The 40,541-nt window shown below is 73.2% G+C and carries 35 protein-coding genes and 1 tRNA gene (1 of these 36 running past the window's edge); 15 read left to right on the top strand and 21 right to left on the bottom strand.

All coding sequences use genetic code 11. The annotated features are described in order from the left end of the window. Positions 1-900: hypothetical protein (locus L6E12_RS04220; protein WP_236226539.1), on the bottom strand; the 900-nt coding region annotated here is incomplete at its 3' end. Beyond that, positions 897-1,661: a hypothetical protein gene (locus L6E12_RS04215; protein ID WP_236226538.1), complete on the bottom strand. Its 765-nt coding sequence runs from the start codon at positions 1,659-1,661 to the stop codon at positions 897-899. The genes L6E12_RS04220 and L6E12_RS04215, both read right to left, overlap by 4 nt. A gap of 1,154 nt (positions 1,662-2,815) precedes the next feature. Between L6E12_RS04215 and L6E12_RS04210 the strand changes: the two genes are divergently transcribed. The 6 genes from L6E12_RS04210 to L6E12_RS04185 all read left to right on the top strand — a co-directional run bounded on the left by L6E12_RS04210 (position 2,816) and on the right by L6E12_RS04185 (position 8,596). Continuing rightward, positions 2,816-4,441 carry an alkaline phosphatase D family protein gene (locus L6E12_RS04210; RefSeq protein WP_236226537.1) on the top strand — a complete coding sequence of 542 codons (1,626 nt, stop codon included), beginning with the start codon at positions 2,816-2,818 and terminating at the stop codon, positions 4,439-4,441. 22 nt (positions 4,442-4,463) lie between these two features. Then, on the top strand, positions 4,464-5,534 hold the full coding sequence (locus tag L6E12_RS04205; RefSeq protein ID WP_236226536.1) for a hypothetical protein: 1,071 nt from the start codon (positions 4,464-4,466) through the stop codon (positions 5,532-5,534). Positions 5,535-5,708: 174 nt separating this feature from the next. Further along, positions 5,709-6,227: a winged helix-turn-helix domain-containing protein gene (locus tag L6E12_RS04200; RefSeq protein WP_236226535.1), complete on the top strand. Its 519-nt coding sequence runs from the start codon at positions 5,709-5,711 to the stop codon at positions 6,225-6,227. 372 nt (positions 6,228-6,599) lie between these two features. Continuing rightward, complete coding sequence (locus L6E12_RS04195; RefSeq protein ID WP_236226534.1) at positions 6,600-7,193, top strand: hypothetical protein; 594 nt, start codon at positions 6,600-6,602, stop codon at positions 7,191-7,193. Positions 7,194-7,232: 39 nt separating this feature from the next. After that, a complete protein-coding gene (locus tag L6E12_RS04190; RefSeq protein WP_236226533.1) occupies positions 7,233-7,946 on the top strand; it encodes a hypothetical protein in 714 nt (237 codons plus the stop codon). Between the two features lie 113 nt (positions 7,947-8,059). Next, on the top strand, positions 8,060-8,596 hold the full coding sequence (locus L6E12_RS04185) for a methylated-DNA--[protein]-cysteine S-methyltransferase (protein WP_308074055.1): 537 nt from the start codon (positions 8,060-8,062) through the stop codon (positions 8,594-8,596). Here the strand turns inward: L6E12_RS04185 and L6E12_RS04180 are convergent. The 9 genes from L6E12_RS04180 to L6E12_RS04140 all read right to left on the bottom strand — a co-directional run bounded on the left by L6E12_RS04180 (position 8,575) and on the right by L6E12_RS04140 (position 19,858). Beyond that, positions 8,575-9,612, bottom strand: a complete 1,038-nt coding sequence (locus L6E12_RS04180; protein ID WP_236226532.1) for an MBL fold metallo-hydrolase — start codon at positions 9,610-9,612, stop codon at positions 8,575-8,577. The two genes, L6E12_RS04185 and L6E12_RS04180, sit on opposite strands and share 22 nt — an antisense overlap. Before the next feature lie 43 nt (positions 9,613-9,655). Next, on the bottom strand, positions 9,656-10,309 hold the full coding sequence (locus L6E12_RS04175; protein ID WP_236226531.1) for a 4'-phosphopantetheinyl transferase: 654 nt from the start codon (positions 10,307-10,309) through the stop codon (positions 9,656-9,658). A 557-nt stretch (positions 10,310-10,866) separates the two neighbouring features. Beyond that, positions 10,867-11,580, bottom strand: coding sequence for a class I SAM-dependent methyltransferase (locus tag L6E12_RS04170; RefSeq protein ID WP_236226530.1), 714 nt, complete (start codon positions 11,578-11,580; stop codon positions 10,867-10,869). Between the two features lie 145 nt (positions 11,581-11,725). Then, positions 11,726-13,141 (bottom strand): class E sortase, encoded by a 1,416-nt coding sequence (locus tag L6E12_RS34255; RefSeq protein ID WP_236226529.1) that lies wholly within the window; start codon positions 13,139-13,141, stop codon positions 11,726-11,728. A 1,437-nt stretch (positions 13,142-14,578) separates the two neighbouring features. Next, a complete protein-coding gene (locus L6E12_RS04160; protein ID WP_308074051.1) occupies positions 14,579-15,253 on the bottom strand; it encodes an FCD domain-containing protein in 675 nt (224 codons plus the stop codon). 368 nt (positions 15,254-15,621) lie between these two features. Continuing rightward, positions 15,622-16,389, bottom strand: a complete 768-nt coding sequence (locus L6E12_RS04155; protein ID WP_236226528.1) for a 3-oxoacyl-ACP reductase — start codon at positions 16,387-16,389, stop codon at positions 15,622-15,624. 22 nt (positions 16,390-16,411) lie between these two features. Continuing rightward, the gene (locus L6E12_RS04150; protein WP_236226527.1) at positions 16,412-17,767 is read right to left on the bottom strand and encodes an aldehyde dehydrogenase family protein; all 1,356 of its coding nucleotides are present in this window, start codon (positions 17,765-17,767) and stop codon (positions 16,412-16,414) included. After that, the gene (locus L6E12_RS04145) at positions 17,764-18,519 is read right to left on the bottom strand and encodes a gamma-glutamyl-gamma-aminobutyrate hydrolase family protein (protein ID WP_236226526.1); all 756 of its coding nucleotides are present in this window, start codon (positions 18,517-18,519) and stop codon (positions 17,764-17,766) included. The genes L6E12_RS04150 and L6E12_RS04145 overlap by 4 nt, the downstream gene beginning before the upstream one ends. Next, complete coding sequence (locus L6E12_RS04140; protein ID WP_304523848.1) at positions 18,500-19,858, bottom strand: glutamine synthetase family protein; 1,359 nt, start codon at positions 19,856-19,858, stop codon at positions 18,500-18,502. The genes L6E12_RS04145 and L6E12_RS04140 overlap by 20 nt, the downstream gene beginning before the upstream one ends. A 209-nt stretch (positions 19,859-20,067) precedes the next feature. Here L6E12_RS04140 and L6E12_RS04135 point away from each other — a divergent pair, with 209 nt between their 5' ends. Then, entirely contained in the window at positions 20,068-21,606 is a 1,539-nt protein-coding gene (locus tag L6E12_RS04135) for an amino acid permease (protein ID WP_236226524.1), read from the top strand. Positions 21,607-21,623: 17 nt separating this feature from the next. On the opposite strand, the gene L6E12_RS04130 is transcribed toward L6E12_RS04135, so the two are convergent. Next, a complete protein-coding gene (locus L6E12_RS04130) occupies positions 21,624-22,790 on the bottom strand; it encodes a hypothetical protein (protein WP_236226523.1) in 1,167 nt (388 codons plus the stop codon). Positions 22,791-23,182: 392 nt separating this feature from the next. On the opposite strand from L6E12_RS04130, the gene argS reads away from it, so the two are divergent. From argS to L6E12_RS04115, 3 genes are all read left to right on the top strand, one after another. Next, complete coding sequence (argS, locus tag L6E12_RS04125) at positions 23,183-24,925, top strand: arginine--tRNA ligase (RefSeq protein WP_236226522.1); 1,743 nt, start codon at positions 23,183-23,185, stop codon at positions 24,923-24,925. Positions 24,926-24,983: 58 nt separating this feature from the next. Beyond that, on the top strand, positions 24,984-25,568 hold the full coding sequence (gene idi, locus L6E12_RS04120) for an isopentenyl-diphosphate Delta-isomerase (protein ID WP_236226521.1): 585 nt from the start codon (positions 24,984-24,986) through the stop codon (positions 25,566-25,568). A 131-nt stretch (positions 25,569-25,699) separates the two neighbouring features. Next, positions 25,700-26,908: a glycosyltransferase gene (locus L6E12_RS04115; RefSeq protein ID WP_236226520.1), complete on the top strand. Its 1,209-nt coding sequence runs from the start codon at positions 25,700-25,702 to the stop codon at positions 26,906-26,908. Between the two features lie 120 nt (positions 26,909-27,028). Here L6E12_RS04115 and L6E12_RS04110 read toward each other — a convergent pair whose 3' ends face one another. The 8 genes from L6E12_RS04110 to L6E12_RS04075 all read right to left on the bottom strand — a co-directional run bounded on the left by L6E12_RS04110 (position 27,029) and on the right by L6E12_RS04075 (position 37,698). Then, on the bottom strand, positions 27,029-28,330 hold the full coding sequence (locus L6E12_RS04110; protein WP_236226519.1) for a DUF6801 domain-containing protein: 1,302 nt from the start codon (positions 28,328-28,330) through the stop codon (positions 27,029-27,031). Between the two features lie 1,020 nt (positions 28,331-29,350). After that, positions 29,351-30,793 carry an alpha/beta hydrolase gene (locus tag L6E12_RS04105; RefSeq protein ID WP_236226518.1) on the bottom strand — a complete coding sequence of 481 codons (1,443 nt, stop codon included), beginning with the start codon at positions 30,791-30,793 and terminating at the stop codon, positions 29,351-29,353. An 89-nt stretch (positions 30,794-30,882) separates the two neighbouring features. Beyond that, complete coding sequence (locus L6E12_RS04100; protein WP_236226517.1) at positions 30,883-32,667, bottom strand: cytochrome c oxidase assembly protein; 1,785 nt, start codon at positions 32,665-32,667, stop codon at positions 30,883-30,885. 518 nt (positions 32,668-33,185) lie between these two features. Then, a complete protein-coding gene (locus L6E12_RS04095) occupies positions 33,186-33,380 on the bottom strand; it encodes a ferredoxin (RefSeq protein ID WP_236226516.1) in 195 nt (64 codons plus the stop codon). Between the two features lie 20 nt (positions 33,381-33,400). Beyond that, entirely contained in the window at positions 33,401-34,582 is a 1,182-nt protein-coding gene (locus tag L6E12_RS04090) for a cytochrome P450 (protein ID WP_236226545.1), read from the bottom strand. Positions 34,583-34,786: 204 nt separating this feature from the next. Then, positions 34,787-35,413, bottom strand: a complete 627-nt coding sequence (locus L6E12_RS04085; RefSeq protein WP_236226515.1) for a TetR/AcrR family transcriptional regulator — start codon at positions 35,411-35,413, stop codon at positions 34,787-34,789. 60 nt (positions 35,414-35,473) lie between these two features. After that, positions 35,474-36,253 (bottom strand): DUF6042 family protein, encoded by a 780-nt coding sequence (locus tag L6E12_RS04080; protein WP_236226514.1) that lies wholly within the window; start codon positions 36,251-36,253, stop codon positions 35,474-35,476. Positions 36,254-36,375: 122 nt separating this feature from the next. Next, positions 36,376-37,698, bottom strand: a complete 1,323-nt coding sequence (locus L6E12_RS04075; RefSeq protein ID WP_236226513.1) for a phenylacetate--CoA ligase family protein — start codon at positions 37,696-37,698, stop codon at positions 36,376-36,378. 133 nt (positions 37,699-37,831) lie between these two features. Between L6E12_RS04075 and L6E12_RS04070 the strand changes: the two genes are divergently transcribed. Both L6E12_RS04070 and L6E12_RS04065 read left to right on the top strand, forming a co-directional pair. After that, positions 37,832-37,904 (top strand) — tRNA-Ala (locus tag L6E12_RS04070). A gap of 96 nt (positions 37,905-38,000) precedes the next feature. Further along, the gene (locus L6E12_RS04065; RefSeq protein ID WP_236226512.1) at positions 38,001-38,369 is read left to right on the top strand and encodes an alpha/beta hydrolase; all 369 of its coding nucleotides are present in this window, start codon (positions 38,001-38,003) and stop codon (positions 38,367-38,369) included. A 54-nt stretch (positions 38,370-38,423) separates the two neighbouring features. On the opposite strand, the gene L6E12_RS04060 is transcribed toward L6E12_RS04065, so the two are convergent. Next, a complete protein-coding gene (locus L6E12_RS04060; RefSeq protein ID WP_236226511.1) occupies positions 38,424-39,023 on the bottom strand; it encodes a TetR/AcrR family transcriptional regulator in 600 nt (199 codons plus the stop codon). A gap of 183 nt (positions 39,024-39,206) precedes the next feature. On the opposite strand from L6E12_RS04060, the gene L6E12_RS04055 reads away from it, so the two are divergent. The 3 genes from L6E12_RS04055 to L6E12_RS04045 all read left to right on the top strand — a co-directional run. Continuing rightward, a complete protein-coding gene (locus L6E12_RS04055; protein WP_236226510.1) occupies positions 39,207-39,440 on the top strand; it encodes a hypothetical protein in 234 nt (77 codons plus the stop codon). A 210-nt stretch (positions 39,441-39,650) separates the two neighbouring features. Beyond that, positions 39,651-39,893: a hypothetical protein gene (locus L6E12_RS04050; protein ID WP_236226509.1), complete on the top strand. Its 243-nt coding sequence runs from the start codon at positions 39,651-39,653 to the stop codon at positions 39,891-39,893. A gap of 67 nt (positions 39,894-39,960) precedes the next feature. Next, on the top strand, positions 39,961-40,541 hold the 5' portion of the coding sequence (locus tag L6E12_RS04045; protein ID WP_236226508.1) for a hypothetical protein. Its footprint extends 73 nt past the window's final position; 581 of the gene's 654 nt are visible here — the first part of the coding sequence; it begins with the start codon at positions 39,961-39,963; the stop codon falls past the right edge of the window.

Below are 40,541 nucleotides of genomic sequence, written 5' to 3'. Positions count from 1 at the left end.
CAGGCCCGGGGCGGGTGGGGCCGGGGGTGGCGGGGGTGAAGTGGGGGGTGGGGGCGGTGGTGGGGTGGTGGGGGGTGCCGGGCGGGGGACGCACTCGGAGGCGTCGGCGGAGTCCGCCGGGGGGAGGACGAGGGTTTCGGTGGGGCTGCCGCCGGGGGTCAGGGGGAGGCGGTAGACGCGGGAGCGGCCGTTGGTCTTGTTGGAGATCGGGTAGAGGGCGCCGTCGGGGGCGAGGACCACTGAGCCGTAGGAGGTGCTGACCGGGAGGGGGTTCTGGCCGGTCTGGGTGACCTTGCCGGTGGCCGGGTCGATCCGGACCGCGCGGCCGTGGCCGGGGAACAGGACCGGGGTGGACACGCCGTAGAGGCGTCCGTCCGCCGGGCGGTGGGCGAGGTCGTCGACGGTGATGCCGGGCAGGGACAGGTGGACCCGGCCGTCGACCACGGCGTCGGCGAGGCGGATGGAGAGCAGGGTGGTGCCCGCGATGGCGTGGAAGTGGCCGTTGGCGACCGCGCCTCCCCGGATGCCGAAGCCGCCGTGGGCGGTGTCGCGCAGGGGCGTGGTCGAGAGCACCTTGCCCGTGGTGTCCATGGTGACCAGGCGGGCGGTCGGGTGGAAGCCCTCATCGGTGAGGGCGTAGATGCGGCCGTTCGCGTAGCCGAGGGCCGCGGCCCGGAACTCCAGGGTGCGCAGCCGGGTCACCGTGCCCGCGGCCAGGTCGATCGAGCTGAGGGTGGACAGGCCGTGGCCGCTGCTGGTGACCCGGAAGAAGGTGCAGTCGGCCGGGGCGGGCGGGCCCGCGGTCAGCAGGACCGGGTCCGGGTCGGCGGTGAGCAGCGCCGTGCCCGCCAGCACCGCGGACGCGGCGATGGCGGACAGGACGGCCTGGGGGCGCCTCATCGCAGGCGGGCCAGCACGGCTTCGAAGGCCGCCGGTTCCACCTTCGCCGCGCCCGCGAACGGGTTCTGCAACTGGTAGGTGGCGAACAGCAGCAGCGACAGCAGACCGGCCAGGATGCCGACGATGATGATGTGGACCAGCGGTTGCGGTCCGCCGAACAGCAGTGCCAGCGAGATCGTCATGACGCTGCCGAGCACCAGGGCGAACCACACCACGTCGGTGACGCCGTCGCCGCCGGCGGTGTTGAGCCGCTGCTGGCGGGCCTCGTAGGCCTCCCACAGCTTGTCGGAGGCGAGGTTCTTCTGGTCGTTCTGGAAGTCGTCGCCGGTCTGGGCCTCGCGGATCGCGGCGCGCAGCTCGTCCAGCAGTTCCCAGCCCTTGTCGCCGACCTCGCCGTTGCCGGTGGCCATCATCGGCCACTCGACGTCGGCGACCTCCTGGGCGTACCGGGCGGCCAGGTCGCGGACCTCGGTCCGGGTGGGCTCGGGCAGCGCGTCGGCGGCCCAGGACGCGGCGACGACGCTGTCGGCCTCGCGGTAGGAGCCCTCCTCGGCGGCGGTGGTGCCGTCGAACAGCGAGATCAGCACGAACGCCAGCAGGACCGCGTGCAGCCCGCCGACGATGGTGAACACCTGCCCGGCCGACTCGTTGTTCTCGACCGTGCCCTCGGTCTCGCCGACGTGGCGCAGGAAGTAGGCGATCGCGGCGGCGACCGCCGCGGCGCCCAGGACCCAGAGCATCCCCTGGAAGTAGACGTTCATGCGTGTTCCCTTTCCCGGCCCGCCGCCCGGGGGCGGCCGACGGCCGGTGGAGGCAGAGGTGCCTGCCGTTCTCGGAGGAGCTGTCCCGCTGCGCGGTGGGCCGGTGTCGCCGGTCGCGCGCCGGTCCGGTGCGCGCTGCGGGGGAGCCGGGGCGCGCCTGCGCGGGGAGGCGCGTCCCGCCCGGGAGTGGGGTGTCCGCTCCGCCCGCGGCCGGGGCGCCGGGTGTGCGGGGCCTCGGGGTGACCGGGATCGCGGTTCGCCACGCCGGGGAGCAGGAGGACCCTACCGCCCCCGGTGCTCCCGGCCCCGCCGGTGTCCCGCGCGCGAGCCGCCGACCGGGTGCCCGCCCCGGCCGCGGTCGGCCGCCGGGTCCCCTGGGGCGCAGGCGAAGGATCTTCGCCTCGACGCGTCCGCCCGCCTGCCCGGAGCGCGGACCGGCCGCCCGCGGGCGGTGCCGGGTGGGGCCGGTCGACCGTGTGCGGGAGCGGCAGCGGGACCACGTCGTCCAAGTGCCCGGTCTCCTGTTCCTCGCTGTCGCCGTCAGCACCGGCGGGGTGTCGCGGGTGCTCTTCCGGAGGCGGCGCGCGGCGCGCGCGGGTGCGAGCGTTCCAACTCTGGCCGAGGGAGGGGGCACCTGGCGAGGTGTTCGTGATCGAAGTACTCGATCGGATTACCCGCGACCGTGGTCGGGTCACGGTCGCGGACCCCGGGGCCGGGGTCGGGGCGACCGGGCGCGGGGGTGGTCGAGCGGCGACCGACTGTCCACTTAGGACCTTCCATCCGACGCCCCGCCATCGCCGCGCGCCCCGCTCCCCGGGCGCGGAAACCGCCCCGGCGAGGGTGACCGAACTCATGGCGACCCCTCCGCGCCGGGCGCGGCGCACACCTGGCAGCATGCGCCCTCGCAGGCCGGAACGCGCCCAGACCTGCGCGACGACCGCGCGTGGACCCGACGCGGCGGATCGCCGAGAAGACCGACTGGGCCATTCGCGCGGATCGAACACCCATTCGGCGCAGTGGCGTTGCGCCGAAGTGACCAGCGGTGACCGGCGCACCGGCCGCAGTGGGTCCACAGTGGATTCCCCACCCGCGGGCGGGGGTGCTGGACTGCGGATATGGTCGTCCGGTCGTCGAGTCGGAGCAGAGGAGTTGGCATGGCTGAGCTGCTGCTGGGGCCGCTGCTGCGGCACGTGGACGACCGGTCGGCCACGGTGTGGGTGGAGACCGACGCCGCGTGCGCGGTCGACGTCGCGGGCCGGGAGACCCCCACCTTCCGGGTCGCGGGCCGCCACTACGCGCTGGTCGTGCTCACCGACCTGGAACCGGCGACGTCGCTGGAGTACCAGGTGCGCCTCGACGGGGAGGTGCGCTGGCCGCTGCCCGGCTCCGACCTGCCGCCCAGCCGCATCCGCACGCTGCCCGTCGGCGGCGACCACGACTTCCTGATGCTCTTCGGGTCCTGCCGCAAGCCCGAGAGCGAGGACCCGGCGGAGAACAAGAAGTGGGGCACCGACGCGCTCGCCGCCTACGCGGTGCGGATGAGCACCCAGGACGAGCGGGACTGGCCGGACTCCATGGTCATGCTCGGTGACCAGGTGTACGCCGACGAGACCAGCAAGGCGACCCAGGAGTGGATCTCCACCCGCCGGTCGCTGGACGAGCCGCCCGGGGTGGAGGTGGCGAACTTCGAGGAGTACGTCCGGCTCTACCACGAGTCCTGGTCGACCCCGCTGATCCGCTGGCTGCTGTCCACCGTCCCCACCTCCATGGTCTTCGACGACCACGACGTGCGCGACGACTGGAACACCTCCCAGGACTGGCGCGACGCCATCGAGGCCACCTCCTGGTGGGCCGAGCGCGAGCAGGGCGCGCTCGTCACGTACTGGATCTACCAGCACATCGGCAACCTGTCGCCGGAGGAGCTGGCCGAGGACAAGACCTTCGCCGCGGTGCTGGCCGAGGGCCGCTCCGGTGACGCCGAGGGCGTGCTGCGCGCGTTCGCCGAGGCCGCCGCCCAGGAGGTCAACGGGCGCAAGGGCACCCGCTGGAGCTACCGCCGCGACTTCGGCAACGTGCGGCTGCTGGTCATCGACACCCGCTCCGGGCGCATCCTCAAGGACGGGCACCGCTCCATGGTCGGCGACGGCGAGTTCGAGTGGATCGAGGAGAACGCCGAGGGCGACTACGACCACCTGCTCATCGGCTCCTCGCTGCCGTGGCTGATGCCGCACGTGGTCAGCCACGCCCAGTCGATGAACGAGGTCTCCGCCCGGCGCACCGACTGGCGCGGGCGGCTGGCGGAGAAGCTGCGCCAGGGCGCCGACCTGGAGCACTGGCCGTCCTTCCGCGGCTCCTACGACCGGCTGACCCGGCTCATCCGCCGCATCGCCGAGGGCAGCGCGGCGTCGGTGTGCGTGCTCTCCGGCGACGTGCACCACGTCTACGCCGCCGAGGCCACCTTCGACCGGGAGGTCAACGCCAGGGTGTGGCAGCTGACCTGCTCGCCGCTGCACAACAGCATCGAGGGGTACATGCGGCCGCTGTTCAAGCTGGCCTGGTGGCGGCCATTGGCCAACGGGCTGCGCCGGTGGATGTACCGCTCCGACGAGATCGAACCGCTGCCGGTGGACTGGACGAAGGCGGCGGGCCCGTACTTCGGCAACGCGGTGGCCACCCTGCGGGTGCGCGGGCGCCGCGCGGACATGGTCATCGAGCAGGCGGGCACCGGCGCGGACGGCCCGTACCTGCGGCCACGGGCGCCCATCGCCCTCGTCGACTGACGGGGCTTCTAGACTCCGGTACGTGGAATACCAGCTCACCGCCGACGTCGCCCCCGCCCCGGACCTCCCCGGTCTCGACCCGCTGCAGCAGCACGGCGTCGCCGCCCTGCTCGACGAGCAGCTCGACCTGCTCGCCGGGATCGAGGGGCCGGACGGGCTGGAGGTGGAGCCGCTCGACCACCGGGTCGCGGTGCACCCGCACGGGGCGGTCATCACCTGGCTGCTGGACGCCCCCGCCCTGGCCTTCGCCGAGGAGGCGGCCCGGCACGTGCTGACCGAGCTGCTGGCCCAGACCGACCTGCTGGAGGGCTGGACGGTGGGCCGGTGCGAGGTCATCGCCACCGACGACGACCTGGCGGCCGCGCTCGGCGACGTCGAGGTGGCCGAGGACTCCGACGACGAGGACGAGGAGCTGTCCGAGGAGGAGGTCGCCGCCCTGCGCGACGAGCTGGAGGCGTCCTCGGCGCAGCTGCGCGCGGTGGGCCCGGAGGCGTTCGGGCACGTCGCGGACGACCCGTCCTGCGCGGTGTCGGCGCAGGCCGCCCGGCTGGTCGCCGGGGCCATGGTGCAGGGCATGGAGGTCCTCACCGACGAGCTGTTCGCCGACGTGCAGGAGCTGGAGGACGCGGAGGCCTCGGCCAGCGAGGTGGAGGCGCTCAGCGTGCTCGACCAGCTCCCCCAGCGCTACGCCGACCACTACGGCGCCCTGTTCGCCAAGCAGTTCCTGGTGATCACCGCGATCCTGGGCCACCGGCTGACCCAGCCGGGTTGGACCGCGCCGCTGTGCACGGCCGAGGCGCTGGCGCTGCACGTGCTCAAGACCGAGGCGGCGGTGCAGCTCGAGCTGGCCGGGCTGATCGACGAGCTGCCGATGAAGGAGATCATGGCCGCGTTCGACGAGCACGTGCTCGGCGGCGTGGAGCACGAGCGCCTCTACGACCAGGCCGAGGGCGCGGACGCCGACGAGGACGACATCGACCTGCTCGGCACCCCCGGGCTGGACTTCGACGAGTGGTTCCTGCCGCGCGGCGGGGACGCCCCGGTGCACCCGTACCTCGCGGTGGAAACCGCCGCCGGGGTGACAGCGGAGTGACCTGAGCTACGGATCCCACGCTGCGGAACACCGTTGACCAGGCATTAGTCCCCTGGTCGACTGTCTGACGTGCCCCCTACCGTGATCAACGGCAAGCGATGTCCGAGCTGAGCGACCCCGTTCGCCCGCTCCCGCCGCACCCGCTGCCCGACTCACACCACTAGGGGTACAACCATGGTTGCCGCACTCTCCGACCACCGATCCAGCGCCACCCGCCCGGCCCGGCTCACCCTGACCGTGCACCTCACCGCCGCCGCGGCGGCGGTGCCCGCGCTGGCGGGGGAACTGGCGGACGCCCTGCACGCGCTCGGCAGGCACGACGGGGTGACCGCCGCGGTCACCGTCGACGAGACGCCCCCGCTGGGGGTGGTGGTGCCGCTGCCGCGGGGCGCGCGGGCCCCGCTGCGGGTGCTGACCGGTTCGCGCCGGGTGCTCTGGCACGAACGCGAGGTGGAACTGACCAGGTTGGAATTCGACCTCCTGGCCTACCTGGCCGGGCACCCGAACCGGGTGCACCGCAGGCAGGCGCTGATGAGCGCGGTGTGGGGCACCTCCTACGTCAGCGAGCGCACCGTGGACGTGCACATCCGCAGGCTGCGCAGCAAGATCGACCCCACGGTGCCGCTGGTGCGCACCGTGCGCGGTGTCGGTTACCAGTTCGGCGACCGCGACTTGGTCTCGCTGGAGGCCTGACCACCCCGGATCAGCGCGGCGCGACGGCGGGTTGAGCAGCGAGCCTGCCGCGCGGCTCCGCGTTCGCGGAGGTCGTGGACGGGCGAGACGGCGCCAGGCCGGCGATCGTCCACTGTGCACAGCAAGGCCCCCGGAGAGCGCGGCGTCGGCGCCTGCCGGGAACTCCTCGTGATCACCCACCCCGCCGGTCTCGGCGGCGGACCAGGTGCGCACCGATCCGGGCGGAACCCCGTGGGCGAGCGGGATGACGGCGTCCGGGGCGCCGGGGTGCGGCAAACGGCCCAACGTGGTCCCTTTCCCGTTTCAGGTTCGGCCCGGGTGGTACGTCACCGGTCAACGAGGAGAAAATCCTTGCACCGAAAGGAGAACCACATGTCGACAGGCGCGATCATCGGCATCGTCGTCGCGGCCGTCGTCATCATCGCGTTGGTGGCAGTGGTCGTCCGGATGCAATCCCGGCGCAAGCACCTGCGCGAGCGGTTCGGTCCCGAGTACGACCGGACGATCGCCGAGCACCCGCGCAAGGACGCCGAGCGCGAACTGCTGGAGCGGGAGAAGGAACACGCCAAGCTGGACATCCGGCCGCTGGAGCCGCAGGCGCGCGATCGCTACGCCGCGCAGTGGCGGAGCGTGCAGGAGCAGTTCGTCGACCGCCCCGCCCCCGCGGTGCAGGAGGCCGACCGGCTGGTCACCGTCGTGATGGCCGAGCGCGGCTACCCGACCGACGGTTCGCACGAGGACCGCGTGCGCAGGCTGTCCGTGGAGCACGCGTCCACCATGGAGCACTACCGCGCCGCGCACCAGGTGCGCGGCAAGGAGAACGCCTCCACCGAGGAGCTGCGCGAGGCGATGGTGCACTACCGCGACCTGTTCACCGACCTGCTGGGCGGCGACGGGCACCGCGGCGGCAACGACGGGCACGCGGTGGACGGCGACGCGCCGCACCGCCCGACCGCCAAGCGCTGAGCACCGCTCCCCCCGATCCCCCGAACCGGAGGCACCCCCATGCGCAACAGCACCACTCCCGACGACGATCGACTGCACACCGAGGACCTGGTGTCCGACTCCAGCCCGGCGAAGTCCACAGTGGACGAGAAGGCCGACGGCGCGCACGCCGCCGACCACCCGGCCGACGGGCACCGCGGCGACGACCGGAACCCGGATCGCCACGGCGCCGCGGCCCGCCCGGACCACGCGGTCGGCGACGACCGCGGCCAGGGCGGGTTCACCACCGTCGACGGCACCGACCCGCACCCCACCGACCGCCAGAGCGGCCAAAGCGGGCAGAGCGTGTGGGACGGCGCCCCGGCTCACGACGCCGGTCCCTCGGTGGACCAGATCCGCCCGCACGGGTACGCCGAGGCCGCCGCCACCGAGCAGGTCCCGGCGCAGGGCGGGCAGCGCGAGCGCGGCACCCCCGCCGCGGGCGACGCCGAGGAGCCCGGCGCGGAACTGTTCGCCACCGCCGAGGTGGAGCGCTTCCGGGGCGAGTGGTCGAAGGTCCAGGCGAACTTCGTCGACGACCCGCGCGCGGCCGTCCGCGACGCCGACCACCTGGTGGCCGAGGTCATGCAGAACCTGGCCAAGACCTTCGCCGAGCACAAGCGCGACCTCGAGGGCCAGTGGCAGGGCGGCGACGACAGCGAGGCCCACACCGAGGACCTGCGCCAGGCCCTGCGCCGCTACCGCTCCTTCTTCAACCAGCTGCTGCACACCTGATCCACCGTCCCGGTCCCGGAAACCACCGGAGCCCGGACGCCGTGCGATCAGCCGAACCCCGCGCCGCCACCCCGGCGCGGGGTTCGGTGCGCGCGGGGCGGGAGAATACGGCGGTGACCGCGTACACGATGTTCGACACGCCGCTGGGCTGGTGCGCGCTGGCCTGGAACGACCGCGGCCTGGTGGCCGTGGAGCTGCCCGGCGGCGACCGGGCGGGCACCGAGGCGCACCTGCGCGGGCGGATCGCCGACCCGGTGCCCACCGAACCCGGGGCGCCGGTGGCCGACGCGGTCCGCCGGATCGTCGGGCTGCTCGGGGGCGAGCGCGACGACCTGCGCGACATCCCGGTCGACCCGACCGGCATCCCCGAGTTCCACCGCCGCGCCTACGAGTTCACCCGCACCGTTCCCCCCGGCGAGACCACGACCTACGGCGAGGTCGCCAGGGCGATCGGGGCGCCCGGGTCCGCGCAGGCGGTGGGGCAGGCCATGGGCGCCAACCCGTACCCGGTCGTCGTGCCGTGCCACCGGGTGCTGGGCGCGGGCGGCAAGGTCGGCGGGTTCTCCGCGGGCGCCGGTGCCGCCACCAAGCTGCGGATGCTGGGGATCGAGGGCGCCGCCCCGGGTGGTCAGCCCTCGCTGTTCGACTGACCCGGTGCCGCGTACTCCACCACGCCGTCCACAGTGGACGACGTGAGCGCGCCGCGGACGACGAGCACGTCCAGGTGCGCCGCGGTCTCCCCGACGGCCAGCACCTGGTTGAACAGGTCGAGGGTGTCGAAGGCGCGCTCGCGCCGGGTCCAGCCCAGGCGGCGGGCGGCCTCGAACGCGGTGCCCGCGCCGTCGCGGACGGCCTCGGCGGTGCGCGCCAGCCGCTGCTCGTGGTGCTCCAGCAGCTCGTCCACCCTGGCGTGCACGCTGGGGGCCACCGGGCCGTGCGCGGGCAGCAGCCGCATGTCCGGGTGGGTGCGCATCAGCCGCAGCGAGTCCAAGTAGTCACCCAGCGGCAGCCGGGCCCTGGCGGGCTCGAAGCCGATCGACGGGGTGATGTGCGGCAGCACGTGGTCCCCGGCGAACAGCAGCCCGGCCGCCGCGTCGACGAACACGACGTGCCCGCGGGTGTGGCCGGGGGTCGGCACGGCGGTGAGGGTGCGGTCGCCGAGGACGATGTCCTGGGTCCCGGAGAGCCACTCGTCGGGCAGCTCGTAGCTGGGGCGGCCGGGGTCGCGGGCACCCAGCATCGCCCGCAGCTTCGCCTGGAGGGCGGTCGCGCCCCACGCGCGCAGGTCGGTCACCTGGCGCTCGGCGTCACCCGCGAGGACCACGTCGAGGTTGGGCTGCTCACCGATGCCCAGGGCGATCCGGGTGCCGAACATCCGGCGCAGCTCCACGGCCATCGTGTAGTGGTCGCGGTGCATGTGGGTGACCAGGAACCGCGACACCGAGCCGAAGTCGTGGTCCAGGGAGTTCAGCGCGGACTCCAGCAGGTCGCGCGCCTCCCGCAACCCCCAACCGGAGTCGATCAGCACCACCCCGTCGGCGGTCTCGACGCTGTAGACGTTGACCGCGTGCAGGCCGTCACCGGGCAGTGGCAGCGGGATGCGGTGCACGCCCGGGGCCACCTCGAACGCCCCGGGTTCCGCCCACGGTCCCGAGCCTGCCGCCATCGTCGCCTCCGCTGGAGTTGGTTGCTCAACGCAACCTACCAAGTCAGACGGCGATGGCGATCGCGGCGACCACGAACCCGCCCTCGGCCAGCCACCGGCCCTGGAACCCGCGCAACATCTCCCCCTTGACCTGGGGGCCGTCGACGAGCAACTCGGCGGTGAAGGTGCCAGCCGGGTCGAACCGCAACCGCGCGTCGGAGAACCCCAGCCACTCCCTGGCCAGCGGGAACCACGCCTTGTAGACGCTCTCCTTGGCCGCGAACAGCAGCTTGTCCCAGTGCACACCGGGGTGCGCGGCGGCCAACTCGGCCAGGTGCACCCGCTCGTCGGCGAGGGTCACCGCGTTCTCCACGCCCTCGGGCAGCGGCACGTGCGGCTCGGCGTCGATGCCCACGGTGACGATCTCGCGCGCCTCGGCCAGCACCGCGGCCCGGTACCCGGCGCAGTGGGTCATGCTGCCCACCACACCGTCCGGCCACCCCGGGGCACCGCGCTCACCGGGGATGATCGCCGCGGGCGGGCGGCCCAACCGGGCCAGCGCCTGCCGGGCGCAGTGCCGGACGGTGGTGAACTCGCGCCTGCGCTTGTCGACGGACTTGGCCACGCACGGCTCCTCCTCGGGCAGGAGCACGGCCTCCGGCGGGTCGTCGTACGCCTCCACCGCGACGACGGCGGCGGGCAGGATCTTCTCGATCATGGGGTCACCACGGGGAGCACCCTAGCCGGGGCACCCCCCGCGGCGGGAGGGGCGTGGACCCGGATCACGTCCGGCCCACGCCCCCGGGACCAGCCCGGGAAGCCGCCCGGCCACCCACGAACCGCCGCCCGGCTGAGCAGACGCCGGGTGGTGGATGCGCTTCCCCTGCCGACCACCCGCGCAACCGCAGGCCCGGCTATGAAACTGCCCAGGTAGGTAGATGCGCTCGACGGGTGAGCACCCCGAAACCGGCGGCCCGGCGAGCGAATGTCCGGGTGGGTGGATGCGCTTGGCGGTGACCACCCTCGCAACCGGCGGCCCGCCTACCCAACTGCCCGGGTGGGTGGATGTGTTTGGCCGGGGGTGGCGATCATGTGCAAGCCTGCCTGGGCGGTGGGGCATCCCTTCAGCCCCACCCTGTCACGCTGGGCCGCATGATCGCCGTAGGGGCCCCGGCCAAGCACATCCACCCAGCCGGGCACCCCAGCCAGGCACCCCAGCCACAAGACCGCGCACCACCGGCACAATCCAGGCTCGTGCCGGACGCGGCCCGGCGACTACCCGCGGCGGGCCACCACGTAGTTCATCGGCAGGTCGAGCGGGGTGCCGTCGGGCAGGCGGTCGGTGCCGTGCAGCGTCGTGGCGCCGCCGGTCACGATTTCCAGGCCCGCGCCGCCGAGCACGGCCTCCAGCTTGCCGTCCAGCCAGGCGGCGGGGGTCAGGTTGTGCTTGAACACCATCCGCATCTTCGGCACCGCGTCCGGCGCCTTCGCCACGGCGGACTGGATGGTCTGCCCGGCCGCCGGGGACAGCTCGACGGCGAACAGGTGACCGGTCTCGCCCAGCAGGACCGCCAGCGAGGCCGCGGCGTCGGGGCGGCGCTCGTCGGGCATCTGGTGCAGCACGCCGCGCATGTAGACGTTCACGTCGCCCAGCTCGGCGTGCAGCGCCTCGGCGGCGGCGGTGTCGGCGAGGTCGAAGGTGCGGAACTCCACCGGGCTGTCGGCCTGCAACTGCCGGGCGTGCTCGATGGCGGCCGGGGCGAAGTCGAGCCCCAGCACCCGGGGGAACACCTGGGCCAGGGCGGCGGACTGGGTGCCGTTGCCGCAGCCGATGTCGAGGACGGGCAGCCCCTCGGCGAAGTGCGGCTGGAACCACGGCAACTGCGCGGTGGCTGTCTCCTCCCCCGCGCTGTCCCACACGGCGCCGCCGCTCACCTTGGGCAGCTCCGCCCAGAAGCCCTGCCAGTTGGAGTTCACCGTTTGGCTCATATTTCCTCCACCGAATACACCATCTGAAGGTGTTGGTTTACGGCCCACGGTGAACGGAGACAAGTTTTTGATCTCTTATTGGGCTGGGCGAGTGAACTTTCATAACACTATGATGACGCGAATGGAGTGACGTCGTCACACAGAGTCAACTGGTCTCGCCCAGCTCGACGGGGACGACGGTGTGGTCCGCGGTCTTCGGCTGCTCCCGCACCATGACCCCCTGCAGGATCATCCGCTCCTTGTTGGAGAACTTCGGGTGGCAGGTGGTCAGCGTGATCAGCTTCAGCCGCTGGTCCTTGGCCAGCGTGGAGTCGACCTTGCCCGGCACCGGGGCCACGACCTCGCTCTGCTGCGGGGTCACGATCTGCCTGCCGGTCGCCTTCGCGTACTCGCCGCCGAGCGGCTCCACCTTCGACCCGCCGTCCTTGCCCGCGCACTTCGGGTCCGCCGCCTTGGACTCCGCCCAGGTCCGCGCGTCGGCGTCGGTGGGCAACATCCGGTAGACGAACCAACTGGTCTGCGTCTCCACCACGATGGCGTCACAGGCCTGGAGCAGGTCGAGGTCGTTGAACGGCGCCCCCTTGCCCACCCGGTGCCCCGCCACGGCGAAGTTCCCCCGCTGCCCGGGCAGCGCGGAGTTCTTGTAGTGCCCCGGCCCGATCTCCAGGTCGGCGTCGGTGGTCCCCTCCACGACGGTGAACTTGTAGTCCTCGCCGAGCGCGGGGATGTAGAGCTTCGCCATCCCCTCCCCCTCGGCGAACTCGAAGCGCTGCTGCCGCTGCGGGTCGTCGCCGGGGGCGTTCCACTGCTCGTCCAGGGCGGAGGTCACGTCGTCCTGCTTGCCCGCGGAGATCAGGTCGGTGATCCACACCTCGTAGACCACGAACAGCAGCACGACCACGCCGAGGGTGACCATGACCTCGCCCGCCGCCGTGATCGCCTTGGCGACCCGGCTCGTCCTGGGCGCGGGCGCGGTGTCCTCGTCCTCGTCGTACTCGTCGTCGTAGTGGTCGTCGTCGTAGTGGTCGTCCTCGTCGTGGTCGTCCTCGTAGCGGTCGTCAGCCCGGTCGACCGGGTCGTCGTCGGTCTCCGGTTCCGGGACGGGGGCAAAAGCAGTGGCAGCGGGTGCGGCGGCGATGCGCTCGGTCGGCCTGTCGAGGTCCGGCCGGATCCGCGGGATGACCTCGGTGGCCGGGGCCAGGACCTCGGTCGGGGCGTCGACCGGTGCCCCGCGCCGCGGCGGGGTGGTCCCGGCGGGGGCGCCCGGGTCGAGCAGGTCACCGTCGGGCCGGTTGATGTCGGTGGGCAGGTCGAACGCCTCGGGCTCGGCCCGCCTGCGCCTGCCACCGGGCCGCACGGGGGGAGGCGGCGGGACGTCACCGTCCGGCCTGCGCCTGCGCCCCCCGGAGTTCGGCGGCACCGCCTCGGCGTCCGGTCGCCGTTCGTCGGGCGGGATGGGGTGACCGTTGGTCGGCTGGGGTGTCCCGTTCGGCACGGGGCGGCCGTCGGTGGGCGCGGGGGCGCCTGCCCGCCGCCCGCCGTACTGGACCTCCGAGGGCACCGGACGGCTCGCGGTCGCGCCCGGGTGCCCCTCGGAACCACCGGAACGCGGCCCGCCCCGCGCCTGCGAGGGATCAGGCCCTGCGGCGGAGCGGTGTCCATCGGAGCGCGCGGGTGCGCCGGAACGCGGCGGCACGGGATGCCCGTTGGGCCGCGCGGATGCGCCAGTGCGCTGCTCGACCTCCCGGCCCTGCGGGGAATCGAACCCTGCCGCCGGGCGCGGCGGCGCCGGGTGACCGTTGGAGCGCGCAGGCGCATCGGGGCGCTGCTCCTGTTCCCAGGCCCCCGGCGGAGCGGAGTGGCCATTGGCCTGCGGCGGGGCTGCCGGGCGGCCACCGGGTGGGTCGGCGGGGTGCTCGCCCTGCCGTCCACCTGAGAATGGTTGCCCCTGGGGCGGACGCGGAGCGGCTCGCGGAGGCACGGAGGACCCGTCGGCCGGGTTGAGGGAGCCGGAGCGCTGCTCCGCGTCCCAGCCGCCTGGGGAGTCGGGGCGCGGCGGCAGGGGGTGTCCGTTGGTCGGTGCGGAGGCAGCGGGACGCGGATCGCCCTCGTACCCGTTCTGCGGAGCCGGACGGCCACCAGCCGGGCGTCCCGCCACCGCGTGCCCATCGGCCTGCGCCGGGGCGGCGGGGCGCGACCTGCCCTGGTGCACGTCCTGCGGAAGCGGACGACCGCCGGATGCTTGCCCGGCACCGCCCGCAACCGCGCGGGCACCGGTCGACGCGGGGCCGTCGAAGCGCGGACCGGTCCCGCGCTCGTCCGGTGAAAGCGGGCGAGCGTCGACCCGGTGCCCGGCGCCCCGGGGCGGCGCGGCGTGACCGTTGGTCGACGCGGGCGCGCTGGGGCGCGGGTCGTCCTCCCACCTGTCCTGCGGCGCAGCCGGACGACCAGCACCCGCGGGCCCGGCGCCCCGCGGCGGTACCGGGTGGCCGTTGGTCGGAGCGCCCTGCCAACCGTTCTGCGGGTGGCCGCCGGAGGCGTGTCCGGTGCCTGGGGGTGGCTGGGGGGCTTGGTGTGGGGGGAGGGGGTGGCCGTTGGTCGGCTCGGGGAGGGCGGGGCGGTGTCGAGGCCCGCGCGTGTTCGGGGCGGGGTGGCCGTTCGCGGCCTGGGGGGTGGGGGCCGCGGGGTGCGAGTGGGGGGAACCGCCGTTCGGGTGGTTGCCGGGACCGGGGGCACCGGGGGGCTGGCGGTGGGGCGGTGGCGGGGTGTCCACGCGGGCGCCTCGACCACCGTATTCGCTGGTCGACGGGTGGGGGGCGGGGGGCGCCGGGCGGGTCGGGGGTGGCCCGGGCGGCGGGGGGCGTCGGTCGTCCTGTGCCACTTGCCCACCCCCTGTCGTCGGTTCACTGCGGCGGATTCACCCTAAGACGATAGGTCACCGGGCCGTTCGGGTGGTGTGAACCGGGTGCAGCACACACCGCGACGGCGGGTGGGGGCTTCAGGAGAGGAAGCCCCGCAGCAGGGAGGCGGTGCCCGCGAGGTGTTCGGCCATGGCGGCGCGGGCGGCGGGCGGGTCGCCGTCGAGGATGGCGGTGACGATCAGCGCGTGCTGGTGGTCGGAGTGGGTGATGTTGGGCGGGATGAGGGGGATCGCGTCCAGGAGGGCGTTGAGCCGGGTGCGGACGTCGGCGACGGCGCCGGTGAGGGACGGGGCCGCCGCGGCTTCGGCGATGGCCAGGTGCAGGCGGGAGTCGTGGCGGCGGTAGTCCACCGGGGCCGCACCGGTGCAGTCGTCGAGGCGGGCGCGCAGGTGCCTGCGCAGCCGCGGGGGCAGGGCGCGGGAGGCGGCGACCTCGGCGGCACCGGGCTCCAGCACCGCGCGCAGGGTGAGGGTGTCGTCCAGTTCCGCCGCCAGTTCCGCCCGCGGTCGCGGCGGCGTGCGCGACGGCGGGTCGGGGCGGACGAAGGTGCCGCCGTACCGCCCCCGCCGCGACCGCACGTACCCGGCCTGCTGCAACGCCCGCAGCGCCTCCCGCAGCGTCACCCGGCTCACCCCGAGCCGGGCCGACAGCTCCCGCTCGGCGGGCAGCCTCGCCCCCGGCGCCACCACCCCGAGCCGGATCGCCTGGAGCATCCGCTCCACCGTCTCCTCGAACGCGTTCCCGGCCCGCACCGGCCGGAAGAACTCCTCCAGCAGCGGATCCGCCCCGGCGACCCCCCACCCGCTCCCACCGACCGCCCCACCCGCACCCCCGGACGACCCAGGACCGCCCGCCACAGCAGGCCCACCGAGGAACCCGGGATCGCCCGCCGCAACAGGCTCCTCCCGCGACCCTGGGCCATCGGGCACAACAGGTCCCTTCGACAGACGGGAACCGCCCGCCGCAGCAGACCCATCCCGCGCCCCGAGGCCGCCGGGCACAGCGGATCCCTCCGGCGACCCGGGATCACCGGGGGCAGCGGCCCCCGCTTGCGATCCGAGGTCACCGGGTGCGGCGGGTGGGAACTCGATCGGGTCGGGTGGGTCGGGGCTGCCGGGGGTCACAGCGGGGTGACGTAGGCGCCCGAGATGCCGCCGTCGACGAGGAATTGGGAGGCGGTCATGAAGGAGGAGTCGTCGCTGGCGAGGAAGGCGACCGCGGCAGCGATCTCCTCGGGTTCGGCGAAGCGGCCCATGGGGACGTGGACGAGCCTGCGGGCGGCGCGCTCGGGGTCGGCGGCGAACAGTTCGCGCAGCAGGGGGGTGTTGACCGGGCCGGGGCACAGGGCGTTGACCCGGATGCCCTCGCGGGCGAACTGGACGCCCAGTTCGCGGCTCATGGCCAGCACACCGCCCTTGGACGCGGTGTAGGAGATCTGCGAGGTGGCCGCGCCCATCACCGCCACGAAGGAGGCCGTGTTGATCACCGAGCCGCGGCGGCGGGAGCGCATGTGCTCGATGGCGTACTTGCAGCACAGGTAGACCGAGGTCAGGTTGACCTGCTGGACCCGGTTCCACGCCTCGATGCCGGTGGTGAGGATCGAGTCGTCCTCGGGTGGGGAGATGCCCGCGTTGTTGAAGGCGACGTCGAGGGAGCCGTAGGTGTCGACGGTGGTCTGGAACAGCGCCCGGACGTCGTCCTCGCTGGTGACGTCGGTGCGCACGAACAGGCCGTCGACCTCGGCGGCGGCCGCCCTGCCCGCGTCCGGGTCGACGTCGGCGACCACGACCCTGGCGCCCTCGGTGGCGAGCCTGCGCACCGAGGCCAGGCCGATGCCGCTGGCGCCGCCGGTGACCACCGCGACCCTGCCGTCCAGCCGCTTGCCCATCGCTTCCTCCGCTGTCGACTTCTCACTCGCTGCTGATGAACACGTTCTTGGTCTCGGTGAACCCGTCGGGGGCGTCCGGGCCGAGTTCGCGGCCGAGGCCGGACTGCTTGAAGCCGCCGAACGGGGTCCAGTAGCGCACCGACGAGTGCGAGTTCACCGACAGGTTGCCCGCCTCGACCGCGCGGGAGACCCGCAGCGCCCGCCCGACGTCGCGGGTCCAGATGGAGGCCGACAGGCCGTGGTCGGTGTCGTTGGCCTGGCGGACGGCGTCGGCCTCGTCGTCGAACGGCAGCACCGCCACGACCGGGCCGAACACCTCCTCGGTGACCGCGCGGTGCCCGGCCGGGACGGACAGCACGGTCGGGGGGAACCAGAACCCCGGCCCCTCCGGCGCGCTGCCGCGGAAGGCGACGTCCGATTCGTCCACGTAGGACGAGACCCGGGCCAGGTGCCGCGCGGAGATCAGCGGCCCCATCTCCGTCGCCTCGTCCCCGGGTGCGCCGACGACCACACCGCGCACCGCCTGCTCGAACAGCGCCATGAACTCCTCGTGCACCGAGCGCTGCACGAGGATGCGGGAGCGGGCGCAGCAGTCCTGCCCGGCGTTGTCGAACACGGCGTAGGGCGCGGTCGCGGCGGCCTTCGCCAGGTCGGCGTCGGCGAAGACGACGTTGGCGTTGTTGCCGCCCAGTTCCAGCGTCACCCGCTTCACCTGCGCGGCGCAGCCCGCCATGATCTTCTTGCCCACGGCCGTCGACCCGGTGAAGACGACCTTGCGCACCAGGGGGTGGGTGACGAACCGCTCCCCCACCACCGGTCCCTCGCCGGGCAGCACCTGGAACACGTCCTCGGGGATGCCCGCCTGGTGGGCCAGTTCCGCGAGCCGCAGCGCGGTCAGCGGGGTCAGCTCCGCGGGCTTGAGCACGACGGTGTTCCCGGCGGCCAGGGCGGGCGCGAGGCCCCAACCGGCGATGGGCATCGGGAAGTTCCACGGCACGATCACGCCGACGACGCCGACCGGTTCGTGGAAGGTGATGTTCACCCCGCCGGGGACCGGGATCTGCCTGCCGGACAAGCGTTCCGGCGTCGCGGAGTAGTAGTCCAGCACGTCGCGGACGTTGCCCGCCTCCCAGCGGGCGTTGCCGATGGTGTGCCCGGCGTTGGCCACCTCCAGGCGGGCGAGGTTCTCCAGGTCGCCGTCGACCGCGGCGGCGAAGCGGCGCAGCAGCCGGGCCCGGTCGCCGGGGGCGACCGACCGCCAGGCGGGCAGCGCGGCGTGCGCGCGGGCGATGGCCGCGTCGGTCGCGGGCAGGTCCGCGGCCTCGACGCTGGTCAGCGGGGCGCCGGTGGCCGGGTCGAGGACTTCCAGGGTGCTCACCGGGGGGCTCTCCTTCGGTGGGGGCGGCTGGTGGCGTGCGCACGGGCCGCGTCGACCAGCGCGGCGAAGAGCCGGACGTCCTCGACGTCCTGCTCCGGGTGCGACTGCACGCCCACGGCGAACCTCGGCCCGGTCAGCTCCACCGCCTCGACCGTGCCGTCGGAGGCGGTGGCGGCGACCACCAGTCCCTCCCCCAGGCGGTCGAGGGACTGGTGGTGGTGGCAGTGGGCCTGGGCGGTGGGGCCGAGGATGGTCGCCAGCGCCGAGCCGGGGGTGGTGGTCAGGTCGGTCTTGCCGAACATGGCCACCTCCGGCTGGTGGTCGGTGGTGCCGACGACCTCCGGGGTGTGCTGGTGCAGCGTCCCGCCGAGGGCCACGTTGAGCACCTGCATGCCCCGGCACACCGCCAGCAGCGGCAGGCCCAGTTCCAGCGCGGCCTCGACCAGGGCGAACTCGGCGGCGTCGCGGGTCGGCTGCGGGGTGCCGGTGGTGGGGTGCGGGGCCTGGCCGTAGCGGGCCGGGTCGATGTCGGCGCCGCCGGAGAGGACCAGCCCGTCGAGCCAGTCGACGGTGTCGGCCCGCCAGTCGCCGATGGGCGGCAGCAGCACGGCGTTGCCGCCCGCCGCGCGCACCGACTCCACGTAGACGCGGTGCAGGACGGCGGCCTCGGCCTCCCAGATGCCGAAGGCGGAGTGCTCCAGGTAGGTGGTGACCCCGATGACGGGGGGCCGGTCAGAGCCGTTCGAAGCCACGGACCCGCTCCCAGTCGGTCACGGCCGCGTCGAACGCGGCCTGTTCCACCCGCGCCGCGTTGAGGTAGTGGTCCACGACGTCGTCGCCGAACGCCGCGCGCGCGACCGCGCTGCCGTCGAGCAGGGCCGCGGCATCTCTCAGGGTCCGGGGCACGGTCGGCCGCCCGGAGGCGTAGGCGTTGCCGGTGAAGGCGTCCTCCAGCGGCAGCTCGTTCTCGATCCCGTGCAGTCCGGCGGCGATCAGCGCCGAGACCGCCAGGTACTGGTTGACGTCGCCGCCGGGCACCCGGTTCTCCACCCGCAGCGAGGGACCGTGCCCGACCACGCGCAGCGCGCAGGTGCGGTTGTCCACCCCCCAGGCCACCGCGGTCGGGGCGAACGAGCCCTCGGCGAAGCGCTTGTAGGAGTTGATGTTCGGGGCGAAGAAGTACGTCAGCTCGCGCAGGCACGCCAACTGCCCGGCGAGGTAGTGCTCCATCAGCGGGGAGAACCCGTGCGGCCCGTCGCCCGCCATGACCGGGGTGCCGTCGGTGCCGCGCAGGCTGAGGTGGATGTGGCAGGAGTTGCCCTCGCGGTGGTCGTACTTGGCCATGAAGGTCAGCGACCGGCCGTGCGCGGCGGCGATCTCCTTGGCCCCGGTCTTGTAGATCGAGTGGTTGTCGCAGGTGGCGAGCGCGTCGGTGTAGCGGAACGCGATCTCGTGCTGCCCGGGGTTGCACTCGCCCTTGGCCGACTCGACGTAGAGGCCCGCGCCCGCCATGCCGTTGCGGATGGCGCGCAGCACCGGCTCGACCCGGCCGGTGCCCAGCAGCGAGTAGTCCACGTTGTACCGGTTGCTGGAGGTGAGCCCGCGGTAGCCCGCGTCCCATGCCTGCTCGTAGGTGTCGTCGAACAGGATGAACTCCAGCTCGGTGCCGACGAACGCGGTCAGGTCCCGCTCGGCGAGCCGGTCGAGCTGGCGGCGCAGCACCTGCCGGGGCGAGACCGGGACCGGTCCGCCGGAGACCAGCTCCAGGTCCGCCAGCACCAGCGCGGTGCCCTCCAGCCAGGGCAGCGGGCGCAGGGTGGCCAGGTCGGGTCGGAGCACGAAGTCGCCGTAGCCGCTGTCCCAGGACGAGGAGGTGTACCCGGCGACGGTGTTCATCTCCACGTCGACCGCGAGCAGGTAGTCGCAGGCCTCGGTGGCGTGCGCGAGGACCTCCTCCAGGAAGTACCGGGCGGCGCAGCGCTTGCCCTGGAGCCTGCCCTGCATGTCGGTGACCGCGACCAGGACGGTGTCGACCTCGCCCCGGTCGACCAGCTCCCGCAGCCGGTCGACGGTCAGCGGTGTCTCTGGCATGCGGTCCCCCAAAGGTAGGCCGGTGGCCCATTGGAACGTCCTCCGCGCATCCTGCTGCCTGCCAGCCCGGTCCCGCAACCGGCTGTCCACAGGCAGTGGTCGGCGTTCACCCGGTGGTTACGTCAAACGGCCCTTGACCAGGGAGAATGACCCGAATCACACTGGACCCTCCGGCAATGGACCGCCCGCGACCCATTGGGGGAGCAGCTATGGCCACGACCAGCAACCCGGACACACCGGCCCCGGACGCCGACGAGGCCCGGCTGCACACCCTGGGCTACGCCCAGGAGCTGCGCCGGTCGATGTCCGGGTTCAGCAACTTCGCCGTCTCGTTCACGATCATCTCGGTGCTCTCGGGCTGCCTGACCCTCTACGGCTTCGGCATGAAGACCGGCGGCCCGGCGACGATGGTCTGGGGCTGGCCGCTGGTCGGGTTCTTCGTGGTCCTGGTCGGCCTCGGCATGGCCGAGGTCTGCTCCAGCTACCCGACCGCGGGCGGGCTGTACTACTGGGCGGCGAAGCTGGCCCCGCGCAACGGCCCGGCCTGGTCGTGGTTCACCGGGTGGTTCAACCTCGTCGGGCAGGTCGCGGTCACCGCGGGCATCGACTTCGGCGCGGCGCTGTTCCTCAACGCGTTCCTGGACCTGCAGTTCGGCTTCGCCGCGACCCCGGGGCACACCATCCTGCTGCTGGGGATCATCCTGGTGGTGCACGGGGCGCTGAACACCTTCGGGGTGCGCGTGGTGTCGATCCTCAACAGCGTCAGCGTGTGGTGGCACCTGGTCGGGGTGCTGGTGATCGTCGCGGTGCTGGTGGTCGTGCCGGACGAGCACCAGAGCGCGTCGTTCGTGTTCGGCGAGTTCGTCAACGACACCGGCTGGGCCTCCCCGGTCTACGTGTTCCTGATCGGCCTGCTGCTCGCCCAGTACACGCTGACCGGCTACGACGCGTCCGCGCACATGACCGAGGAGACGAAGGACGCGGCGGTGGCCGGTCCGAAGGGGATCGTCAACTCGATCCTGGTGTCGCTGGCCGCGGGCTGGGTGCTGCTGATCGGCCTGACCTTCGCCATCCAGGACTACGACGGCGCCGTCGGCTCCGAGACCGGTGTGCCGCCCGCCCAGGTGTTCATCGACGCGGTGGGCGCCACCGGCGGCAAGCTGCTGCTGCTCATCGCCATCGGCGCGCAGTTGTTCTGCGGCATGGCCGCGGTCACCGGCAACTCCCGGATGATCTACGCCTTCGCCCGCGACGGCGCGATCCCCGGTTCGCGGGTCTGGCACCGGATCAACAAGCGCACCCGCACGCCCACGAACTCGGTGTGGTTGGCCGCGGCGGGGGCGTTCCTGCTGGCCGTGCCGTACCTGTGGAGCGCCACCGCGTACGCCGCGGTCACCTCGATCGCCGTGGTCGGCCTCTACACCGCCTACGTGATCCCGATCTTCCTGCGGGTGCGCCAGGGCGACGCGTTCGAGCGCGGGCCGTGGCACCTGGGCCGCTGGGGCAGGCCGATCGGGATCGTGGCCACGGCGTGGGTGGCGTTCATCTTCGTGCTGTTCATGCTGCCGCAGGCCGCGCCGATCACCCTGGACTCGTTCAACTACACCCCGGTGGCGTTCCTGGTGGTGCTCGGCGGGGCGGCCCTGTGGTGGTTCGCCTCGGCCCGCAAGTGGTTCACCGGGCCGAAGGTGCAGGGCACCGCCGAGGAGCTGGCGGCGGTCGAGAAGGACCTCGACCTGCCCGGGTAGCTCCCCGGCGGGTGGGGTCAGCCCTGCACGAAGCCGAGGGCGGCGCCGGTCGCGGCGTCCCGGGCGGCGCCGACGACCTGCCGCCGGTAGCGGTTGATGTCGCTGACGAGCGCGTTGTCCGCGCTGCCTGGCGGGACCGCGATCGCGGTGGTCTCCCCGGTGCGGCTGACGAGTTGCGGCGCGCAGTGGTGGATGACTCCCGCGCAGGCCTCCACGGCCACGTCCCCGCGCTCGTTGATCCCCTGCGGGTAGCTGACCACGCTCCCGGGGGCCAATGGGGTGGCCACGCCGTCGCGCCAGCGGAAGGCCCGGTAGTCGCTGGTGCCCACGACCTCACCCGAGTCGTTGAGGAAGGTGCGGTGGAAGAAGTCGAACGGGTTCGCCTGCACGTCCCGCGCACCGGGCAGGCCGCCGACGGCAACCACGTTCCCGTCGCGCCACAGGTGGAGCCTGCCCTGGACGTAATCCGCGTAGGACTGGATGAGCACCTCGCCGCGGGTGTTGACGTCGAGCGGGAACGGGGAGACGTAGTCCTCCACCGGGGTGACGTCGGCCAGCACCCGGCCGCGGCCGTCCCAGATCCGCACGGTGGGCGCGCCCGCGCCGTCCACCACGGACGCCGCGACGTGCCCGCCGTCGCCGATCACCGGGTCGCCGTTGCCCTGCGGCCCCCGGTACAGCACCCGCACCGAACCGGCGCGCCACACCGAGATCTGCTGCACGCCCCGGTCATCCGGGGTCGGACCGGCGAAGTAGGACGTCACCAGGACCTCGCCGCGGTTGTTCACGTCCACGGCGCGGCTGATCCTCGCCCCGGCCGGGTGCAGGTCGAGGGCGCGGCCGAGGAACCAGGCGGTCGCCCGGGTCTCGGCGGGGGCGTTGCCCACCGGGGTGCGGGAACCGGCGACCAGGCCGAACTCGTTGGCGTGCAGGGCGCTGCTGGCCGCCGCCTCCGGGGCCAGTTCGCGGACCGAGTCGCCCTGCCAGGTGGTGGCGTGCCTGCTGCCGTCGGCGCGCTGGACCTGCCCGTAGACCAGGCCGGTCCCGGTGATCCGCTGGAAGGTGATCCCGGTGGCGCCCGGGGGCAGGGGCAGCAGCCGCAGGCCCGGGGCGGCGTCGGCGGGCAACGCCGCGAGGCTCATCAGGGCCGCCGCGGCGGCCACCACAACACGTCTGCGGATCACGGTCTCTCCTCGTACGGGGGTCGCGCCTGCGCTCGGCGCGGGAGACCAGCATCCAAATAACGGCGATATCTGTATACCGCCATTCTGAGCAGTGCGCTGGGAACGCCTGGGAAAAACGGACGAGTCGGACATCTTGTGATCACACGCCGGGGCGGCCGATACTGGCCCGGTCGCACGCCCGGGTGCCCCCGCCCGACCGCCGCGGCGCCTGTCGTCGGGATCTGGCGCGCCGCGCGGTACCCCTGCCGGGCACCGGCCCCCGGGGCACGCGGCGACGGCGGTGGCGGGTGTGACGACGCGCGTCACCGCCGCGCCCGCCCCGCGCGGAATCGGCTGGACATCGGGCGCGATACTGGTCACCTGGGACGCACGAGGTGACTGGAGGCGGCGCGGTGGCGTACGGCGATGTCGGGATCGAACTGGGTGCGCGGGTGGCGGCGGCGCTGCGCCGCGGCCTGGGCGTGGAGATCACCCCGGCGGAGGCCGTCATCCGACCCTCGACCCGCGACGGCGTGGACTACCAGTGCAACGCGGCGATGAGCCTGGCCAAGAAGGCCGGGAAGCCGCCGCGCGAGGTGGCGCAGTCGATTGTGGACAACCTCGACTCCGCCGACCTGGTGGCCGCCACCGAGGTCGCAGGCCCCGGGTTCGTCAACATCCGGCTCAGCGACGCCTGGCTGGCCGGGCGGGCGGCGGCGCTGCTCGGCGACGACCGGCTCGGCGTGGACCCGGTGCCGGACCCGCGGCGGTTCGCGCTGGACTACTCCAGCCCCAACGTGGCCAAGGAGATGCACGTCGGGCACCTGCGCTCGACGATCATCGGCGACGCCCTGCTGCGGCTGCTGCGCTTCGCCGGGCACGAGGTCACCCCGCACAACCACGTCGGCGACTGGGGCACCCCGTTCGGGATGCTCATCGAGCACCTGCTCGACGAGGGCTGGACCCCCGACGGCGGTCACTCCATCAGCGACCTCAACGGCTTCTACCAGGCCGCGCGGGCGAAGTTCGACGCCGACCCGGTCTTCGCCGACCGGTCGCGGGCCCGGGTCGTGGCGCTGCAGGGCGGCGACGAGGCGACGCTGGCGCTGTGGCGGCGGCTGGTCGAGGAGTCCTCCCGGCACTTCCAGAAGGTGTACGGGATGCTCGGCGTCGAGCTGACCCCGGAGGACATGTACGGCGAGAGCTTCTACAACCCGTACCTCGACGACACGATCGCGGACCTGGAGGCCAAGGGCCTGACCCGGGTCAGCGACGGCGCGGTGTGCGTGTTCCCGCCCGGGTTCAGCAACCGCGAGGGCGAGCCGCTGCCGCTGATCGTGCGCAAGGGCGACGGCGGCTACGGCTACGCCACCACCGACCTCGCCACCGCGCGGTACTGGGCGGGCGAGCGCGGCATGACCGACCTGCTCTACGTGGTCGGCACCCCGCAGGCCCAGCACTTCGCGATGGTCTTCGCCGCGAGCCGGATGGCGGGCTACCTCACCGACGACCACACCGCCGAGCACATCGGCTTCGGCTCGATCCTGGGCGAGGACGGCAAGACCATCCGCACCCGCGCGGGCGGCTCGGTGAAGCTGGTCGAGCTGCTGGAGGACGCGGTCGACAACGCCGCCAAGACCGTGGCCGAGCGGTCCTCGCTGGACGGGGACGCGCAGGCGGCGGTGGCGCGCGCGGTGGGCATCGGCGCGGTCAAGTACGCGGACCTGTCCAACGACCGGGAGAAGGACTACGTCTTCACCTGGTCGCGGATGCTGGCCAAGGAGGGCAACACCTCCGTCTACCTGCAGTACGCCAACGCCCGCTGCCACTCGGTGCTCGCCAAGTCCGGGACCACCCCGAACGCCGGCACCGAGGTGCTGCTGGGCTCCCCGGCGGAGCGGGCGCTGGCGCTGGCGCTGCTGCGGCTGCCCGCGGCCGTCGAGGCGGCCGCCACCGCCTACGCCCCGCACAAGCTCTGCGGGTACCTCTACGAGCTGGCGACGACGTTCACCTCGTTCTACGACGGCTGCCCGATCCTCAAGCCGGACGTGCCCGCCGAGGTGCGCGCGTCGCGGCTGGTGCTCACCGCGCTCACCTCGGCGGTGCTCACCCGGGGCCTGGAGCTGCTCGGCATCGAGGCGCCGCGCGAACTGTGACCGAGAAGGTGATCACCACGAGTTGCCCCCCGGTCACCCCGGGGGGCAAGGTGATCGGGTGACCACCACCGAACAGGTCGTCCTGCTCGACGAGTCCGGGAACCAGGTCGGCCTCGCCGACAAGTCCACCGTGCACCACGCCGACACCCCGCTGCACCTGGCGTTCTCCAGCTACGTGTTCACCCCGGCGGGCCGCTTCCTGCTGACCAGGCGGGCGGCGACGAAGAAGACCTGGCCCGCGGTCTGGACCAACTCCTGCTGCGGGCACCCGGCGGTCGGCGAACCGGGTGCCGACGCGGTGCGCAGGCGGCTGGCCGAGGAGCTGGGCCTGCGCGGCGAGCACCGGGTCGACCTGGTGCTGCCCGGTTTCCGCTACCGGGCGGTGATGCCGGACGGGATCGTGGAGAACGAGATGTGCCCGGTGTACCGGGTGGTCACCGACGAGCAGCCGCGGCCCAACCCGGAGGAGGTCGACGACCTGCGCTGGCTGGACTGGCCGGAGTTCACCGCCTCGGTGCTCGCGGGCGACGGCGGCGTGTCCCCGTGGTGCGTGCTCCAGGTGCGCGCGCTGGTCGAGCTGGGCCCCGACCCGCTGGCCTGGCCGGTGGGCGACCCGGCCGGGCTGCCCCCCGCCCTGCGGTGACCCCCGGCGGTGTGGTGATCACCACCACCGGCCGCAACCACCAGCAGTGACGGAATTGAGTTCCGGACGATCCGGGCAACAGCGCGGAAAGCGCGAGCGCGCCGACCGCGGATGTCCCTACATTGGGTCCAGTGGATCTCCTCTTCTCGTCCTTGCCGTCACACGGCCACACCTACCCGCTCCTGCCGCTGGCGATCGCCGCCCGCGAGCAGGGCCACCACATCACCTACGCCACCGCGGCCACGTTCCACGCGCCGCTGATCGCCCTGGGCTTCGACGTCGTCGACGTGGGCATCGACATCCACACCGCCTTCGCCGAACTGGCGGGGGCGGAGGTCAGCCCGAACGAGGCGCGCAAGCGCGATCCCGAGGAGGTGGGCAAGATCGCCGCCCTCGTCTTCACCGACGTCCTGCCCCGCCGGTTCTTCGGCGACCTCAAGCCGGTGCTGGCGGCCAAGCGGTTCGACCTGGTCGTGTACGAGGCGGCCACCATCGGCGCCGCGTTCGCGGCGAGGGTGGCGGGCGTCCCCGCGGTCTGCCACGCCTTCGGCCGCGGGTTCGACCGCGTCGCCGCCGAGGAGTCCGAGACCGGCGGGTTCGCCGAGGGGTTCGCCAGGATCGCCGAGGAGCTGCTCGGGCCGGACGCGGCCGACTTCACCCCGGACGACCTCGCAGGCGGTGACCCGTACCTCGACATCTACCCGGCGTCGATCCAGGCGCCCGCGTACCGCGACGCCCCGAACCGGGTGCCGCTGCGGCCGGTGGCCTTCTCCGAGCCCGGCGAGCTGCCGGAGTGGGTGCGCGCGCACGCCGAACCGCTGATCTACCTGACCCTGGGCACCGCGTTCGGCGACGCCGGGGTGCTGCGGACCGCGATCGCGGGTCTGGCGGCGACCGGGGCGAAGGTGCTGGTGGCCGCGGGTCCGACGGTGCAGACCGCGGACCTGGGCGACCCGCCGCCCTCGGTGACCGTCGAGGCGTGGGTGCCGCAGGCGGAACTGCTGCCGCACGTCGACCTGGTGGTGCACCACGGCGGCAGCGGCACGACGCTCGGGTCGATCGCGGCGGGGGTGCCGCAGCTTTTCCTGCCGCAGGGCGCCGACCAGTTCACCAACGCCGACGCGGTCACCGGCTCCGGTGCCGCCCGCACGCTGCGCGGCGACGAGGTGACGGCCGAGGCGGTCACCGCCGCGGCCAAGGAGCTGCTGGCGGACGCGGACGTGGCCGCCCGGGTCGCGGCCTTGGCCGAGGAGGTGGCCGCGATGCCGTCGCCCGCCGAGGTGGCGGCGCGGCTGTCGGACTTCGTCCGGCCCGTTCGCCCGGTGTCCGCCGAGCGGTAGCCGTCCCCGGAACGCGGAAGAGCCCCCCGGCACGAGGTGCCGGGGGGCTCTTCACTGGGTGGAGCTGGGTCGACGGTCAGTTTCGACCGTCGGGGTCAACCGATCTCACCGGGGTCGTGATTACTGCTTGGCGGTGAGGGTCAGGTCGATGGTGTTCTTCGAGCTCTGGACGAGCGCGGAGATGATCGGGGTCAGGAACCCGCAGTCCTTGACACCGGCGAGGCCGTAGGTGCCGCTGATCTTGCCGCCCTTGAGGACGTCGAAGTTGCCGGTGGAGGCCAGCTTCATGTCCGCCGGGGCGGTGGTCTGGCAGGCGTCGCCCTGGCTGATCGGCAGGCCGAACAGGGTGAGCTTCGACAGGATCACGTTCACCTTGCCGTTGAAGGTGATCTTGCCGGTGGCCACGGTGCCCGAGGGCTGGCCGACGGCCTGGAGCTTGACGTCCGCGTCGCTCGGCAGGAAGCCGAACACCTTGAACGAGCCCTTGGTCGGGTCGAGCTTCAGGTCACCGACGTACTTGCCCGCGGCCAGGTCGGCCGTGGCGTCGAAGGTGCCCTTGAGCGGCAGCGGGCCGCCCAGGTTCTGCAGGTTGGTGCTGCCCGAGATCCCGTAGGACACCTTCACGCCGTTGCCCGGCGGGGTGGTGGGGGGAGTGGTGGGCGGCGTGGTCGGCGGCGTCGTGGGAGGCGTCGTCGGCGGGGTGGTGGGGGGAGTCGTCGGCGGCGTGGTCGGCGGCGTCGTGGGAGGCGTCGTCGGCGGCGTCGTCGGCGGGGTGGTGGGCGGGGTGGTCGGAGGCGTGGTGCCACCGCCGCCACCGATGGTGAAGGTGTGCAGCAGGTTGTTCTGGCCCGGCACCTGGGTGCAGGCCGAGTCGAAGGTGCCCAGGCCGGTCTCGGTGCCGTCGGCCTTCTTCGGGGTCAGGGTCAGCTTCAGGTCACCGACGGTGATCTTGGCCTCGCCCGGCTGCGTGAACGACAGCGACGGAGCCGAACCCGAAGCGGGCACCTCGAACGCACCCGAAGCGGGGACGTTGGTCTTCGGCACCGTGATCGGGACGTTCACCGGCAGGGTGATGCCGGGCGCCGCGACGGTCGAGGCGGCCAGCGCCGAGCCCTCGACGGTGGTCGCGCCGACCAGGGTCAGGCCCTGGGTGGCGGTCTCCGGGACGGTGGTGACGGCGTTGATCTTGATCTCGCCGGTCGGCTCACCGATGCCCACGGTGGCGGGCAGGTCCGTCGTGATGACGGCCTTGATCGCCTGGTTGCCGATCAGCGGGAACGGGCAGGTGTAGTTCAGCGTCAGCGAGACCGGCACGGCGGAGCTGGAGCCCGAGCCGAGCAGCAGACCGGTGGCGACGAGACCGGCCGCACTGGTCACGGCAACACCCGTGACCAGCTTCTTGGAAACCTTGCGAGGGTTCACGGTCAACCTTCCTTGCTTGGTGTATCCACATCGATACGAGCCACAGCGGAATGATCCGCTCGGCCGAGAGTACGGCGAGTATTCCGATGGGGAAACCGTGTGGTTTCCGCCGATAGCCGCCAGACAAGAGACTAACCAGGCGCACAAGGCGTGGCAAGGACTGGCCGACATTTCGGCTGCATTAACTCAGAACTTGTCACCGACCGCAGTTCCGCCGCCACGCGCTTAGCAGAGTCAGACACCCGCATACCGCGAAAACCCCTCGGCATCGCCGCACCGGACCCGTCCAACCTGGCCGCGACCAGCGGTTTTCCACCTCAGCGCACAATACTGGAGCCGGTTTTTGACCACGGGCACGAGAAATACCGAAGGCATCCGAGAGTCGGTTTGCCCGATGACCGACAGCGACAAAAACCCCCGAGTACCCGAGGGTGAAGTTGTCTGGGGGTGACAAGAACGACCGCCACCGGCGGCAGCACCGGATCAGGCCTTTTTCTCGCTAAAATCGGCCCACGGAGCGCACACGGCGCGAATCACGAAATTCGATGTTTAAACGGCACGGCGGAAGGACTCCCGGCGCGGGAGCGGCCGGAAGGCGCGTGCGGGGCAGCGGAGCCCTACCGGGGTCGCTCCTGGCGACCGCCGCCGACGCGGCCCCCGCCGCGCCGGTGCCCGCCGGACCCGCCCGCGGGGTGGGGGCGGCCCGGCGCCCGGGTCCCGGTCAGGCGAACCGGGGTGCCCCATCCGCGCTGTCCCATCCGCCCTCCCCGTCCGCCTCGAAGCCTCGTCCCGGCCCCGCGCGGACGGTGACGAACCGCACAAGGCTGCGCCAATAGATAGCAGAGTATTCCGCGTCAACGCAACGGAAACCTTACGGCAACCCGCTTCTTGTCACCGGGAGCGCACTTCCCGCCCCGGATTTGTACACGAGCCGCACCGCGAGGCCGCACCTTCATCAGGAGTGGAGCGGTCCGCTGTTGTGACACATCCACAGTGGACGCCGCCCCGGACGCGCACATGTCAACAAAAAACGTCCCCCGGCAGGGCTCCGCCGTCGAGGAAGGCCGAGACGAGCGCGTCGGCGCAGGCGTTGCCGGAGAGCAGGTACACGCCGTGCCCGCCCTGCCGGGCGGTCACCAGCGCGGCCCGCTCCCCCAGCGCGGCCCGCATCGCCGAGGACCCGGTCAGCGGACCGGCCGGGTCGCGGGTGCTGCCGAGGACCAGCGTCGGCGCGGCGGCCGGGCGCACGCGCTGCGGTGCCGGACCGGTCGGCCACGCGGCGCAGGCGAACTCACCGGCCGCCATCGCCCCCGCGAGCGGGTACCGCGCCGCCTCCCGCCGCGCGGTCCGCGCGTAGACCGCCGGGTCCCCCGGCCACGCCCCGTCGCGGCAGACGACGCCGAGGAAGCCCGCGGCGAAGTTGTCCACCGGCACCGCGGGCCAGCCGCGGGAGGCGGGCGCGGCCCTGCCCGCCAGGATCGGCGCAACCTGCCCCTGGGTGACCGCGGGCGTCGCGCCCCGGCGCAGGTCGGCCAGGACCGCCCCGAAGGCGGGGAAGTTGACATCGGCGTACAACGCCTCCCGCATCCCCTCCCGCAGCAGGTTCCCGGTGAGCGGGTTGCCGTCGAGCAGGGTGCGCGGCGCCCGGTCGAGGTCGGCGGCGGCGTCGAGGTAGGCGGCGCGCACGGCCGCCGGGGTGGCGCCCAGGCCCAGCTCGCCGTCGCGGGCGGCGGCCCAGGCGGCGAAGTCGGGGAAGCGGACCTCCGTGCCCTCGCCCCACCCGCGCAGCGCGCCGCGCCAGACCCGGGCCGGGTCGACCGCGCTGTCGAGGACCATCCGGTCGACCGCGGTGGGGAACAGCGACTGGTACACCGCGCCGAGGTGGGTCGCGTAGGAGTACCCGAGGTAGGAGATCCTGCGCTCCCCCAGCGCGCGCCGCACCAGGTCCAGGTCGCGCGCGGTGTCGCCGGTCCCCATGTGCTGCAGCGCCTCCCCGGCGTGGCGCTCGCACCGGCGGGCGACGTCCACGGCCACCGCGTGCGTGCCGCCCCGGCGCGGCCACGGGGTGAGGTCCGGCAGCCGGGCCTCGGTCAGCCCGCAGCCCACCGGCGCGCTGCGGCCGGTGAAGCGGGGGTCGAACCCGATGAGGTCGTAGCGGTCGAGCACCGACCGCGGCAGCAGGGCCGCGAGCTGCCCCGGCAGCCCCAGCCCCGCGCCCCCGGGTCCGCCGGGGGCGAGGACGAGCACCCCCACCCGCCGCGCCGGGTCGGCCGCCGGGATGCGCGAGACGGCCAGGTCGATCGACGCCGCACCGGGCCGCGCGTGGTCGATCGGCACCCTGACCCGCAGGCACTGGCCCACCACGTCCTCCGGGCAGGCACCCCACCGCGGGCCTGCCGCCGCCTGCCCGCCGGTCGGCGCCACCACCGCGGCCAGGACGGCCACCACCACCAGTCGTCGCATGGGACCAGCCAACCGGACCGGCAGCGACCGCCTCCACCGTTTCCGCCCACCGCGAACCCGCCCGGAGCGAACACCCCGGGGTCGACACCTCAGTACGGTTCGGGCTCCCGGCGTGCACCGAGGCTGCCCGCGTACACCGCGACGAGCACCGCCGCGGCGACCGCGATCCACCCCGCCGCCGCCTGGATGCCCGCGGCGTCGTGCCGCCACCCCAGGTCCAGCGCGGTGTAGAAGGACTGCCCCAGGACGCTCTCGCGCTCCAGGAGGGCGATGCCGCACACCAGGTACACCACTGCGACGGCCAGCACCGGGCCGCGGCGCGGGACCGGCGCGGAGAACAGCACCCACCCGGCGGCCAGCGACCACAGCAGCAGCACCACCCGGACCCAGTGCTGCCCGGCGAGCTGGTCGTGCAGCCCGCCCGCGTACAGCAGCAGCGGGGGGACCGCGTACACCCCGGCCACCGTCCACGGCTTCGGCCACCGCCCCGCCCCGGCCTCCCCGGCGTCCTCTGGCGCCCGGAGCCCGGCCAGCTCCGGCGCCCGGCCGTGGGCCAGCAGCACCGCGGCCACGAAGCCGACGAGGACCTGCACCAGCAGGTGCGCGCTGAACACCGCGGGCTCGTACCGGCCCAGCCCGGACGAGGTGGCGACCAGCAGCACGAGGCAGCCGAGCAGCCAGGAGGCGGTGCGCTCCGCGGGCCAGGCCCGCTTCCGCAGCCTGCCCAGGTACCACAGCGCGCCGACCAGGGCGAGGGTGCCGAAGACCAGGTCCGGCCGCCACTGGGTCAGCAACCGCGTCAGCGTCGGCCGGTCCGGCAGGCCGTAGCCGAGCAGCTCCTCGGTGACCGACCCCGGCGCCGCCCCCGCCCGCGGCCCCGGGGAGCGCGCCAGGCCGACGGCGATGCCGACCGTCACCAGCATCAGCAGCACCTCGACCGCGCCCAACCGCAGGAACGCCCGGAACTTCCCCGCCTCCAGGCGCGGGATGGTGCGCACGCGGTGCAGGTACCCGAGGGCGCCGAGCAGCAGCACCGCCGCGGTCTTCGCCAGCAGCAGGTACCCGTAGCGGGTGGTGAGCAGGTCCGCCGGGTGCACGCGCAGGAAGGCGTTGACCACGCCGGTCGCGGCGACCACCAGCCAGCAGCCCAGCGCGATCGCCGAGTACAGCCTGGTGGCGGGAACGGCGTAAGAGCGGTGCGCGCCCGCGACCACCAGCACCGCCACCAGCCCGCCGACCCACACCGACGCGGCGACCACGTGCGCCATCAGGCTGTCGCCCGCCCAGTCGTGGTTGCCACCCGCCGAGGAGTGCCCGGTCAGCGCCACCGGGGCGACCCCGGCGACGGCGGTGGCGAGCAGCGCGATCGGCGGCACCGCGAGCTTCTCCCACAGCCACACCAGCCCGGCCAGGTGCGCCGAGACCAGCCAGGCGATCGCCACGGTGAAGCGGCCGATGCCGGGGAACAGCATGCTCGGCACGACGACCTCGCCCAGCGTCATGCCCATCGCGTCGGCCACGGTCAGCACGACCAGCACCGCCGACAGCAGCGCCCAGAACCCGGCCAGCCGCCCGCCCAGGCGCAGCGCCCGGTCCCGGTCGGGCCCCTCGGGCACCAGCAGCACGGCGGCCAGGTACGCCCCGACCACCAGCACCGCCAGCACCTCGGCCACCGCCCGCACCCCGGGCAGGCCCGCCCGCACGGCGATCCCCGGGTCCGGCAGCCCGGCCAAGACCGGTGCGGCGGTGGTCGCGGTCAACCCGACCGCGACCACCGCGGCGGCCACCGCCCCGAGCACCACCACCGGCCAGAGCGCCGCGGCCCGGCCGGGAGCGGACGGCTCGGCACCGGCCGCCGGGCTGTCGCTGCCCATCGCGCCCCCTCGGCTCCTTCGACAAGATCGGCGCTGACGAGCATCGCCGGAAACCGCCCCGGCGGGCTAGGTGCGCCCGTGACAAATCCGCCGCGCACATCACCCCCGATGTGCCAGTTTCCCACCGCACCGCCACGAACGGCCCAACGCTTCCGTCTACAGTGGACTCGCGAGGGGAGTTCGCCCGATCGGGCGAACTCCGAGGACCGCCGCCACCGACGACAAGGGGCGCCCGCGCTCGCGGACGCCCCCGTGCGGTACAGCGGACTCAACTGTGGACAACGACACCCACCAGCGGACGACCGCGTTGCTCAGTCGTGGACAACGTCGCCGACCGATCGCGGACCACGGTGCCGATCAGTCGCGGACGACCGCGCCGATCGGTCGTGGACGGCTGTACCGATCAGTCGTGGACGGCTGTACCGATCAGTCGTGGACGGCTGTACCGATCGGTCGTGGACGGCTGTACCGATCGGTCGCGGACGGCTGTACCGATCAGTCGTGGACGGCTGTACCGATCAGTCGTGGACGACGATGGCCCCGGCGGGGCACACCATCTCCGCGTCGCGCACCCCGTCCTCGGAGTCCGCGGGCACGTCGGCGACCAGCAGTTCGACGATGCCGTCGTCCTCGCGCTGGGTGAAGACCGCGCCCGCGGCGACCACGCACTGGCCCGCGCCGATGCACTTGTCCTGGTCGATCTCGACCTTCACGATGACTCCCTCTCCCTGGCTCACCACGTCACGGGGAGTTCGTGCACCCCGTAGATGATCATGTCGTGCTTGAACGGCAGCCGCTCCACGGGCTCGGCCAGGGCCAAGCCGGGGAGTCGCCGGTAGAGCGTCTCGAAGGCGACCTGCATCTCCACCCGGGCCAGTGGCTGCCCCAGGCACTGGTGCACGCCGTACCCGAAGGCAACATGGTGGCGGGCCTTGCGGGTGATGTCCAGCGCGTCCGGGTCGGCGAACGCCCCGGGGTCGCGGTTGGCCGCGTCGGTGGCGACGACGATCCCCTCGCCCGCGCGGATGAGCACCCCGCCCACCTCGACGTCCGCCAGCGCCACCCGCCTGCGTCCCAGGTGGACGATGGTGAGGTAGCGCAGCAACTCCTCCACCGCGTTCGCCACCACCGCCGGGTCGCCGCTGTCGCGCAGCAGCGCCAACTGCCCCGGCTCGCGCAGCAGCGCGGCGGTGCCCAGGGTGATCATGTTCGCGGTCGTCTCGTGGCCTGCGACGAGCAGCAGCAGGCCCATCGAGGCGATCTCCGCGCGCGACATCGCCCCGGTGCGCAACTGCTCGGCGACCAGCCTGCTCAGCAGGTCGTCGGCGGGCTCGGCGTCCTTGCGGTCGACCAGGTCGCCCAGGTAGGCCAACAGGTCGTCGGTCGCCCCGACCGCGTCCTCGGGCGTCACGTCCCGGGCGATGATCGTCCTGCTCGCCCGGTGGAAGAAGTCCCGGTCGGCGTAGGGCACCCCGAGCAGCTCGCAGATCACCAACGACGGCAGCGGCAGCGAGAACGCCCGGACCAGGTCGACGGGTCGGGGGCCCGCCAGCATGTCATCGATCAGCCCGTCGACGATCCCCTGGATCCGCGGCCGCAGCGCCTCCATCTTGCGCACGGTGAAGTCCGAGGTCAGCAACCGGCGCTGCCGGGCGTGGTCGGGGTCGTCCATGGTGATGAACGACTTCACCCGCCCCCGGCGCGCGGCGACCCCCGGGGTGGTGTGCGGGAAGCCGGGCAGGTCGGAATCGGAGCTGACCCGCGGGTCGGCCAGCACCGCCCGCACGTCCGCGTACCGGGTGATCAGCCACGGGGTGCTGCCGTCCCACAGCCGCACCCGCGACACCGGCGCCTCTTCGCGCAGCCCGCCCAGGGGCGGCGGCGGGTCGAACGGACAGCGGCCGTCCCTGGCCATCGGGTAGGCGGGGGCTTCGGGCACAACCTGGGTCACCAGACCTCCTGACACCACGCACAGTCACCAAACAATTGTTCGGATACTTACTGAACAGATGTTAGGCAACCTGGTGAACCCCTGCCAACCACGCGCGCCCCGATTCACCTCGATGGCGCAAGACCCGTTGGGAGAAAAGGGAAAAACCGGCCGTACCGGTGTGACGGACTACACGAACAGCAGGTCCACCAACTCGTCGACGAACGGTGTCACAGCCCGCGCGTGCTGCTCCCCCGGGTTGCTGTGCAGCAACGCCACGCGACCGTGCGCCCCCACGAACACCACCACCGCCGCCCGGTCCGCGGGCACCCGCAGCGCGTGCCCGGCCTCGGCGCACCGCTCGAAGGCAACCCGCAGGGTGTCGATCACGTCCACCAGCGGCCCGGCGGGCGGCTGGTCAGGAGCGGGCCGCTCAGCCCCGTTGCCCAGCATCAACCGGTAGTGCCCCGGGTTGTCCACGGCGAAGGCGCAGTAGGCGTGCAGCCGCGCCCGCAACCGCCCCACCGCGTCCCCGGCGTCGACGGCCTCGTCCGCGGCGCGCATGAGGTCGCGCAGCCGGTCGAACTCGTGCGCGATCAACCCCCGCACCAGCGCCTCCCGGTCGGCGAAGTGCTGGTAGATGCTGGCGGGCGCGATCCCCACCACCCGCGCCACACCCCGGATGGTCAGCCCGTCGCCCCCACCGAGCTCCGAGAGCAACCGGCCCGCGCCGTCGAGGATCTCCCCGCGCAGCCGCTCCCCCTCGCCCCACCTGTTCCGGGTGCGCTGCACGGCGGCGGTGCCCTCGTCCGACATCCGCCCATTCTCACCCGCTCACCGGCCGCACCGGATCGGGGTGAGCGCGGCGCCCGGCCGTCAGTCCGCCCCGAGGTCCCCCGCGGCGACGTCGAACCGGAAGTCCAGGAAGTTCGCCCAGTCCACGGCGATGCGCACGGGATCGCCCGCCGACAGCCGCTCCGGGTCCGGACCGACCTCGAAGTCGGGCTGCTCCCCGAGGATCACCACCGCCGCCCGCACCGTCTCCACCTCGACGCGCAGCCTGCCCGCCAACTCCCCCAGGCTGGTGTGCAGCACGTCCACCGGGTCGTCGCCGTGGGCGCCGAACAGGTCGATCAGCCCGCGCACCACCGGCCGGTGCAGCGCCAGCCACCGCAGCTCGTCCTCCGCGGTGACGACCTCCGCCGGGAGGTCCAACACCTCCGCGGGCAGCGGCGCCCGGGGGTTGAGCCGGAACCGCGTCCGCCGGTTCTCGACGAACCCCGTCACCACCCGGCACGCCACCAGGTAGTCCAGCACGTCCCCCACCGTGCGCGGCTCGACCACCCCCAGCCCCCGCGCGTACCCGTCCACCTCGGCGACGAGGTCCCGCAGCACCTTCGCCCGCTCCCGGTCCGGACCACCGACCTCCCACGGCTCCAACCCCACCCACGCGGGCGCCGCCTCCCCCACCGCGGCGTCCGAGGACTGCCCGGCCAGCCGCGCGATCTGCTCCCGGGTGGGTGCCCCGAGCAGCACGATCACCCCCAGCACGCCCGCCGCCGCGTGGGGCGTGAACCGCTCCCACCCCAGGCCCTCGAAAACCTGGCGGGACACCACCGCCCGGGCCACCTCGGTACCCACCTGCTCATCGGCCATACCCCGGAATCACCCGGAACCACAGCAGTGTTACAGGTCACACCACATTTTCTCCGTCCGTCCCCAGTGGATCGCGCACAGTCACGAAAAGCGTGCTCAAAGCGGGTGCCACCCCGCGCAGATCAGTCCAACCCCGCCACCGGGGCAGGCCCCGACGCCCACCGCACCAGCCGCTGGGCCTTGCCTGCCCCGGCCCGGGGCACGGTCCCCGCGGCGACCACCCGGACGTCGCAGGTCAACCCCAGGCGCTCCCGCAGCGCCCCCACCAGAGCCGCCCCCACGGAGTCACCCCCACCCACCGCCTCCACGAGCACCCGCAACTCCGGCCGCGCCGCCACCCGCCGATCCTCGACGACGAGGTAGTGCGGACCGACCCGCCCGTCGGCGAGGAGGACGGCCTCGATCTCGGAGGGGAAGACGTTGACCCCGCGGATCACGAGCATGTCGTCGGTGCGCCCGAGGACCTTCGACATGCGGCGCAGGGTCCGCGGCGCCCCCGGCACGGGCCCGGCCAGCGCGGCCACGTCCCCGGAGCGGTAGCGCAACAGCGGCATCCCGGTCTTGGTGAGCGTGGTGAACACCAACTCCCCCGGCGTCCCGTCAGGCACCTGGTTCCCCTCGGCGTCGAGGCACTCGACGTAGAAGTGGTCTTCGGCCACGTTCAACATCCCCTCGGAATCCAACGACTCCGCCGCCACCCCCGGCCCGATCACCTCGGACAACCCGTAGACGTCCAACGCCCGGATGCCCAACAGCGCCTCGATCTGCCCCCGCATCCCGTCCGTCCACGACTCCGCCCCGAACAACCCCACCCGCAGCGAAGTGGGCTCGACCCCGGCATCCGCCATCGCCTCCCCGAGGTGGACGGCGAACGAGGGCGTGCAGGTCAACACGTCCGGCCGCAAGTCCTGGACCAACCGCACCTGCCGCTCGGTCATCCCCCCGGACACCGGCACCACAGCCGCCCCCAACCGCACGGCCCCGTGGTGCACCCCCAACCCCCCGGTGAACAACCCGTACCCGTAGGCGTTGTGCACCACGCTCGACCGGGTAGCGCCCGCCCCACCCAACGCCCGAGCCATCACCTCACCCCATATGTCCAGGTCACGAGCGGTGTAGGGCACCAAGGTCGGCCGCCCCCCGGTCCCCGAGGACCCGTGCACGCACACCACCTCATCGGAGTCCACGGCCCGCAACCCGTACGGGTAGTGCTCCCAGAGGTCCCGCTTCCGAACGGTCGCCAACCTCCCCAGCGACTCCAACCCCACGTCCCGCCCGGAGGACACCCCGCAATCCCGCAACCGCTCCGCCTGCACCCCACCGGCCCCCAACAACCGGTCCACCAGCCCCCGGAGCCGCCGCTCCTGCACCCCCCGCCGCTCCTCGACGCCAACACCCTCCGCCGCCGCGTCCACCATCGGGACAACGCTGTCCAGTCCGGTCACGCCCTCCGGTCTAACACCCCAGGTCGGACCTGGGAAGCCCCCAAGAGGGCACCCCCCGTTTTCGCCCTCCGGACGGGGTGTTGTAACGTATGCGCAGCACGCCAGGGAGCCCCCTCCCGAGCGTGGCTGATCCGGGGCTGTGGCGCAGCTGGTAGCGCATCACACTGGCAGTGTGAGGGTCAGGGGTTCGAGTCCCCTCAGCTCCACAATTGAACAGCACTACATTTCACCCGCTGACCTGTGAGAACACGGTCAGCGGGTGATCTTGTTTTATCGTCCCGAGTGGACAGTGGTGCACCGACGTGGAGCAGATCTGGAGCAGCGTGCCCGTCGGGCACCAAACAGGGTCACAATCTGCTCCGGCATCGTTGACCCGATCGGGCGTTTTTGCCTGCCCCCGATCGTGGAAGCAGGCACGGGCTGCCGAAACACCGAAGCTGTCGCGGGATCCCGGTTCCGCCGCCTGCGACTCCACCGGGCACTGCGCCGTTTCCACCGCCCCGCGCCGACATTCCGGCCCGGCCGAAGCGCTCGGCGGCAGCCTGCTGACCGTGGACGGCGCGCAGCACGGCGTCTCACTGGTCGGTGAGAACGCCTGCGTCAACGACATCGTGCTCGGTTACCCGGTCGACCTGAAGACACCGCCGGAAGGCGCCCGCTGCGTCCTGTGACCCACTTGCCGTTCTTCCGCGCCGCGGAGAACGCAGCTCGACCGGCAGACCGCGTCAGGCGGGGCCCGGCGCAGGCCGGAGCACGGCCGAGGCGGCGGTCGCGAGCGTGTGCGCCTCGAACTCGAGCCGCGCCTGGTCGCCGGGGAGAGCGCGTTCGGTCAGCAGGCCGGTGACGACGGTGAGGAGGAAGCGGGCCTGGTGTTCGAGCGCGCCGGGGGCGAGTGCGCCCTCCTCGTGGAGGACGGCCAACCACTTCTCGACGCGGTGCACGGCAAGTCGTTCGAGGGCCAGGAAAGCGTGGGTGGCGCCCTCGGACGGGGGTGCTGCGACGTAGGCGTCGTGCTGCGCGCGCCAGTGTTCGCGGGCCTGGTCGCCCGTTCCCACCTGCGACACCAGCAGCCGCAGGCACGCCACGAGCCGTTCGCCGGGAGTGCGCGCGGTGTCCTGCATCGGGTCGTCGGGCAGGTCGACGTCGTAGATGCCCGCGACCACGGTGTCGAGCAGTTCCCTCTGCGTCGGGAAGAAGTGTCGCAGCGACCCGGTGCTCACGCCTGCGCGTGCGGCGACCGCGCGCACGCTCAGCCTGGTCGTCGGGTTCTCGCCGAGCATGGTCGCTGCGGCGATCAGGATCTTGTCCCGCGTGTTGTGCGGCATCGGTTCGTCCACTCCATCCGGCGGTCGCTCCGCCCTTGTTAGCACAGCGTGCTACGGTGTGGAGAAATTAGTACAGTGTGATAGCCGGAGAGCGGGGCGGCAGAGGTGCCGACACGCCCGGAGCGGCTCGCGTCGCTGCGACAGGCCGAGACGGTCACACGTCGAGCTGACGAGGGGTGGACGATGACGGTCACCGACCGCGAACCCTGGCTCTTGCGAGGTGACCGCCCCGGATGGACGCCCGCGGTGCGGGCGGGCATCGAGTACCACCGGGTCTACGCGACCGAGAAGCGACGCATCCTGCGCGGGATTGTCGCGATCGCACTACTGGTGGCCGGGCTCGTCGGGTTCGCGATCCTGTTCCAACGCCTCTCGGAGGCCGCCGACGCCGCCCTGTTCGCGCGTTCCGGGCCCTGATGTTCCGCGTGCTCGGGAGCTGGACCCGCGGGGCCCGGTCCGGGGCGGTCCTGGGCATCGTCGTGACGACCGTGTTGTTCTCGCTCGCGCACGGAATGCTCGACCCGTTCCTGTTCGCCTCCTACCTCGTGCTGTTCTCGTCGGTCCTGGCGCACGGGCGGACTGGAAGTCGCGGTCGTCCTGCACGGCGCCTACAACGCCTCGTTCCTCGTGCTCGGCACGACCCTGCACGTCGACGTGGGCGCCGAACTCGCGACCCGGTCGGAGGCAGTCGGTTCGTGGGCGAACCTCGTCCCCAGCGCGACGCTGGTCGCCATCACCGCCATCGTCTGGTGGACGACCCGCAAGACCGGCCCCGCCCGCACACCCGAGGACGGGGAGCCGACACGCGGTACGCGCGCAGCCGGACCGGAGATCGACACGCTCACCCGCACCACATCGGACAAGCGGTGACACCCCGCCGGGATCGGCGGCGAGCCGCGCGACACAGCGCGGCCGACCGCGGAGAGGGTCAGGAACCATGACCGAGAGCTGGAACGAACGCAGGCGGGCCAAGCGCGCGAAGCCGGGCGACGGGCGGGCGCTCAAGCCCTTCCGCTGGTGGCAGATGGTGCGGCGCTCGGTGTTGTCGATCACCCTCCCGGTCCACGGGCGTCCGGTCGTGCACACGGTCGAGGTCAAGCACGGCGGGGACGCCGAGTCCGGGGTGGTGCGGGCCGGGCTCTACCTCGACGGCCACCTCCGGCTGGAGTCGAGGCTGCCCGCGCGCTTCCCGGTCGCGGGCGGTCACATCGAGGTCCACAGGAGCGAGGCGGGCATGCGCCGCTGCCACTTCGTCGGCGACGACGGCGGGGTGCGGCGCCTCGTGCCCGACCCGCGATCCGCCGAGGGGCGGCGCATGCGCTTCGCCCGTGAGCACCCCGCCGCGAGCGGGCTCATCGGCGCCGCCTCGATCCTGGTGCTGCTCATCGGCGTCGGGTTGAACCTGTTGCAGATCGCCGAACCGATCTCCCGGATCCCGCCGATCGCCACCGCGCTGGGCACGTTCGAGTCGCCGTTGCGGCTGCCGCTGTGGCTCAGCCTGACACTCGGTGTCGGTGC

Origin of the sequence: Actinokineospora sp. PR83 (genome assembly GCF_021056305.1) — a bacterium.
Taxonomy (GTDB): domain Bacteria; phylum Actinomycetota; class Actinomycetes; order Mycobacteriales; family Pseudonocardiaceae; genus Actinokineospora; species Actinokineospora spheciospongiae.
This window is presented reverse-complemented; position numbering and strand designations above follow the sequence as displayed.

Bases quoted from the DNA above. Each gene is read 5' to 3' on its own strand.
- L6E12_RS04195 (WP_236226534.1), top strand. From the start codon at position 6,600: ATGTCGACAGGCGCGATCATCGGCATCGTCGTCGCGGCCGTCGTCATC.
- L6E12_RS04210 (WP_236226537.1), top strand. From the start codon at position 2,816: ATGGCTGAGCTGCTGCTGGGGCCGCTGCTGCGGCACGTGGACGACCGG.
- L6E12_RS04200 (WP_236226535.1), top strand. From the start codon at position 5,709: ATGGTTGCCGCACTCTCCGACCACCGATCCAGCGCCACCCGCCCGGCC.
- L6E12_RS04105 (WP_236226518.1), bottom strand. From the start codon at position 30,793: ATGCGACGACTGGTGGTGGTGGCCGTCCTGGCCGCGGTGGTGGCGCCG.
- L6E12_RS04155 (WP_236226528.1), bottom strand. From the start codon at position 16,389: ATGGGCAAGCGGCTGGACGGCAGGGTCGCGGTGGTCACCGGCGGCGCC.
- L6E12_RS04190 (WP_236226533.1), top strand. From the start codon at position 7,233: ATGCGCAACAGCACCACTCCCGACGACGATCGACTGCACACCGAGGAC.
- L6E12_RS04175 (WP_236226531.1), bottom strand. From the start codon at position 10,309: ATGATCGAGAAGATCCTGCCCGCCGCCGTCGTCGCGGTGGAGGCGTAC.
- L6E12_RS04215 (WP_236226538.1), bottom strand. From the start codon at position 1,661: ATGAACGTCTACTTCCAGGGGATGCTCTGGGTCCTGGGCGCCGCGGCG.
- L6E12_RS04100 (WP_236226517.1), bottom strand. From the start codon at position 32,667: ATGGGCAGCGACAGCCCGGCGGCCGGTGCCGAGCCGTCCGCTCCCGGC.
- L6E12_RS04060 (WP_236226511.1), bottom strand. From the start codon at position 39,023: ATGCCGCACAACACGCGGGACAAGATCCTGATCGCCGCAGCGACCATG.
- L6E12_RS04090 (WP_236226545.1), bottom strand. From the start codon at position 34,582: ATGGCCAGGGACGGCCGCTGTCCGTTCGACCCGCCGCCGCCCCTGGGC.
- L6E12_RS04085 (WP_236226515.1), bottom strand. From the start codon at position 35,413: ATGTCGGACGAGGGCACCGCCGCCGTGCAGCGCACCCGGAACAGGTGG.
- L6E12_RS04055 (WP_236226510.1), top strand. From the start codon at position 39,207: ATGACGGTCACCGACCGCGAACCCTGGCTCTTGCGAGGTGACCGCCCC.
- L6E12_RS04140 (WP_304523848.1), bottom strand. From the start codon at position 19,858: ATGCCAGAGACACCGCTGACCGTCGACCGGCTGCGGGAGCTGGTCGAC.
- L6E12_RS04080 (WP_236226514.1), bottom strand. From the start codon at position 36,253: ATGGCCGATGAGCAGGTGGGTACCGAGGTGGCCCGGGCGGTGGTGTCC.
- L6E12_RS04170 (WP_236226530.1), bottom strand. From the start codon at position 11,580: ATGAGCCAAACGGTGAACTCCAACTGGCAGGGCTTCTGGGCGGAGCTG.
- L6E12_RS04135 (WP_236226524.1), top strand. From the start codon at position 20,068: ATGGCCACGACCAGCAACCCGGACACACCGGCCCCGGACGCCGACGAG.
- L6E12_RS04180 (WP_236226532.1), bottom strand. From the start codon at position 9,612: ATGGCGGCAGGCTCGGGACCGTGGGCGGAACCCGGGGCGTTCGAGGTG.